Annotated in this window: 41 protein-coding genes, 2 pseudogenes and 1 riboswitch (1 of these 44 cut by a window edge); of the genes and pseudogenes, 14 read left to right on the top strand and 29 right to left on the bottom strand. The window is 73.1% G+C overall.

Going from position 1 to position 41,370, the window contains the following annotated elements:
- From E1293_RS01025 to pdxR, 3 genes are all read right to left on the bottom strand, one after another.
- Window positions 1-841, bottom strand: an 841-nt coding sequence (locus E1293_RS01025; RefSeq protein WP_132192752.1) for a DUF222 domain-containing protein, incomplete at its 3' end; no start/stop codon positions are given.
- A 475-nt stretch (window positions 842-1,316) separates the two neighbouring features.
- Window positions 1,317-1,874, bottom strand: a complete 558-nt coding sequence (locus tag E1293_RS01020) for a DUF4303 domain-containing protein (protein ID WP_132192750.1) — start codon at window positions 1,872-1,874, stop codon at window positions 1,317-1,319.
- A gap of 26 nt (window positions 1,875-1,900) precedes the next feature.
- Window positions 1,901-3,385: a MocR-like pyridoxine biosynthesis transcription factor PdxR gene (pdxR, locus tag E1293_RS01015; protein ID WP_132192748.1), complete on the bottom strand. Its 1,485-nt coding sequence runs from the start codon at window positions 3,383-3,385 to the stop codon at window positions 1,901-1,903.
- A gap of 47 nt (window positions 3,386-3,432) precedes the next feature.
- Here pdxR and E1293_RS01010 point away from each other — a divergent pair, with 47 nt between their 5' ends.
- Entirely contained in the window at window positions 3,433-4,161 is a 729-nt protein-coding gene (locus E1293_RS01010; RefSeq protein ID WP_132192746.1) for a phosphodiesterase, read from the top strand.
- A gap of 5 nt (window positions 4,162-4,166) precedes the next feature.
- On the opposite strand, the gene E1293_RS01005 is transcribed toward E1293_RS01010, so the two are convergent.
- From E1293_RS01005 to E1293_RS00960, 10 genes are read right to left on the bottom strand one after another with little or no spacing between them, the layout of a single operon-like run.
- Window positions 4,167-4,946: an IclR family transcriptional regulator gene (locus E1293_RS01005; protein ID WP_207938602.1), complete on the bottom strand. Its 780-nt coding sequence runs from the start codon at window positions 4,944-4,946 to the stop codon at window positions 4,167-4,169.
- A 16-nt stretch (window positions 4,947-4,962) separates the two neighbouring features.
- Window positions 4,963-6,432, bottom strand: a complete 1,470-nt coding sequence (locus E1293_RS01000) for a dihydroorotase (RefSeq protein WP_132192744.1) — start codon at window positions 6,430-6,432, stop codon at window positions 4,963-4,965.
- A 13-nt stretch (window positions 6,433-6,445) separates the two neighbouring features.
- Window positions 6,446-7,840 (bottom strand): FAD-dependent oxidoreductase, encoded by a 1,395-nt coding sequence (locus tag E1293_RS00995; RefSeq protein ID WP_132192742.1) that lies wholly within the window; start codon window positions 7,838-7,840, stop codon window positions 6,446-6,448.
- Complete coding sequence (locus E1293_RS00990; RefSeq protein ID WP_132192740.1) at window positions 7,837-8,493, bottom strand: hydantoin racemase; 657 nt, start codon at window positions 8,491-8,493, stop codon at window positions 7,837-7,839. The genes E1293_RS00995 and E1293_RS00990 overlap by 4 nt, the downstream gene beginning before the upstream one ends.
- A complete protein-coding gene (locus tag E1293_RS00985) occupies window positions 8,493-9,863 on the bottom strand; it encodes an MmgE/PrpD family protein (RefSeq protein WP_207938601.1) in 1,371 nt (456 codons plus the stop codon). Before E1293_RS00985 ends, E1293_RS00990 begins: the two co-directional genes overlap by 1 nt.
- On the bottom strand, window positions 9,860-10,576 hold the full coding sequence (locus tag E1293_RS00980) for an ABC transporter ATP-binding protein (RefSeq protein WP_243715943.1): 717 nt from the start codon (window positions 10,574-10,576) through the stop codon (window positions 9,860-9,862). Before E1293_RS00980 ends, E1293_RS00985 begins: the two co-directional genes overlap by 4 nt.
- On the bottom strand, window positions 10,563-11,324 hold the full coding sequence (locus E1293_RS00975; protein WP_132192738.1) for an ABC transporter ATP-binding protein: 762 nt from the start codon (window positions 11,322-11,324) through the stop codon (window positions 10,563-10,565). The genes E1293_RS00980 and E1293_RS00975 overlap by 14 nt, the downstream gene beginning before the upstream one ends.
- On the bottom strand, window positions 11,321-12,385 hold the full coding sequence (locus E1293_RS00970) for a branched-chain amino acid ABC transporter permease (protein WP_132192736.1): 1,065 nt from the start codon (window positions 12,383-12,385) through the stop codon (window positions 11,321-11,323). The genes E1293_RS00975 and E1293_RS00970 overlap by 4 nt, the downstream gene beginning before the upstream one ends.
- The gene (locus E1293_RS00965) at window positions 12,382-13,413 is read right to left on the bottom strand and encodes a branched-chain amino acid ABC transporter permease (protein ID WP_132192734.1); all 1,032 of its coding nucleotides are present in this window, start codon (window positions 13,411-13,413) and stop codon (window positions 12,382-12,384) included. The genes E1293_RS00970 and E1293_RS00965 overlap by 4 nt, the downstream gene beginning before the upstream one ends.
- The gene (locus E1293_RS00960) at window positions 13,410-14,660 is read right to left on the bottom strand and encodes an ABC transporter substrate-binding protein (RefSeq protein WP_132192732.1); all 1,251 of its coding nucleotides are present in this window, start codon (window positions 14,658-14,660) and stop codon (window positions 13,410-13,412) included. The genes E1293_RS00965 and E1293_RS00960 overlap by 4 nt, the downstream gene beginning before the upstream one ends.
- Window positions 14,661-14,901: 241 nt before the next feature.
- On the opposite strand from E1293_RS00960, the gene E1293_RS00955 reads away from it, so the two are divergent.
- The 4 genes from E1293_RS00955 to E1293_RS00940 are packed head-to-tail and all read left to right on the top strand — an operon-like array spanning window position 14,902 to window position 19,155.
- On the top strand, window positions 14,902-16,089 hold the full coding sequence (locus E1293_RS00955) for a CaiB/BaiF CoA transferase family protein (protein WP_132192730.1): 1,188 nt from the start codon (window positions 14,902-14,904) through the stop codon (window positions 16,087-16,089).
- The gene (locus E1293_RS00950) at window positions 16,086-16,955 is read left to right on the top strand and encodes an HpcH/HpaI aldolase/citrate lyase family protein (protein ID WP_132192728.1); all 870 of its coding nucleotides are present in this window, start codon (window positions 16,086-16,088) and stop codon (window positions 16,953-16,955) included. Before E1293_RS00955 ends, E1293_RS00950 begins: the two co-directional genes overlap by 4 nt.
- A complete protein-coding gene (locus E1293_RS00945; RefSeq protein ID WP_132192727.1) occupies window positions 16,952-17,764 on the top strand; it encodes a cyclase family protein in 813 nt (270 codons plus the stop codon). The genes E1293_RS00950 and E1293_RS00945 overlap by 4 nt, the downstream gene beginning before the upstream one ends.
- Window positions 17,761-19,155 (top strand): MmgE/PrpD family protein, encoded by a 1,395-nt coding sequence (locus E1293_RS00940; protein ID WP_132192725.1) that lies wholly within the window; start codon window positions 17,761-17,763, stop codon window positions 19,153-19,155. The genes E1293_RS00945 and E1293_RS00940 overlap by 4 nt, the downstream gene beginning before the upstream one ends.
- Window positions 19,156-19,174: 19 nt before the next feature.
- Here E1293_RS00940 and E1293_RS00935 read toward each other — a convergent pair whose 3' ends face one another.
- Window positions 19,175-19,720, bottom strand: coding sequence for a helix-turn-helix domain-containing protein (locus E1293_RS00935; protein WP_132192723.1), 546 nt, complete (start codon window positions 19,718-19,720; stop codon window positions 19,175-19,177).
- A 111-nt stretch (window positions 19,721-19,831) separates the two neighbouring features.
- On the opposite strand from E1293_RS00935, the gene E1293_RS00930 reads away from it, so the two are divergent.
- Window positions 19,832-20,563: an aspartate/glutamate racemase family protein gene (locus E1293_RS00930; RefSeq protein WP_132192721.1), complete on the top strand. Its 732-nt coding sequence runs from the start codon at window positions 19,832-19,834 to the stop codon at window positions 20,561-20,563.
- Here E1293_RS00930 and E1293_RS00925 read toward each other — a convergent pair.
- A complete protein-coding gene (locus tag E1293_RS00925) occupies window positions 20,553-21,644 on the bottom strand; it encodes an amidohydrolase family protein (RefSeq protein ID WP_132192772.1) in 1,092 nt (363 codons plus the stop codon). The genes E1293_RS00930 and E1293_RS00925 overlap by 11 nt on opposite strands.
- Before the next feature lie 92 nt (window positions 21,645-21,736).
- On the opposite strand from E1293_RS00925, the gene E1293_RS49170 reads away from it, so the two are divergent.
- From E1293_RS49170 to E1293_RS00910, 3 genes are read left to right on the top strand one after another with little or no spacing between them, the layout of a single operon-like run.
- Complete coding sequence (locus tag E1293_RS49170) at window positions 21,737-22,231, top strand: MarR family winged helix-turn-helix transcriptional regulator (RefSeq protein WP_132192719.1); 495 nt, start codon at window positions 21,737-21,739, stop codon at window positions 22,229-22,231.
- A gap of 10 nt (window positions 22,232-22,241) precedes the next feature.
- Window positions 22,242-23,117, top strand: a complete 876-nt coding sequence (locus E1293_RS00915) for a cytochrome P450 (RefSeq protein WP_165978030.1) — start codon at window positions 22,242-22,244, stop codon at window positions 23,115-23,117.
- Window positions 23,114-23,881 carry an isocitrate lyase/PEP mutase family protein gene (locus tag E1293_RS00910; RefSeq protein WP_132192715.1) on the top strand — a complete coding sequence of 256 codons (768 nt, stop codon included), beginning with the start codon at window positions 23,114-23,116 and terminating at the stop codon, window positions 23,879-23,881. The genes E1293_RS00915 and E1293_RS00910 overlap by 4 nt, the downstream gene beginning before the upstream one ends.
- On the opposite strand, the gene E1293_RS00905 is transcribed toward E1293_RS00910, so the two are convergent.
- Genes E1293_RS00905 through E1293_RS00895 form a run of 3 tightly spaced genes read right to left on the bottom strand, consistent with a single transcriptional unit; the run spans window position 23,868 to window position 26,642 of the window.
- Window positions 23,868-25,301 (bottom strand): NAD(P)/FAD-dependent oxidoreductase, encoded by a 1,434-nt coding sequence (locus E1293_RS00905; RefSeq protein ID WP_132192713.1) that lies wholly within the window; start codon window positions 25,299-25,301, stop codon window positions 23,868-23,870. The two genes, E1293_RS00910 and E1293_RS00905, sit on opposite strands and share 14 nt — an antisense overlap.
- 50 nt (window positions 25,302-25,351) lie before the next feature.
- A complete protein-coding gene (locus E1293_RS00900) occupies window positions 25,352-25,969 on the bottom strand; it encodes a GNAT family N-acetyltransferase (protein WP_132192711.1) in 618 nt (205 codons plus the stop codon).
- The gene (locus E1293_RS00895) at window positions 25,962-26,642 is read right to left on the bottom strand and encodes a carboxymuconolactone decarboxylase family protein (protein ID WP_132192709.1); all 681 of its coding nucleotides are present in this window, start codon (window positions 26,640-26,642) and stop codon (window positions 25,962-25,964) included. The genes E1293_RS00900 and E1293_RS00895 overlap by 8 nt, the downstream gene beginning before the upstream one ends.
- Before the next feature lie 128 nt (window positions 26,643-26,770).
- Between E1293_RS00895 and E1293_RS00890 the strand changes: the two genes are divergently transcribed.
- Window positions 26,771-27,589, top strand: coding sequence for a class I SAM-dependent methyltransferase (locus E1293_RS00890; RefSeq protein ID WP_132192707.1), 819 nt, complete (start codon window positions 26,771-26,773; stop codon window positions 27,587-27,589).
- Between the two features lie 64 nt (window positions 27,590-27,653).
- Here the strand turns inward: E1293_RS00890 and E1293_RS00885 are convergent, their stop codons facing one another.
- The 6 genes and pseudogenes from E1293_RS00885 to E1293_RS00860 form a co-directional block, all read right to left on the bottom strand.
- Window positions 27,654-28,925 (bottom strand): serine hydroxymethyltransferase, encoded by a 1,272-nt coding sequence (locus tag E1293_RS00885; protein ID WP_132192705.1) that lies wholly within the window; start codon window positions 28,923-28,925, stop codon window positions 27,654-27,656.
- Between the two features lie 51 nt (window positions 28,926-28,976).
- Window positions 28,977-29,063, bottom strand: a riboswitch (ZMP/ZTP riboswitch).
- A 149-nt stretch (window positions 29,064-29,212) separates the two neighbouring features.
- A pseudogene (locus tag E1293_RS50615) lies at window positions 29,213-30,013 on the bottom strand (DMT family transporter); the annotation flags it as partial.
- A gap of 109 nt (window positions 30,014-30,122) precedes the next feature.
- On the bottom strand, window positions 30,123-30,614 hold the full coding sequence (locus E1293_RS00875; protein WP_132192701.1) for an Lrp/AsnC family transcriptional regulator: 492 nt from the start codon (window positions 30,612-30,614) through the stop codon (window positions 30,123-30,125).
- Window positions 30,615-30,692: 78 nt separating this feature from the next.
- Window positions 30,693-31,889 (bottom strand): MFS transporter, encoded by a 1,197-nt coding sequence (locus tag E1293_RS00870; protein WP_132192699.1) that lies wholly within the window; start codon window positions 31,887-31,889, stop codon window positions 30,693-30,695.
- Window positions 31,890-31,899: 10 nt separating this feature from the next.
- A pseudogene (locus E1293_RS00865) lies at window positions 31,900-32,385 on the bottom strand (serine hydrolase); the annotation flags it as partial.
- A 167-nt stretch (window positions 32,386-32,552) separates the two neighbouring features.
- Complete coding sequence (locus E1293_RS00860; RefSeq protein WP_132192695.1) at window positions 32,553-33,272, bottom strand: TetR/AcrR family transcriptional regulator; 720 nt, start codon at window positions 33,270-33,272, stop codon at window positions 32,553-32,555.
- Window positions 33,273-33,339: 67 nt separating this feature from the next.
- On the opposite strand from E1293_RS00860, the gene E1293_RS00855 reads away from it, so the two are divergent.
- The gene (locus E1293_RS00855; RefSeq protein WP_132192693.1) at window positions 33,340-34,143 is read left to right on the top strand and encodes an alpha/beta fold hydrolase; all 804 of its coding nucleotides are present in this window, start codon (window positions 33,340-33,342) and stop codon (window positions 34,141-34,143) included.
- An 83-nt stretch (window positions 34,144-34,226) separates the two neighbouring features.
- Here the strand turns inward: E1293_RS00855 and E1293_RS00850 are convergent, their stop codons facing one another.
- From E1293_RS00850 to gap, 5 genes are all read right to left on the bottom strand, one after another.
- Window positions 34,227-34,598 carry an RNA polymerase-binding protein RbpA gene (locus tag E1293_RS00850; protein ID WP_132192691.1) on the bottom strand — a complete coding sequence of 124 codons (372 nt, stop codon included), beginning with the start codon at window positions 34,596-34,598 and terminating at the stop codon, window positions 34,227-34,229.
- An 81-nt stretch (window positions 34,599-34,679) separates the two neighbouring features.
- The gene (secG, locus tag E1293_RS00845) at window positions 34,680-34,922 is read right to left on the bottom strand and encodes a preprotein translocase subunit SecG (RefSeq protein WP_132192689.1); all 243 of its coding nucleotides are present in this window, start codon (window positions 34,920-34,922) and stop codon (window positions 34,680-34,682) included.
- A gap of 149 nt (window positions 34,923-35,071) precedes the next feature.
- Entirely contained in the window at window positions 35,072-35,881 is an 810-nt protein-coding gene (tpiA, locus tag E1293_RS00840) for a triose-phosphate isomerase (protein ID WP_132192687.1), read from the bottom strand.
- Between the two features lie 3 nt (window positions 35,882-35,884).
- Complete coding sequence (locus tag E1293_RS00835) at window positions 35,885-37,117, bottom strand: phosphoglycerate kinase (protein WP_132192685.1); 1,233 nt, start codon at window positions 37,115-37,117, stop codon at window positions 35,885-35,887.
- A gap of 79 nt (window positions 37,118-37,196) precedes the next feature.
- On the bottom strand, window positions 37,197-38,204 hold the full coding sequence (gap, locus tag E1293_RS00830; protein WP_132192683.1) for a type I glyceraldehyde-3-phosphate dehydrogenase: 1,008 nt from the start codon (window positions 38,202-38,204) through the stop codon (window positions 37,197-37,199).
- 225 nt (window positions 38,205-38,429) lie between these two features.
- On the opposite strand from gap, the gene E1293_RS00825 reads away from it, so the two are divergent.
- The 3 genes in view from E1293_RS00825 to E1293_RS50100 are tightly spaced (at most 4 nt apart) and all read left to right on the top strand, a layout consistent with a single transcriptional unit that may run on beyond the window.
- Window positions 38,430-39,203: a hypothetical protein gene (locus E1293_RS00825; protein WP_132192681.1), complete on the top strand. Its 774-nt coding sequence runs from the start codon at window positions 38,430-38,432 to the stop codon at window positions 39,201-39,203.
- The gene (locus E1293_RS00820) at window positions 39,200-40,492 is read left to right on the top strand and encodes a hypothetical protein (RefSeq protein WP_132192679.1); all 1,293 of its coding nucleotides are present in this window, start codon (window positions 39,200-39,202) and stop codon (window positions 40,490-40,492) included. Before E1293_RS00825 ends, E1293_RS00820 begins: the two co-directional genes overlap by 4 nt.
- Window positions 40,493-40,496: 4 nt before the next feature.
- A protein-coding gene (locus E1293_RS50100; RefSeq protein ID WP_132192677.1) for a hypothetical protein crosses the window boundary here: on the top strand, window positions 40,497-41,370 show its 5' portion. The gene runs 341 nt beyond the window's last position; only the first 874 of its 1,215 coding nucleotides appear in the window; the start codon lies at window positions 40,497-40,499; its stop codon lies beyond the right edge, outside the window.

Below are 41,370 nucleotides of genomic sequence, written 5' to 3'. Positions count from 1 at the left end.
CGGGAATGGGGGTGCCGTCGGTCAGGCGGGCGGGTGCGGTGCCGCCGGTGAGGGTGTCCAGGTCGCAGATGACGGTGACCTTGGTGCCCTTGTGTCCGCCGGACAGCACGGACGTCAGGGCGGCGGCGGTGCGTTCGGACAGGTCGCGGCGGTCGTCGGTCCCGGCGGGTTTGGCCAGCGGGCCCAGGGTGCCGTCCCAGATGGCGGCGTCTTCGGCGTTGAGCCAGCCTTTGATGTAGCGGCCGCCGTCCAGGGAGCGGGTGGAGTCGATCCAGGAGCGCTCATATCCGCGTCGGGTCTCGGAGTCGGCCTTTTCGGTGCCGTCGCGTTCGGCGATCAGGTCGGTGATCTTGTTGCCGAAGGCGGCGACCTTCCCGGCCGAGAATCCTTGATCAGTGAGGTCGAGGAGGATCTCTTCAGCGGCGGCGCAGTCTTGGTCGGGGAGCCGGTTGACGGCTGTGGCGATCGTGGCGGCGTACCCGTAGGAGAGGTCGCCACAGGCCAGCAGTTTGGTGACCTGCGGCAGGCGGGTGTGCTGGCGGGCCAGGGCGAGGCGTTCTCTGGCTCGGGCTTCGCGCATGCCCATGTGGTTGCGTAGCCAGGCGAGGGCGGACGGCAGGCCCCAACGGCGCATCTCACCGGAGGCGTCTACCCGGGCGATGGTGTCGGCGAGGGCGCTTTCGTGCAGGTCGGTGGCGGCGGAGAGGGTTTCGGCCATCCGCATGCACACGGCGGGTGAGTCAGGCGCCTGTCGTTGGGCGAGTTCGGCCGCGATGGCATGCGCCACGTCCGCCAACTCCACGGCGGACATCGACGCGATGTCGATCTCGATCGAACACATGCTTGTATTTTATCGAACAACAAGTCCTTCTTATAGCCAACATCGAAGATATCTGGATTAGTTGCACGCATCGCTGGATAATTTCTGGTCATGCCCGTCCGGCAGGCTCAGGCATCCCCGCGAACCCCTTGACCTGGCGGCACGCACTCTCGCCGAAGGCGAGGCCAGGAGCCGTACCGTCAGCAGAGCCCAGCCAGAACAAGCATCCCTAACCGGCAACATCAGGCGAAGTGCCAGCAATTTGCGACACACCCGCACTTTCCCGGCAACGTGAAGAGGCCACCTCAGCGTGACACCTTCAGAAACCACCCTTAACGATAAAGAGACCGCCGTAAGGGACGTGACCGGCATCAGCCGTCGAGATCAGCATCCGCGCGGCATCCACCTCTGAATCGGTCCTCACAAGTGCGCCATCCTTCAGGCGACCCACCTCTGCATCCCACTGGCGACACAAAGCGGCGGCGGGCGTCCGCCCTCAGCTGGAAACGTGCAGGTCGCGTTCCAGTTGCGCGACGGCGGCGGGCGGGTTGAGACGACGGGCGTTCTCCAGGACGCTCTCATCACTCTGGTCGCCTTGGAGCACGTTGACGACGACCCGGTCACGCTCAGCGCCGTGGCCGAAGAATCCCTCCTGTTCCAAGGCCGCCAGCGCACGGAAGCAGGCGTCGAAACGGCCGTCGACCTCGACGTCCACGGCATCGTCAGCGTGCTGCCACGGGAGATCTCGGCTTTCCAGGAGGCCGAGCACACCGGCAAAGTGCTCCTCCCCCAGCAGGTGGTATGGCGAGTCCGCCGGGCCCCAACGCAGGCTGGCCGCGTGCTCGTCCACGGTGCGGCCGGACTTTTCCGCGTACCTCTTCGCGATCTGGCACAGCCCCTCCTCGGAGGCGCAGGTGGGCAGGATGTAGGCGGCGAACGCGTCCGTGTACAGCGCATAGCAGTAGAAGGACTCACCAGGATGCAGGCGTCGCGCTTGCGTGAACGCGACTCGTGCCGAGTCGGCAAGGCGAGTGGCCAGTTCGTCGAATGACATCCGGAAATCGTCCCAGCAAGGACCGATCACGGTGGACGCCCCGCTAGGACTGTGCACAGGGCGTCTAGGGCGGGTGCGTAGGCGGGGCCGACCGGTGTGCTGTAGCCGACTATCAATCCTTGCGGGCGTCCGGCTGGGTCTTGCCAATGGTCTCGCAAGGGCATCAGCGCCAGGCCATGGGACGCGGCGCGCCGCATGATCTCGTTCTCGTCCGGGCCGGCCGAGGGGAGCAGGACCAGGGCGTGCAGGCCGGCGGCCACACCCAGCACACGGACGTGGGGCGCGCGGGCGCGCAGCGTCTCGATCAGCAGGTCTCGGCGGCGGCGGTAGCGCAGGCGGGACGCGCGGATGTGGCGGTCGTAGGCATGGGTGTCGATCAGGTCGGCGAGGACGAGCTGCGCGAGCGACTGGGTGTGGGCGTCGGCCAGGCGTTTCGCTTCGGCGAAGGGCTCGACCAGATGTGCGGGCAGCACCGTCCAGGCGAGGCGCAGCGCCGGGGCGAGGGTCTTGGACGCGGTGCCTCCGTAGACGACGTGGTCCGGGGCGGTCCCCTGGAGTGCGCCCACGGGCTGGCGGTCATAGCGGAACTCGCCGTCGTAGTCGTCCTCGATGATCGTCCCGTTGGTGTCGCGGGCCCAGGTGGCGAAGGCGCGCCGACGGTCCGGGTGGAGGGTCGCGCCGGACGGGTACTGGTGCGCCGGGGTGAGCACGGCCGCGCCGACCCCGTCGAGCGTGTCGGGCCGGGCGCCTCGGTCGTCCACTGGCAGGGGGACGATGTCGAGGCCGGCGCGACGGACGATGGCACGGTGGAACGGGTGTCCCGGCTCCTCCATCGCGAACGAGGTCGTCCCCGCGTCCCGCAGGACGGAGGCCAGCAGGCCTAGAGATTGGGCGTAGCCGGAGGTGATGACGATCCGCGCGGGATCGGCGTGGACGCCCCGCGTCCGCCCGAGGTAGCCCGCCAGCGCCTCGCGCAGCTCGGGGCGGCCGCGTGGATCGCCCAGCGCATGCACCTCGGGCGACACTCTCCCCAGGACGCGGCGGGTCGAGCGCAGCCATGCGGAGGTCGGGAAGGTGCTCAGGTCGGGACGCCCGGGCAGCAGATCATGCAGCGGGGCCTCCGCCCGCCCCTCCGCTGTAGACGGCGAGCCCGCTGCCGGAGGCGGAAGGGCCGCTGCCGCCGCGCTCGCGGAACCCGCCCACGAAGCCGCGCTCGCCGAGTCGGCACGTGAAGCCTGCGGCGGGTCGGGGAGGTCGGCCACGCGGGTGCCGGAGCCGGGGACGGCGGTCAGGTAGCCCTCGGCGGTCAGCTGGTCGTAGGCGGCGCTCACCGTCCCGCGCGAGAGGCCGAGTTCCGCGGACAGGGCCCGCGTCGACGGCAGTGCGGCGCCGGAGGCGAGGCGGCCCGTCGCGATGGCGGTGCGGAGGGCGCGTTCCAGGCCCGCCCGGCGGCCGCCGGAGGTGTCGACGGCCAGGTGCAGGTCGACAGAACCGGCCCAAGATTTCGGCATAGGACTGGATCTTAATCCTGGGCCGGTCAGGACCTAGATTCGCGGACATGATTGTTTTCGCCCAGCTCAGCGACACCCACCTCGACCAGAGCGAGCATCGGGCCGAACGCGCGGCGCGGGTCATGGACCAGCTGAACGGCATGCCGCTCGATGCCGTCCTCGTCACCGGTGACATCGTCGACCACGGCCTTCCCGCCGAGTACGAGCAGGCTCGGAAGGTCCTCGCGTCCGGCCATCCGGTGCTGACCTGCCCCGGCAACCACGACGTGCGCGAGCCGTTCCGGGAGGTGCTTCTGGACGAGCCGCCGGACGACGGCCCCATCAACAGCGCCCACGAGATCGCGGGCGCCAGGTTCCTGATGTGCGACTCGACCGTCCCGGGCAAGGACCATGGGCTTCTGGACGACGAGACCATCGGCTGGCTCGACAGCCGGCTCGCCGAAGCTCCCGGCAAGCCGGCCTTCGTCTGCTTCCACCACCCGCCGGTGAGGCTCCAGATCCCGTACGTGGACGAGATCCGCCAATACCGGGAGGAGCGGCTCGCCGAGATCATCGAACGGCATCCGCAGGTCGTAGCCGTCCTCTGCGGGCATGCGCACACGGCGGCCGCCACGACCTTCGCGGGACGGCCGCTGCTCGTGGCGCCGGGCGTCGTGTCGACGCTCGTACTGCCCGGGCAGCAGGGCGGCATCGCCGACTACGACGCTCCCCCGGGCGTCGCCTTCCATTTCCTGGACGGCGAAGGGCGCCTGACCACGCACTTCCGCATCGCCTAGAACGGCTACCGGTGCGTCGTCCAGGTGCGGGTGATCTCCTCGGCGGCGTCGCGGACGAGTGTCCGGTACCGCTCGATCGCCTCGGGGGTGAAGCGGTGCCGGGGGCCGCACACGCTGATCGAGCCGTGGACCTCGCCGTCCGGGCCGAAGAGCGGCGCGGCGACCGAGCCCGCGTCGGCCTGGCGTTCGCCGAGGGAGACGCCGACGCCGTCGCGGGCCGTGTCGGTGAGCCGGGCGCGGAGCGCGGTCTCGTCGGTGACGGTCCGCTCGGTGAGCGCCGCCAGCGGGCGGGCCAGCACCGACTCGCGCCGCTCCTCGGGCAGGAACGCGAGGATGACCCGGCCCGAGGAGCCCGCGTGCAGCGGGAACCGGCGTCCGACCTCGACCGTCATCTTGACTTCGCGGGGGCTCTCGAACTGGTCGAGGTAGACCCGCTCGTCGCCGACGAGGCCGGACAGCGTGGTCGTCTCCCCGGTCTCGTCCCGCAGCCGCCGCAGGACGGGCGCGGCGGCGTTGCGGACGTTGAAGCGCCGCAGCGCGCTCACGCCGAGCGCGAGCGCGGCGGGGCCGAGCCGGTAGCCCGCCGCGCCCGCCTCCAGCATCTCGCGCGACACCAGCGACTGCAGGATGCGGTACACGACGGCCTTGGAGATGCCGAGCTCCCGGCTGATGGCGGTGACGCCGAGGTATTCGGGGCCGCCGGCGAACAGCAGCATCACGTCGGCGACGCGCCCGGCGACCTCGGTTCCCCCCGAGGGTGGGGCGGTGGCGGTCTGGTTGGTCACTCGTCGATCCTAGGATTCACCGGCCGCGGCGGAGGTAGCGGCCGGCCGGCTCACCGGTGATCTCGCCGTCGGCGTACACGCGCTGCCCGCGGACGAAGGTGTCGGTGACCCGCGCGGTCATGGGGAACCCCTCGAAAGGCGTGTACTCCTGCGTGGACTCGGAGTCTGCGGCGCGGACCGTCCAGGACACGTCGGGGTCGACCAGGGCGATGTCGGCGTCGTAGCCCTCCGCGATGGCGCCCTTGTTCAGCAGGCCGTAGCGGCGGGCCGGGTTCCAGGACGTCAGCTGCGCGACGCGCTGGAGCGGCAGGCCCCGCTTGAGTCCCTCGCCGACGAGTCCGGGCAGCAGGTACTCGGCGCCGCCGAACCCGGACTTGGCGAGGAAGATGTCGTCGCGGTCCGCGCCGAACTTCATCTCGTCGCGGCAGCAGGCGTGGTCGCTGACGACCCAGTCGACCTCGCCGGCGAGGACGTGCCGCCACAGCGCCTCGACGTCGGCGCGGTCGCGCAGCGGCGGGTTGACCTTGCCGCCGAGGCCGTGCGCGGTGTCGACGTCGGCGAGGAGGTGCCCGATGGTGACCTCGCGGCGGAAGTCGATGTGCGGGAACGCGCCCGCCATGGTGAGGGCGGCCGACAGCGCCTTCTCGGACGACAGGTGCAGGAGGTTGATGTTGGGCAGGCCCGTCTCGTGCGCCAGATAGGACGCGATGGTGACGGCGAGGCCCTCGGAGTGCGGCGGACGGGACGCGCTGTAGGCGCGCAGCCCGGTGAGCGACCCGTCCTGCTCGACCATCCTGGTGTAGGCGGTCATGATCTCGGCGGTCTCGCAGTGCAGCGAGAGGGAGATGTGCGGCGCGTAGTCGGCGAGCTGCTCGCGGGCCTGCTGGATGCCGCGCATGACGAACTCGAAGTGCGCGACGTCGTAGCGCTCGTCGGGCGGCGTCATGAGGAAGTCGCTCTGGCTGGACGAGCGTCCGTGCAGGCCGTGGCTCCCGTAGAACATGAAGATCTTGAAGGACGTGACGCCGTGCTCCTCGACGAGGTACGGGATCTCGTCGATGTGCTCGGCCATCATCGGCGCCAGGTGGAAGGCGTAGTCGACGTAGGCGTTGCCCTGCGCCGCGCTCAGCACCTCGGGGAAGAACTCCCGGTACGGCCCGCCCTTGTTCAGGTAGTACTGGCCGGTCCGCATGTAGGTGAGCGACGTGGTGACGCCGCCCTGCGCGCTGGCGCGGCTCTCGGTGCGGGTGTCGGCGGCCAGCTCGTTGTAGATGCCCCAGTGCTGGTGGGCGTCCACGACACCGGGGAAGGCGAGGCGTCCGCGCCCGTCGATGACGGTGGCGGCGTCGCCGTCCGGCAGGCCGGGCGCGACGCGGACGATGGTGCCGTCGTTGACGGCGATGTCCGCGAGCTCCGGCTCGGTGCCCTCGGCGGCTTCGGGACGGACCACCCGCACGTTCTTCAGCAGCAGCTCGGTCGTGGCCATGCGAAACATCTCCTCAGTTGTCGCGGGTGGTCGTGCGGCGGGTGGTCTTGCGGCGGGCGGCGGCGCCCGCCGCCAGGTAGGCGAGGCCGAAGGCGGGCAGCAGGCCGTTGCCGGGCAGGTAGCCGTCGGCGCCGTGGCCGGAGATCCCGGCGGCGGCGCCGCCCGCCGCGTACAGGCCGGGGATCGGACGGCCGCCGGCGTCGACGACGGCGGCGTCCTCGTCGACGATCAGCCCGCCCTGGGTGTGGAAGAGGGCGGGGACGACGCGCACGGCGGCGTACCGGCCGGCCAGCGGACGCTCCCAATGGGTGCGGCCGTGCTCGTCGGGACGTTCGCCGCGCGCCGCGGCCGCCGAGGCGTCCAGTTCCTCGGCGAGGGCACCGGCGGGCAGGCCGGTGGCCTTGGCGAGGCCCTCGGTGTCGTCGGCCCAGACGAGGACGCCCGACTCGACGGTGTCGCGAAAGTCCTTGAACCGCCGGCACTGCTCGTGGATCGTCTCGTCCAGGACGATCCAGCCGGTGCCGCCCGGGCGGCCGGCCAGCTCGGCGGCGTACTCGGAGTAGCCGCGGGTCTCGTCGCCGAAGCGGCGCCCGCCGAGGTCCACCATGACCGCGCCGTGGATGATCGTGGCCCAGCCGACGAGGGTGCCCGCCCCGGCGGCGACGGCGCCGTGGCCCTGGTAGGCGTCCAGGTAGCCGATGGCGGCGCCGAGCCCGCCGCCGATGCGGAGCGCGTCGCCGCGGGACTGGTCACTGCCCTGGTAGAGCGCGCCGGCGATCTCCGGCAGGTGGCGCCGCACGAGGTCGCCGTCGGCGCCGAAGCCGTTCGTGGCGAGGAGGACGGCGGCCGTCGGGATCTCCTCCCGCGTCCCGTCCGGGTACTGGACGACGGCCGCGCACACGGCGCCGTCCGAACCGGTGGTGACGTCCACGAGCTTGGCGGGGACGAGCAGGTCGATGGCCGGGTGCTCGCGGACGCGCCGGGCCAGGTGGTCGATCACGCTGGAGCCGTGCCGTCCGGGGACGGAGTGGCACCGCGGGACGGAGTGCCCCGGGTAGTTGAAGTCGGTCACCAGCGACAGCGGCAGCCCGGCCGAGTCGGCGAGCCATTCCACGAGGCGGGCGCTGACCTCGGCGAGCGTCCTGGCGAGGCGGGCGTGGGCCTTTCCGCCGGTCTTGGCCATGACGTCGGCGACGAACTGGTCGGGAGAGTCGTAGAGCCCCTCCGACGCCTGCCAGCGGGAGCCTGCGCCGGGGAACATCGCCGTGGACATCGACGTGTTGTTGCCGCGCCGGAAGTGCTCGCTGGACTCGACGACGACCACGCTGAGGCCGAGTTCGGCGGCGCGCAGCGCCCCGGCGAGCCCGCCGCCGGCGCCCGCGATGACGAGGTCGGGTCCGTCGGTCATGCGCTCCTCCCGATCGCCATGAGCCGCAGGGGCATCAGCCGCAGGGCCAGTTCCGTGGGGTCGACGACGCGCGCCGCGAACCGGCCGTCCTCGACGTCGACGGCCGAGCAGCCATTGAGCACGGCGGTGGCGCCGGCGGCGGCGAGCGCGTCCGCGGCCTCGCCGAGGGCGGCGTTCCAGGCGCCGGTGTCGGCGATGGCGTCGAAGGGCAGTTCCAGGATCGCGATCCCGGCGACGTAGGCCTCCAGGCCGTAGCCCTTCAGGCGGCGGCCCAGCTCCGCGCCGATCGCCTCGTTCCGCACCACCGCGCCGAACCGTACATTCATCGCAGCAAGGTGCATACTACTCAACTTGAGCAGGCCATTGACATGAACGCCCTGGTCAAGGGCGGGGCCGTCGGGCACGGCCGGGTCGAGCACGCAGTCGGGGAAGGCGAGATCCCAGCCCTCCCCGCCGCCGCGGGCCAGCGCCGCCGCGACCTCGCGTTCGGACGCGCGGATCGACGCCTCGTCGTCCAGCGATCCGGGCGCGGACGGGCCGACGTCCCGCAGCTCGATGGACAGGCCTGGCGGGGCGAGCCGGTCGTAGCGGGCCTGCCGCCGCCGGATCTCGTCCGGCGGCAGGTGGATCGGCGTCACGGCCAGGGCGCGCATCACTTCGGCTCCTTCGTCTCGTCGTCGGTCTCGTCTCCGGCGAGGCCGCGGAGGCGCTCGCCGACGTGGTCCAGGGCGGGCAGGTCGCGGGAGAACGCCGCCGCCCGGTCGATCAGGTCCTCGCGTCCGGGAAGCCATCCCTTCAGCAGCGCCAGGACGTCCTGCTCCGCCAGGGGGCGGTGGTCCGCGTCGCCGACCGGGTTGGGCACCTCCCGGGTGCGGGCGCTGCCGTCGTCCAGCTCGACGGTGACGCGGGCGGCGCGCTCGTCGGGGAGACGCGCGGTCAGGTCGCCCGCCTCCACCAGCCGGACACGCCGCGCCAGGGCCCGCAACGCCGGGTCGTCGAGCCGGGCGCGCGGCCCGACCTCGCCGTCGAGCAGGGCGGCGGCGACGGCGAACGGCGTGGAGAACATCGCCGACAGCCGGTTGTCCCACTCGGGGGCCGCCAGGCCTGCGCCGAGCGCGTGCGTCTCGACCAGGATCCCGGTGATCCGCGAGGGGTCCAGGTCGTGGCGCAGTTCGAGCACCGCGTCGGCGGCCGGGTGCGTGAACGAGCACGAGGCGTGCCGCTTGAAGTAGCCGCGGGCGATGTCCCAGCGTTCGCCGAGCCCGCCGGTCAGCTCGGACGCGTCGAACTCGCCCAGCAGGGTCCCCAGCGAGAGCGCGGCCGTCCCGGTGTTGCGGGCGATCCCGGCGGACGCCATCCGGGCCGCCACCAGCCCGGAGAGGTTGGACGCGCCCATCCACGCGTCCCGCACCGGGTTCCCGCCGGTCGCGGACGCGAAGTGCCCGGCGACCGGCAGCCCGGCGCCGGTGTCGATCGCGGCGGCCACCGCGTCCGGGCCGAGGCCGAGCAGCCGCGCGCATCCGGCGGCGGCGCCCGCGACGCCCCAGCTCCCGTGCGGGTGCGCGCCCGGCCGCAGCCGGGACGCCCGCCCGAACCGGGACGCGACCTCGTAGGCGGCGAGCAGCGCGGCGGCCGTGTCCCGCCCAGAGGCGTCCCGTTCGGACGCCAGCGCCAGGACGGCCGGGAACCCGTGCGCCGCCGGATGCCCCTTGGCGTACTTGTTGCCCTCGTCCAGCTCAAGGCAGACGAGCGACATCGCGTTCAGCCAGGCGGCGGCGTCCACCGACACGCACCGCCCGCCGCCGATGAGCGGCGCGGGCCCGCCGGGGGCGTTCCACGACGACCGCATCGCGCGCATCCCGTCCAGCCCGGCACCGAGGGCCGTCACGCCGGCCGCGTCGAGCAGGACGAGTGACAGCCGGTCGAGCACCGGCGCCGGCACGTCCGCGACGTCCAGGCCGGCGGCCCATTCCCCCAGCCGGGCCGTAGCCGTCCGTGCGTATGAAACCGGCTCCTCGATCACAGCCCCAGGTACGCCTTCCTGACCTCGGCGGATCCGGCCAGCTCGCTGCCCGTCCCGTGCAGCACGGTCGATCCGCTCTCCAGCACGTAGGCGCGGTCGGCGATGCCGAGCGCCTGCTTGGCGTTCTGCTCGACGAGCAGGACGGCGACGCCCGTGTCGCGGATCCGCCTCACGGCGTCGAGCACCGCCCAGGTCAGCTTGGGCGACAGGCCCGTCGACGGCTCGTCCAGCATGAGCAGCTTCGGCCGCGCCATCAGCGCCCGGCCGATCGCGAGCATCTGCTGCTGCCCGCCGCTGAACGTCTGCGCGACCTGCGCGCGGCGCTCGGCGAGGACGGGGAACAGCTCGAACACCTCGCGCATCCCCGCCTCGGCCCCCGCCGCCGGGCGGGTCCAGGCGCCCATCCGCAGGTTCTCCTCGACGGTGAGCGTGCCGAACAGCGCCCGGTCCTCGGGGACGTGCACGAGCCCGTCGCGGACGAGCTGGTCGGGGCGGCGCCCGGCCGTCGGCGACCCCGCGAACGTGATCGTCCCCGATTCCGGCCGCAGCTGCCCGCACACCGCCCGGAGCGTGGTCGTCTTGCCGGCGCCGTTCGCGCCGACGAGCGCGACGATCTCGCCCTCGCCGAGCCGCAGGTCGACGTCGTGCAGGATCCGCATCCGCCCGTAGCCCGCGCAGAGCTTGTCGATCTTCAGCATCTCAGTCGTCGTCACCACCGGGCTCCTCTCCGAGGTACGCCTCGATCACGCGCGGGTCGGAGGTGACCTCCTCGGCGGAGCCGGCGGCCAGCACCCGGCCCTGGTCCAGGACGAGGACCCGGTCCGACAGCCGCATCACGGCGGCCATGATGTGCTCGATGAACAGCAGTGTCGTGCCGTCCTCCTCGCGGAGCGCGGCGAGCAGGTCCAGGACGGGCTCGCGCTCGGCCGGGACGAGCCCCGCCAGCACCTCGTCCAGCAGCAGGACCTTCGGCCGCATCGCGAGCGCCCGCGCGAGTTCGAGCCGCTTCAGCCCGGCCGTCGGCAGCTCGGTGGCGCCGCAGTGGGCCCATTCCCCGAGGCCGACGCGCTCCACCACGTCGAGTGACCGCTTGCGGAGCCCGTGCCGGGACTGGCGGCGGTGCTGGGCGGCGAGGCTCACGTTCTCCAGGACGCTCATGCTCCCGAACGGCCGCATGAGCTGGAACGTCCGCACCATCCCGGCCCGCGCGATGCGGTCGGGCGAGGCCCCGGTGATGTCCCGGCCGCCGAACACGACGCGTCCCGCGTCCGGCCGGAGCGCGCCGCAGATGACGTTGAACAGGGTCGTCTTCCCGGCGCCGTTCGGGCCGATGATGCCGAGGATCTCGCCCTCCCCGACCCGGAAGTCGACGTCCGACAGCGCCCGCAGGCCCCGGAAGTCCTTGCCGACCCCGGCGACGTCCAGTGCCGTGCCGGCGGCCGTTCCAGCGGTAGGGCTCATCTGCGCCACCTCGCGGCGATCGTGCCGACGATGCCCTTGGGCAGCAGCCGGACGATCAGGATCAGCAGGACCGCGTAGACCGCGACGTCGAGGCCGCTGCGTCCCTGCAGGAAGTCCAGGAAGCCGGGCGGGGTCCGCAGCAGCGTGGCGGTGACGTCCGACAGCGACCCCAGGATGATCGCGCCGACGATCGGGCCCCAGATCGTGCCGATGCCGCCGATCACGACGGTCGCGATCGCCTGGATCGACACCGACGAGCCGAACGCCAGGTCCGGGTTCACGAACAGGTAGTACTGCGTATAGAAGGCGCCGGCGACCGCGGTGATCGCGGCCGACAGCGCGACGGTCATCAGCTTGTAGCGCATGACGGGCGTGCCGAGGGACGCCGCCGCCGGCTCGTCGTCGCGGATCGCGGTGACGTAGCGTCCCGTCCGCGAGTGCAGGAACAGGATGCTGACCAGCGCGGCGAGGCCGGCGAGGCCGAGCGCGATCCAGAAGTAGGCGGGCGAGTCCGCCGCGAACTGGATCTTCCAGAGCGACGAGCCCCGGATCAGCGGGACCGTGAACCCGACCGCCTTGTTGGTGAACTCCGTCGTCGTGACGATCAGGCGCAGCATCTCGGCGAACGCGAACGTCGCCAGCGCGAAGTAGGCGCCCTGGAGCCGGTACCGGAACGCGAAGTAGCCGATGACGACGGCGACCGCCGCCGCGACCGCCATCCCGGCGAGCATCCCGATCCACGGCGACACGTTGTGCTCGACCAGCAGGTAGGCGCTGGTGTAGGCGCCGAGGCCGAAGAACGCGGCGTGCCCGAAGCTGAACATCCCGCCGAACCCGCTCATCACGTTCCAGCCGACGGCCATCAGCGCGAAGATCAGGATGCGGACGGCGACGGCGCCCTGCGCGGGCGGCAGCACCAGCGGCAGCGGGACCGCCACGAGCAGCAGCACCGCGAGGACGGCGAGCTGCCGGTTCTGCGGCCGCAGCGGCGGCGCCTTCACGGGGCGGGCCGCGCCCGCGCCGGGGCGGCCGGTCAAGGTGATGCCGGTCGTGCCCGTCATGAGCGCCTCCCGAAGAGTCCCTGCGGACGGAGGAACAGCACGATCAGGAAGACGGCGAACACGCCGAGCAGCGAGCTCTGGCCGTCCATGTAGATCGTGGTGAGCTGCTCGACCAGCCCGATGAGCAGCCCGCCGACGAGCGCGCCGGCGACGTTGCCCATCCCGCCGAGCACCACGACGACGAACGCGGTGATGTTGAACTGCTCGCCGAGCGTGGGCGTGACCGTGACCAGCGGCGCGGCCAGCACCGCGGCGGCCCCGGCGCAGGCCGTCCCGATCGCGAACGTGAGCGTGTGGACGCGCCGGACGTTCACCCCGACCAGTTCGGCGCCCGGCCCGTTCGCGGCGACCGCGCGGATCGCCGTCCCGAACCGGGTGCGGCGCAGCAGCCAGAACAGCAGCGCGCCGATCGCGATCGCGCCGAGGAACGCGTACAGCCGGGCGCCGGACACGACCGCGCCGAACAGCGAGAACTGGAAGTCGCCGGGCAGCGCGACGTTCTTGGGCTCGGCGCCGAAGAACATCAGCAGCCCGTTCTCCAGCAGCAGCGACAGGCCGAGCGTGATGAGCAGCTGGTTCTCCAGCGACGCGCCGCCCGTCCCGCTGAGCAGGCCGCGGTGCACGACCGCGCCGATGAGGAACAGCGCGGGCACCGCGACCAGCAGGGTGAGGTAGGGGTGCAGCCCGGTGCCCTGCACGACGCCGAACGCGATGAACATCGCGATGGCGAGCAGCGCGCCGTGCGCGAAGTTGACGATGTCCAGCACACCGAAGATCAGCGTGAGGCCCATCGCGATGAGCCCGTACAGGCCGCCCATCAGCAGGCCGGTGACCACCGACTGCCAGACGACCAGGCCGCTGCCGGACTTGATCAGGGCGATGGCGATCGCGACCGCCACCAGGCCGCCGGTCGCGGCGGCGCGTTTGAGGAGGGCACCCGTCCCGTCGCCGGGGCTCAGCCGGGCGAGCGGGCCCCGCCGGACGGCGGGGGCGGGAGGGGGTTCGGTCTTGGTTCCGCTGTTGCTCATGACCGCCACGTCACCGAGTAGTTGGGCTTGGATTCGGCCTTCTCCGCCGGATAGACCTGCTTGACCTGCCCGTTCTGCACCTGCATCAGGACAGGGAGCGCGTTCTTGTTGTCTCCGTTGGGGGCGAAGGCGATCGGGCCGGTGCCGACCGTGCGGGGCTCGACCTTCGAGGACGCGATCGCGTCGCGCACCTTCTCCGCGTCGGTGCCGCCCGCGCGCTCCACGCCCTGCGCGATCACCTGGACCGCGTCGTAGGCGAGGACCGCGCCCGTGCGCATGGGGGCGCCGTAGCGCCGCTGGTAGCCGGCCCGCAGGCCGGCGGTCTGCTGGTTCTTCGCGTCGAAGTGGTAGTTGGTGCTGAAGTACCGCTCGCCGAGCGCGCCGCCGTCGGTGACGAACTTCGGCTGGTCGTAGGCGCCGTTCGACACGCCCCAGACGGCGTTCAGCCGCGGTTTGACCGCCGCGATGGCCTTGGCGGCGAGCAGGCTGTCGCGGTAGTAGCCGGCGACCGCGAGGACGTCCGCGCCGGACGCCTTGACCTGCGTGATCTGCGCGGTGAGGTCGGACACGGTCAGCGCGTCATAGCTGATGTTCGGGCCGACCTCGACGCCGAGCTTCTCCGCCGCCGCGGTGAACGCCTCGGCGGCGCCGCTGCCGAAGTCGGTCTGCTCGTGCAGGAACGCGACCTTCTTGACGGGCTTGCCCGCCTGCTGCGACACCTCCTTGAGGTAGCGGGCGGCGGCGCCCGCGATGGCGGCGCTGCCCGGCTGGACCCGGAACGAGTACTCGTAACCGTTGGAGAAGATCGCGTCCGAGGCGGTGACGTCCATGACGAACGGCACCCGGTTGCGTTCGGCGACGACCGCGACGTTGGTGCTGACCGCGCTCTGATAGGTGCCGACGAGCCCGACGGCGCCGGCGGAGATGAGCCGCTGCGCCTCGCTCTGGCCGACCTCCGCCTTGCCCTGGGTGTCGCCCGTCTCCAGTTCGACCTTGCGTCCGCCGAGGGACCTGATGCCGCCCTTCGCGTTGATCGCGTCCACGGCCAGCTGCGCGCCGCGCCGCATCTGCTGGCCGTCGACCGCGTTGGCGCCGCTGACCGGATGCAGCGCGCCGATCTTGACCGGGCCCTCGTCGCGGCCGGCCGCCACCCCGGCCGCGCCGGACGGCGCCGAGCCGCCGCAGCCGGCCGCGGCCAGCAGGACCGCGCAGGCGCCGAGCCCGGCGGCGAGCTTTCGAGCCGACATTCACCTCTCCTGCCGCATCCGACCCGCAGTCCCCTCGTGGATGTTCCGCTTGGAGGAACAGCAGGTCACCGTTGCGCCATGGTGGCACCGGTCACGTCATCGGGTCAATATCTAGGTGAAACTTGACGAAACTCGACATGCAGTGCCAATTTGAGAAGTCCGGGCCGCTCGCGCGAACCGGACGAGATGCCGACCGATGTTTCTCCAAGCGGAACGATCACCCGAAGGCGGTACCCCTCCCATGACCGACGCCCTGTCCGGAGTCCGGGTCCTCGACGCGGCCACGCTGTTCGCCGGCCCGCTCGCCGCGACGCTGCTCGCCGACTACGGGGCCGAGGTCATCAAGATCGAGCACCCGAAGGGCGACCCGGTGCGCAGCCACGGCGCGCAGCGCGACGGCGTCGGGCTCTGGTGGAAGATGCTCGGCCGCAACAAGAAGGCGATGACCCTCTACCTCGGCTCCCCCGAGGGTCAGGACCTGTTCCGCCGGCTGGCCGCCGACGCCGACGTGGTGATCGAGAACTTCCGGCCGGGGACGCTGGAGCGCTGGGGCCTCGGCCCGGACGAGCTGAGGAGGATCAACCCCCGGCTCGTCCTCGCGCGGGTCACCGGGTTCGGGCAGACCGGCCCGTACGCCAAGCGGCCGGGGTTCGGGACCCTCGCCGAGGCGATGAGCGGGTTCGCGGCGATCACCGGGGAGCCGGACGGCCCGCCGACCCTGCCGCCGTTCGGCCTCGCGGACGGCATCGCCGCGCTGACCACCGCCTTCGCGGTCATGGCGGCGCTGCGGGCCCGGGAGGCGACCGGCGAGGGCCAGGTGGTCGACCTCGCCATCATCGAGCCGATCCTCACCCTGCTCGGCCCGCAGATCATCACCTACGACCAGCTCGGCGAGCTGCAGGCCCGCACCGGGAACCGGTCGCACAACAACGCGCCCCGCAACACCTACCGGACCCGCGACGGCGGCTGGGTCGCGATCTCCACCAGCGCCCAGTCGATCGCCGAGCGGGTGATGCGGCTGGTCGGCCGGCCCGAGCTGATCGACGAGCCGTGGTTCGCGACCGGGGCGGAACGTGCCGAGCACGCCGACGTGCTGGACGGGGCCGTCGGGTCGTGGATCGCCGGGCGCGACCGCGAAGAGGTCGTCAAGGCGTTCGAGGAGGCGCAGGCCGCGGTCGCGCCCGTCTACACCGCGGCCGACGTCATGACCGACCCGCAGTTCGAGGCGCTCGGCACCATCGCGACCGTCCCGGACGACGAGCTCGGCCCGGTGAAGATGCAGAACGTGCTGTTCCGGCTGTCGCGGACGCCCGGCCGGATCGACTCGGCCGGGCCGCCCCTCGGCGCGCACACCGCCGAGATCCTCGCCCGCTACGGCGTCGGCGAGGCCGGGCTGGCCGACCTGCGCGCCAAGGGAGTGATCAAGTGACGCCGCGCTCCTGGCTCTACGTGCCCGGCGACCGCCCGGACCGGATCGGCAAGGCGCTGGCCTCGGACGCCGACGCGGTGATCATCGACCTGGAGGACGCGGTCGCGCCGGCCGCCAAGCACGATGCCCGGCGGGGCGTCCTGGCCGCGCTGGCGGACGGTCGCACCGCGCACGTGCGGATCAACGCGCCCGCCACCCCGGACGGCGCCGACGACATCGCGCTGCTCGCGACCGCGCCGGAGGGCCTCGCCGGGGTACGGGTCCCCAAGTGCGAGGACCCGGAGGAGCTGCGCCGCGTCGCCGGCACGCTCGGCGTCCCGGTGTACCCCGTCCTGGAGTCGGCGCTCGGCGTCGAGAACGCCCTCGCCCTCGCGACCGCCCACCCGCTCGTCGCCGGGATCTCGCTCGGCGAGGCGGACCTGGCCGCCGACCTGCGGGTGTCCGGCGGCGACGCGCTGGCGTGGCCGCGGTCCCGGATCGTGGTCGCCGCGCGGGCGGCCGGGCTGCCGTCCCCGCCGCAGAGCGTGTGGACGGCCGTCCGCGACCTGGACGGGCTGCGCGCCGACACCCTCGCCGGGCGGCGGGCCGGGTTCTTCGGCCGCTCGGTCATCCACCCCGCGCAGATCCCCGTCGTGCACGACGCGTGCGTCCCCGACCCGGACGACGTCGCCTGGGCACGTGACCTGATGGGCCAGCTCACCGAACGCGGCGGCGCGCCAGGGGGCACGGCGGCAGGGGGCACGGCGGCGGGCAGCGCGGCTTGGATCGACTCCGCCGGCGGGTTCGTGGACAAGGCCGTCGTCGAGCGCGCCGTCTGGGTGCTCGACGCCGCCGCCGTCAATGACAAGGAAGGCAACCCCTCATGACCGACCCGCTGCTCGCCGCGGTCGCCGGCGGCGTCCGGCTGATCGAGCTGGGCCAGCCGTTCTTCACCGGCATGCCCTGCTCCCCCAACCATCCCGGGTTCCGGATGACGCTGGTCCGGCGGCACGGCGACATGGAGCGCCCGGACGGCGGCTCCGCGGCCAACGAGATCATCGTGACCGGCGGCCACGTCGGCACCCACATCGACGCGCTCTCCCACGTCAGCCACGACGGCGAACTGCACGGCGGAGTCTCCGCCGCCGACGCCCAGCGCGGCGGCGTCTTCACTCGTCACGGGGCCGAGAACCTGCCCGGCCTGCTGCGGCGCGGCGTCCTGCTGGACGTGGCGGCCGTGCACGAGGTGGCGACGCTGCCGCCCGGCTACGGCGTGACCGCCGAGGACCTCGGCCTCGCCGCCAAGCGGGCGGGCACCGAACCCGGCGAGGGCGAGGTGGCGCTGATCCGCACCGGCTGGGCCCGCAACTTCGGGGACGCGACCACCTACCTGGGCAAGGAGACGGGCGTCCCCGGCGCTACACCGTCCGCCGCGCGCTGGCTGGCCGAGCGGGGCGTCGCCGCGACCGGCGCCGACACGACCGCCTTCGAGCAGATTCCGGAGGGGGCGGGCCACGCGGTCCTGCCGGTGCACCGGATCCTGCTGGTCGAGTCGGGGATCTTCATCCTGGAGCACCTCGACCTGGAGGCGCTCGCCGAGGCGGGGCTGCACGAGTTCGTGTTCGTGCTGGCGCCGCTGCGGATCAAGGGCGGCACCGGGTCCCCGATCCGGCCGCTCGCGGCGGTGACGGCATGACGCCCGTCCAGCGGCTCGCCGGCCTCGCCGCCTCCGTCGCCGCTCAGGGTCTTCCCGCCGAGCTGCGCGCCGATGCGGCGCGCCGTGTGCTGGACGCCCTGGGCAACAGCCTGGCGGCGACCGGGGAACGTCCGGCGCGAGCCGTCGGGGACCTGGTCGCCGAGTGGGGCGGAGCGGGCCGCGCGACCGCGATCGGCACCGGCGCCCGCCTTCCCGAGCCGAGCGCCGCGCTGCTGAACGGCACGCTCGCCCACTCGCTGGACTTCGACGACACGCACCTGCCGTCCGTCCTGCACCCGTCGGCGTCGGTGGTGCCGACCGCGCTCGCCGTCGCCGAGGCGCGGGGCGCGAGCGGGGCCCGGCTGCTGGACGCCGTCGGGGTCGGGGTCGAGATCACCGTCCGGCTCGGCATGGCCGGGTACGACCGGGACCTCGGCAACTCGGTGTTCTTCGAGCGCGGGCAGCACGCGACCGCGATCTGCGGCACGGTCGGCGCCGCCGCGGCCGCCGCCATGCTGTCCGGGCTGGACGCCGCCGGCATCGCCGACGCCATGGGCATCGCCGCGAGCATGGGATCGGGCATCCTGGAGGCCAACCGCACGGGCGGCACCGTCAAGCGCATCCACTGCGGATGGGCCGCGCACGCCGCCGTGACCGCCGCCGGGCTCGCCCGCACCGGCATCACCGGCCCGCCGACCGTCCTCGAAGGACGGTTCGGGCTGCTCCAGGCGTTCTGCGGCGACCAGGTCGACCTGGACGCCCTCACCGCGGGCCTCGGCGAGCACTGGGAGCTGCCCGGCATCTTCTTCAAGCCGTATCCCTGCAACCACTTCACCCACGCCGGCATCGACGCCGCCCTCGCGCTGCGCGCTCGCGGCCTGGACCCGGACGGCGTCGAGTCGATCGAGCTGGGCGCGCCGACCCCCGTCCTGCGGACGATCGGCGAGCCGCACGAGGACAAGATCCGTCCCACGTCCGGGTACCACGCCGCGTTCTCCGGCCCCTACACGGTCGCGGCGGCCCTGCTCGGCGGCGGCGGGCTCGGCCTCTTCCACGAGGACTTCACCGACGAGGCCGCCGCGGACCCCGGCCGGCTGGCCCTTGCCGCGAAGGTCCGCTGCGTCCCGGACGCGCGCTGCGACGAGATCTTCCCGCACCAGTTCCCGGCCGTGCTGCGCGTCCGCACCCGCGACGGCGCCGTCCTGGAGGAGCGCGTGGACGCCAACAGGGGCGGCCCGGGCAACCCCCTCTCGGCCGGCGAGCTGGCGACGAAGTTCCGGCTGAACGCCACCCGCCGCGTGACCGAGTCGCAGGCCGAGCAGATCACCGAACTCGCTTACGGCCTCGCCGACCTGGAGGACCTGGGGCGGCTCACGTCCCTGCTCACCTGACCCCCGGTGCGTCCGCCGGCTAGCCGTGCTCCATCAGGAAGACCGCCGAGGTGCCGGGGCTCAGGGCCTCGAAGACGTGCGGAGCGTCGCCGGGATAGGTGATGAAGTCGCCGGGCGCCAGTTCGACCGGCTCCTCCGGCGGGCCGACCAGGGCGCGGCCGGTGCTGAGAACGGCGTACTCCGTCGTGCCCGGCGGGTGCGGGTCGGACAGGCGCGGCTCCCCCGGCTCCGCGGTGACGCGGTAGAGGTCGCGCCGCACGTTCGGCGGGCACGACGCCAGCAGCGTCGTCGTGTAGTCCGACCGGTCGGAGCGCGCGACCGGCCCCTCCCCCGCGCGGACCACCCGCACGGGCGGGCGCGGCGGGTCGACCAGGCGGCTGAACGGGATGTTCAGCGCCGTGCCGAGGGCCCACAGGGTCTCCACGCTCGGATTGCCCGCGCCCGACTCCAGCTGGGAGAGCGTCGACTTGGCGAGACCGGCGCGCTTGGCCAGCTCGGTCTGGGAGAGACCGGCGCGTTCGCGTTCCCGGCGGATCGACGCCGCGATCACCGCGATCAGGTCCATCGGTTCGCTCCAGACGTCCAGGTGTTCAATATGGCGAACAGGATCGGGTAGTGTTCATGATACTGGACGAATGTTCGCCACACCGAACATCCCGACTCGAATGGAACGACCATGAGGCATCTCGGCATCCTCGCCCACAGCGCGGAAGGCGCCGCGCTGTGCTTGCGGGCCTTCTGCCAGGAGGGCTTCCGCGAACTGGGCCCCGACGACCATCCGGACGTGACGCTCGACCTCATCGCGATGGCGCGCAGCATGCCCGCGTGGGACGCCGGAGACCACGACACGATCAGGGCGATCCTGGCCGGGAGCGTCCGGCGGCTCGCGGCGGCGGGCGCCGACTTCTTCGTCTGCCCGGACAACACCGCGCACATGGCCCTCGAACGTCCCGGCGACGATCTCGCGCTGCCCGGCCTGCACATCGCGCAGGTCGTCGCCGACCAGGCCGCCCGCGACGGCCGGACGCGCGTCGGCGTGCTCGGCACCCGCTACACGATGGACGGCCCGGTCTACCCGCGGGAGCTTGCCGCGCGCGGTATCGCCGCCGAGGTCCCGGACCCCGCCGACCGGGAGACCGTCAACCGGATCATCTTCGGCGAGCTGGTCAACGGGGTGTTCACCGAGGAGTCGCGCCGCGAGTACGTCCGGATCATCGGCCGGCTCGCCGGCCGCGGCTGCGACACCGTCGCGCTGGTGTGCACCGAGATCCCGCTGCTGGTCACGCCCGGCGTCTCGCCGCTGCCCACCCTCGACTCCACGCGCCTGCTGGCCCGCGCCGCCTTCGAGGCGGCGGTGGGCCGCCACGCCGTCCCTACTTGGCGGGGCGGCCCGGCTCTCACCCCCTGAGCCGTTTCGCCAGTGCCGGGAAGAGGTGCAGCGCGTTCTCCCGGTCGACGGCGGCGTGCGCCCGCCGGTCCAGGGCCGGATCGCTGTCGAGCAGCGCGACCGTCCTGTCCACCTCGGGGCGGACGACCTGCGGCCAGTCGGTGCCGAAGAGCAGCCGCCCGGCGCCGGCCGCCGCCAGCAGGGTCGGCGTCGCGTACGGCGAGGACGGCATGGCGGTGTCGTAGTAGAAGCGGCGCACCGCCCGCCGGAACGCCGCGGGGTCCGGCCCCTCGCCCTGGCGGCCCGCGTGCTCGACCCGCCCGCCCAGGTAGGGCAGGAACCCGCCCGCGTGGGAAAGGATCACCGACAGGCGCTCGTGGCGGTCGAGCGTCCCCGCGCCGATGAGGCTGAGCGCGGTGCGGGTGGTGTCGAGCATGAAGTCGGCGATCCAGTCCTCGACGCCCGGGACGGGACGCGCGTCGGCGAGCCCGGCGGGGTGGACGAACACGACCGCGCGGCGCCGGTCCAGCTCGGCGAACAGCGGCTCGAACACGGGGTCGCCCAGGTAGCGGCCGCCCGCGTTGGCCATCAGCAGGACGCCGTCGGCGCCGAGCTCGTCCAGCGCGTGGGCCGCCTCCTCGACCGCCACGTCGACGTGGAGCAGCGGCAGGTAGGCGAAGAAGCCGAACCGGGTCGGATGGTCGCGCACCAGGCCGGCGAGGGACTCGTTGAACACGCGCGTCCCGGAGACGGCGAGTTCGCGGTCGCGGAAGATCTCGGGCGGCGCGGGCGCCGACGCGACCCCCGCGGCGATTCCCAGGTCGTCCATGGTGTCGAGGGTCCGGTTCAGGTCCCACCGGCCCCAGTTCGGGCCGCCTTCGGGCGGCAGCAAGCCGTGCTCGACGGCCCACTGCTTCATGTCGGGCGGGAGCGCGTGGTGGTGGGTGTCGATCCGTCCCGTCCGCGGGCCGCCTCCCTGCCGGGCGGCGGCGCTGCCCGGCCCGAGACCGGTGACCGCGGCGGCGGCGCCGGCCACGGCCGCCGACTTCAGCACGCGCCGCCGGCTCGGGTCGCTCTCCGTCCGGCCGTCTTCGACTTGCATGCGTCTCTCCAACCTCTCGTCGAAGCCGCCCGAATCGGATTATACGAGACTGTCTCAGATGAGACTATATCGCCAGCCACTAAGGTCGGAGAGTGGACACCGAACCTCCGGAGCCGACCGTCCTCGGCGACCCGCGGACCGACGACGCCGCGCTCGGGATGCTGCTCGCCGCCGCCCACCAGGCCGCGCGGGCCGCACTGAGCGGCGAGCTGCGGCCGCTCGGGATCGAGACCAGGCACTTCGCCGTGCTGGCGGCGCTCGACCGGCTCGGGCCGACCAGCCAGCGGCGCCTCGGCGCGCTCCTCGATCTGGACAAGTCCGCCGTCGTCCGGATCATGGACGAGCTGGAGCGGCTCGGCCTCGCGGTCCGCAACCGCGCCACCCGCGACCGCCGCGCCTACGCGATCGAGCTGACCGATGAGGGGCGGCGCCACGCGCGCGCCTCCGCGGAGAAGGCGGCGGCGGTGGGCACCCACCTGTTCGGCTGGCTCGCGCCCGGCGACCGCGACCGGCTCGTCGCCCTCCTCGCCGGGATCGTGGACCACGCGGCGGACACTTCGACCGGCGCTGAAACGAACCGTCCCTAGATTCGGGGACGTGGAGAACTCAGACCCGGTCATCGACCGGTACGCCGGCGTCGTCGCCGTCCTGGACGACGCGCGGTTCGCCGTCCCGCCGGCCGCCGGCGGGCCGCCGGCCTCGCTGGCATGGCTCCGGCGGACGGTATGCCGGTTCAGCGAGGGCGCGGAGCACGGGCGCCGCCGCACGATCGTGATGGACGCCTTGGACACCATCGACCCCGCGCGGCTGCGCCGCCGTGCTCGCGACCTCGTGCGAGCAGGCGGCGACCCGTACGACGTTCCGTTCCTCGCGCTGGGCGAGGCTCTCGGCGTCACCGACCTGGACGCGCTGGCGAGGGCCGTGCCCGCCGCCGCGTCGGGCTACCTGACCGGCCAAGGGCGGGACGACGCCGACGCGGCCGTCGCGGTGCTCGTCCGGCTCCTCGGGCCGGGCCCGGACGAGGTGGTCGCCGGACGCATCGCCGTCCTCCTGCAGGCGTCCGAGGCGACCGCCGCGCTGGTGCGCACGGCGCTGCCGTACACGCGGCGGCCGGAGTCGCGGGGCCGGCCGGTCGAGGACGTGATCGCCGAGGTCCTGCGGTACGACCCGCCGGTGCCGGCGATGCGCCGCATCGCCACCGAGGACGTCCAACTGGACGGCCGCACGATCGCCAAGGGCGCCGTCGTGACGCTGGATCTGCGGGCCGCCAACCGGGATCCCGCCGTGTTCGAGGAGCCGGGCCGTTTCGATCCCGGGCGGCGGGAACGCCCCCACCTGACGTTCGGCGCGGGCCGGCGGCCGTGCCCCGGCACCGGCCACGCGCTGCAACTGGCCGCGGGCGTGCTCGAGGCGGGCTTGAGCGACACGGGCTTGACCGGCACGGGCGGGCATGGAAAGGAGGGCGTCCGGTGAGCTTCAAGGACCTGCATTACGGTGACCGGCCGCTGGTGCTGCCGAACGCGTGGGACTTCGCGAGCGGCGCGGCATTGGCCGAGGCGGGGTTCCCCGCCATCGGGACGACGAGCCTGGGCGTCGCGGCGGCGGCCGGGAAGACCGACGCGGCGGGCGACACAAGGGAGGAGACGCTAGCGCTGGCCCGGGCCCTGTCGCGGCTGCCGGTGCCGGTCACCGTCGACATCGAGGGCGGGTTCTCCGACCGGGTCGCCGACGTGGCCGAGCTCGCCACCGAGCTGGCGTCGTTCGGGATCGCCGGGATCAACCTGGAGGACGGGCGCGCCGACGGCACGCTCGCCCCGCTCGACCATCAGGCGACCGTCATCGCCGCCGTGAAACGGGCCGTGCCGCAGGTGTTCCTCAACGCCCGCACCGACACGTTCTGGCTGGGCGACCCCGACCGGGACGAGACGCTGCGGCGGGCGCGGGCCTTCGCGGACGCGGGCGCGGACGGGATCTTCGTGCCCGGGATCGTGGACGACGCCGACATCCGGGCCGTGCTGGAGGCGGCCGAGCTGCCGCTGAACGTCCTGTACCTGCCGGGCAAAACCGAGTATCCGCGGCTCGCGCGGCTGGGCGTGCACCGGCTGAGCACCGGGTCTCTGCTGTTCCGCAAGGCGCTGCAGGCCACGGTCACCGCGGCTTTCGGCGTGACCGGGGAGGACGGAGAGCGTCCCGCGCCCTCGTACGGGGACGTGCAGCGGCTCGTCAGTGGCCGGTGATCCGGTCGGCGAGACGGGCCAGCACCGAGGTGCGCCCGTTGGGCGCGGACGATTCGCGGGCGTCGGCCGCCCGGTAGAGCGCGTACATCGCGTGGACGCCGAGCCAGCGCAGGGGCTCGGGCTCCCAGCGGCGGACACGGCGGTCCACCCACGGCAGCGCGGTCAGGTCGGTGTCGTCCCGCAGGACGAGGTCGCGGAGCGTGCGGCCGGCGAGGTTCGCGGTGGCGACGCCGTGGCCGGTGTAGCCACCGGCGTGCCCGAGCCCCGTCGCATGGTCGAGGACGACGGTCGCGCACCAGTCGCGGGGTACGCCGAGGACGCCTGACCAGGCGTGATCGACTTGTCCGTCGTCGGCGACGGCGGGGAACATCGCGGTGAGCATCGTCCACAGCGCGTCGATCGTGCCCGGCCCGGTGCGGCCTCCGTCGTCGACGCGGGAGGCGTAGCGATAGGGGCGGCCCCGCCCGCCGAAGGCGATCCGGTCGTCGGCCGTGCGCTGCGCGTACATGTAGTAGTGCGCCATGTCGCCGACCAGTTCGCGGCGCTCCCAGCCGATCGCCTTCCAGGTCTCGGCGGGCAGCGGCGTGGTGACGATCATGGAGCTGTTCATCGGCAGCCAGTCGCGGTGGTGGCCCGGGATCCCGGCCGTGAAGCCCTCGGTGGCGCGCAGCACGTAGTCGGCGGTGACGGTGCCGTAGGGCGTGACGGCGGACGCGATGCCGCCCCGGCGCGGGTTGATCCGGACGACGGGCGTCCCCTCGTAGACGTCCACGCCCAGGTCCCGGACGGCCGAGGCCAGGCCCCGGACGAGGGCGGCGGGCTGCGCGCGGGCGCAGTGCGGGCTCCAGGCGGCGCCGGTCGCGCCCTCGACGCGCAGCCGGGCGTCGCGTTCCGCGGCGGGCAGCGGGACGAGGTCGTCGTCCGTCCAGCCCCACTCGCGGGCCTCGCCGACCATGGCGGCGAGCCGGGCGCGCTGGGCGGCGTTGCGGGCGACGTGCAGGACGCCGCCCTTGACCAGGCCGGCGTCGATGCCCTCGGCGGCGGCGGCGCGGACGACCTCGTCCACCGCCCCGAACATGGCGCGCTGCAGCGCGATCGCGGCGGAACGGCCGTGCCGGGCGGCGTAGCGTTCCCGGGACCCGGCGATCTCCCCCAGCACCCAGCCGCCGTTGCGGCCGGACGCGCCGAACCCCGCGAACTCGCGCTCCAGCACGACGACCCGCAGGTCGGGGCGGGCCCGCTTGAGGTAGTAGGCGGTCCAGAGGCCGGTGTATCCGGCGCCGACGACGCACACGTCGGCGGTGCGCGGACCGGGAAGGCGGGGGCCGGGGTCCGGGCGTCCGGCCGCCCGGTACCAGAAGGACACGCCGCCGTTGCGGAAACCGGCGGCGAGGGGTGCCCTGGCCGGGGAGGAACTCATGGGCTCATACTGCTGAATTTCGCAGCAAAAGCAACAGTTGGCAACGGATTCTATGGGACCGCATCGACGATTCGACGGGATCCGATCCAGCGCGAGCGGTCGGCCGCATAGTAGGCGGCGCCGTCGGGACCGGCCGGGCCCTCCCTCCACCGGCGCATTCCGAGCTGCAGCGCGATCTCGGCCGACGCGGCGTTGGCCACGTCGATCTCGGCGGTGATCCGGTGCACGCCGACCACCCCGAACGCGTAGTCGAGCACCGCGCGGGACGCCTCGGCCGCGAGGCCCTGCCCCCAGTGGTCGGGCTCCAGGCTGTAGAGGATCTCCACGTCCACCCCGCGCCAGTCCACACCCTGCCGGTCCACACCGTGCCCGAGGGGGCCCTCGTGGTGGCTGAGGCCGGCCACGCCGACCAGCGGATCGCCCGGCGCCGGGTCGTCGGCGCCGGCGGCCCAGCGGCCGCGGCGCAGCGCCCACAGGCCGTAGCCCTCGCTCGCGAAGTCCCGCTCGCTGGCCTCGATGATCTCGCTGACCTGCACCGGGTTGATCATCTGGTCGTCGAAGAGGTGCCGCCGGACGAGCGGTCCCGTCCAGTGCGTCAGCAGGGCGCGGTGGTCGCGCATCGACACCGGGTGCAGCACGAGCCGCACCGTGCGCAGCACCTCATTCATCGCCGTCCTCCGCGGCGGCCTCGGCGGGCCACTCGGGCGCGGCCTCGCCGTCCGGGACGCCGACCCGGAACACGCGGAGCTGCAGCGCCAGCGCCTTGTAGTAGCCGACGAGGGTGACGAGCTCGACGACGGCGGTGCGGCCGAGCGTCGCGACGGCCTCGGTGAACACGGCGTCGGCGAGGTCGCCCTCGGCGGCGAGCTGCCGCGTCGCCTCGTACACGACGCGTTCGCGGACGTCGGCGAGCATCGGCGCGCGCCCCTCGCGGAGCGCGGCCGTCTCGTCGCCGGTGAGGCCGTGCCGGCGGCCGATCCGCTCGTGCGCGTACCACTCGTAGTCGGACCGGACGCGGGCGGCGACGACCAGCGTCGCGATCTCCCGCTCCCGCTTGGTGAACCCGGTGCGGAACCGCAGCGCGGCACCGAGGTCCTGCAGCGGCAGGCCGACGGACGGGCTGTAGAGCATCGCGTTGAAGGGCCCTTGCAGGCGCCCGATGTCGTCGGCGAGACCGGCGGGCGGCTTGCGGCCGGCGGCGCGGGGGCCGCCGGTCACCGCCTCGTACACGGCTCGCTGCTCGTCGCTGAGGGAACCGGGGAGCAGCAGCGGGAGCCGCGTCGCGGCCGGACCGCGCCGCGGTCGATCGTTGACGTGCTCACCGCTCACGGGGTCGATCACTTACCGCACGCTAGGCGGTCCGCGCGGGCTGCTCAACCCCCCGTCCGGAATGTGAAACCCCTGGCACAGGATGACGTAGCCGCCGCGCAACCGTCCCGCCGGGCCGGGGGCGCTGGGAGGATGGGCCGGTGAGCGGCATCTACGACGACCCCTGGACGTACGAGCTGGCGTGCTCGTTCCGCGACGTGCCGGGCGAGGTGGACGCGCTCCTCGCCTGGTGCGCCGAGCGGGGCGCGGCACCGGCGGCGGTGCTGGAGCTGGCCGCCGGGCCCGCCGAGCACGCCCGCGAGTTCGCCCGCCGGGGCGTGGCCGCGACGGCGCTCGACCTGAACCCGCGAATGTGCGCCTACGCCGCCCGCGCGGCCCGGCGCGACGGCGTCGAGGTGGAGGTCGTCGAAGGCGACATGACCCGGTTCGACCTGGGCCGCCGGTTCGACCTCGTCGTCACCATGCTCGACTCGACGTCCCATCTCATGACGCTCGACGCGTTCGTCGCGCATCTGCGCCGCGCGGCCGCGCACTTGCCTCCCGGCGGCCTCTACATCGTGGAGATGTCCCACCCGCGGGACCGGCTGGGTGACGACCCCAGCGTCAGCACCGGCTGGACGGTCGAGCGGGACGGCGTCCGCGCCACCGTGCGCTGGGGCGAGCCGGCCGACCGGCTGGACCCGGTCACCCAGATCGCCGATGACCACGTCACGATGACCATCACCGGCGACGGCCCCGCCGAAACGGGGGGACGACCTCCCGGCGAAGGCGGTGTGCGGGTCATCCGCGACGTCGTCCCCTACCGGTTCTGGAGCGCCACCGAGCTGGACGCCGCGATCCGGCTGGCGGGCGGTCTCGACGTCGTCGCGCAGTACGGCGACTTCGGGGCCGGCGAGAACGCGGTGGCCCTCACCGACCCCGAAGCCTGGCGCATGATCACGCTGCTGCGCCCGTGCTGAGAAATCCCGTGCTGAGATATGCCGCCCCGGGATATCCCGCGCCGGGATACCCCGTGCCGGGATATCAGGGCGCGGACGTCCAGCCGGGCATCGGGTAGGACGCGAGCAGCTCGCGGACCTGCCCGGCGACCCGGTCGACGACCGCCCCGTCCTGCTTGGCGGTCGCCTGGACGACCTCGTCGATCCAGGCGGCGATCTGCGGCATCTGGTCCTCGCCGACGCCCCGGGTGGTGATCGCGGGGGTGCCGAGCCGCAGCCCCGACGGGTCGAACGGCTTGCGCGGGTCGAACGGGACGGCGTTGTAGTTCAGCTCGATCCCCGCGCGGTCGAGGGCCTGCGCGGCGGGCTTGCCCGCGACGCCCTTGTTCGTCAGGTCGATCAGGATCAGGTGGTTGTCGGTGCCGCCGGAGACCAGGTCGTAGCCGCGGTCCAGCAGCGCGGCGGCCAGCACCTGGGCGTTCGCGACGACCTGCCGCGCGTACCCGCTGAAGCCGGGCTGCGCGGCCTCCTTCAGCGCGACGGCGATCGCGGCGGTCGTGTGGTTGTGCGGGCCGCCCTGCAGGCCGGGGAAGACGGCCTTGTCGATCGCCTTCGCGTGCTCGGCCGTCGACATGACCATCGCGCCGCGCGGGCCGCGCAGCGTCTTGTGCGTGGTCGTGGAGATGACGTCCGCGTGGCCCGCCGGGGACGGGTGGGCGCCGCCCGCGACCAGGCCCGCGATGTGCGCGATGTCGGCGGCGAGGACCGCGCCGGCCTCGCGGGCGATCTCGGCGAACGCCGGGAAGTCGATCGTCCGCGGGATGGCGGTGCCGCCGCACCAGATGAGCTTCGGCCGCTCCCTGAGCGCGAGGTCGCGCACCTGGTCCATGTCGACGCGCCCGGTGTCGGCGCGCACGTCGTACCGGACGGGCCGGAACCACTTGCCGGTGGCCGACACCGACCAGCCGTGCGTGAGGTGGCCGCCCATCGGCAGCGACAGGCCCATCACCGGGTCGCCCGGCTCCAGGAACGCCATGTAGACGGCGAGGTTGGCGGGCGACCCCGAGTACGGCTGGACATTGGCGTGCTCGACGCCGAACAGCCGCTTCGCCCGGTCGATGGCGAGGTGCTCGATCGGGTCGACGTTCTGCTGCCCCTCGTAGTACCGCTTGCCCTCGTAGCCCTCGGAGTACTTGTTGGTGAGGACCGTGCCGGCGGCCTCAAGGACCGCGGCCGACACGTAGTTCTCCGAGGCGATCAGCCGGATCTTCTCGTACTGGCGGCGGGCCTCGGCCTCCACCAGCCCCGCGATCTCGGGGTCCTGGCTCTGCAGGTGGGGTACGGCCGGTTCGTGCATCGCAAGCCTCCGCGCTGTTCGCCGGAGCTTCGGGCGCCCCGGCGTAGGGGACCCGTACACCCAGGCGCGCGGTGTGCGGACTACTCTCGCTCCCCGGTGGTCGTCTCCACCTTGACTGCGCCAGTCGCGTGCGCGCCATCATACCGAGCCGCCGCCTTCCCGCGCTGTATCCGCGCGGGCGGTATCCGTGCGGGCAGTGCTCGCCCGGGCAGTGCCCGCGCGGGAAGCGAGACGACGAACAGGCCGCCCAGCAGGAGCAGCGACCCGGCCGCGACCGGCGCCGACATGCGCTCCCCGAGGACGAGGATCGCGAGTGCCGTGGCCACGAGCGGCTCGGCGAGGCTGAGGGTCCCGGCGGTCGCGGCGGGGACGCGGCCGAGGCCGGTGACGAAGAACATGTACGCGGCGGCGGTCGCGGCGATCCCGAGCCAGGCCACCAGCGCCGCCGGGCGCGGAGCCGCGAGGGAGGGCAGCTCCGCGATCGTCCAGGGCAGCAGGGCCGCTCCCCCGGCCAGCAGCGTCACCGACACCGCGGCGGCCATGCCCACGTCCCGGCCGGTCAGGACCTTGGCCGAGACCGTGTAGACGCCGAAGCACGCCCCGCCGGCGAGGCTGAGCGCGACCCCGGCTGGGTCCACGTGGACGGACGACGCCGGGACCATCAGCAGCGCGACGCCGCCGATCGCGCACGCCGTCCCCGCCCACCAGCGGCGGCTCAGCCGGCCGCCCAGGACGAGGCGTTCGCACAGGCCCGTCGAGACGGGGGCGAGCCCGAACACGACGGCGGTCGCGACGGCGGCGCCGGTCCGGTCGACCGCGCTGAAGAACGAGGCCTGGAAGATCCCGGTGGCGGCGGAGGCGGCCACCAGGGGCGGCCAGGTGCGCCGGGTCAGCGCGCGGAACGCGCGCCGGTTCGTCACGAGGACGAGGGCGGCGAGGATCAGCCCGCCGGAGAAGATCCGGGCGCCGCCGATCGCGACCGGGCTCGCGGACGGCCCGGCCAGCACCTGCGCCGGCCCGACCGTCCCCCAGAGCACACCGGCCGCCAGCACCAGCAGCACACCGGACGGAATGTTTCGTCGGTCCATGGCGCCGACGCTAGAAGGACATGCGGACCAATGCTTGATCAGCCGTTGTTGGTTCGGTAGCAGCGGCCACAGCCGTCATTACTTCGCTGCCGTACCACTGAGGCAGCGGTCAACGGTAGGGAGTTCGGCCTTCCGAACGTCCTTCCGATGGAAGTTCGGACTGCTCCACCGGCTGGACGTAGTCGTACACCACGATGGTGCGGACGTCCACGTACTCCTTGCGGCGGGCCAGCCGGTCGAGCACGAAGTCGCGCAGGTAGGCGGTGCTCGACACCGCCACGTGGACGAGCAGGTCCTCGTTCCCCGTCACGACGAAGACCCCGATCGTCTCGGGCATCGAGGCCATGCTGTCGCGGGCGGACTCGATGGCCTCGCGCGACTGCGGCCGGATCCGGATCGAGATCAGCGCCTGCACGCCGCGCCCGAGCCCCTCCAGGTCGACGGCCGCGTGGAATCCGGTGATGACGCCCCGGGAGCGCAGCGCCCGCGTCCGCTCCAGGGCCGTGGACGGGGCGATCCCCACCGCCTCGGCCAGTTCCCGGTTGGTCTGCCGCCCGTCCCGCTGCAGGCGCCGCAGGATCGCCTGGTCGACCGCGTCCATGTGCTCTCCTCCCGAACCGTCCGCCGGACGCCGAACTCCCGCGCGTGAAACGCGCTCCGGCGTCCGTTCCTCCGAAGATTATTCGACGCGGAACGTGCCCAGCGCCGCCAGGAGCGCGAAGAGGCCGACACCGAGCATGGCCCCGGCCGCACCGGCCTGGCCCAGGTCGAAGAGCCGCCCGACCACCAGGTCGCCCGCGAAGGCGAACATGCCGGAGCAGCCCTCCAGGACGCCGTAGTAGGAGCCGAAGCGCTCCCGCGGGGCATGCCGGGCGGTGCGCTGGAAGACCGCCGGCTGGATGAGGCCGTTCGCCACGCCGTTGAGGACGGCGGCGAGCAGCAGCGGGCCGGGCTGGCCGCCGTCCAGCGCCGCGAGGACGAAGAAGGCCGCCGCCGCGCACGTCAGCCCGAGGCGCAGCACCCACGGCCGCTCGCCCCGGCGCCCGGCCGCGACGAAGGGCTGGACGGCCGCCGCGACCATGGCCAGGACCGAGAAGGACAGTGTCGCCGCCGCGGGCGCGAACCCGAGCAGGGGCACGGCCGTCATGATGTGGCCGGCCAGCAGCGTCGTGGGCGCGGTCAGCAGCGTGAAGTACAGGAACACGCGGTCGCCGAGCACCGTCCGCACGCCCGCGAGGACCGCACGGCCGCCCGCGGGCACACGTTTCCGCGCGGACCGGGGCAGGAGCAGGAACAGGACGCCGGCGACCGTCCAGAGGGCGGCGGCCGTTCCCGTCAGGAGCGCGAACCCCGGTCCTGTGGCGAGGAGGAGAAGACCCATGGGCGGGCCCGCGATCGTCGCGACGTGCTGGGCCACGACATAACCGGCGAAGCCGCCGGATCTGCCGTCCGGTCCGACGGCGGCCAGCAGGCTGTGGACCGAGGGGTTGTAGAGCGCACCGCCCATCGCGAGGGCGACGGACGCGCACAGCAGCCCGCCCACACTCCCGGCGGACCCGAGGATCACGAATCCCAGCGCGCGCAGGACGCAGGAGAGCACCCCGGTCGTGCGCGCGCCGAGCAGGTCGGTGACCGCGCCGACCGGCAGCAGCAGCCCGAACTGCAGGCCCACCCGCACGCCGAGGACCAGCCCGACCGTCCCGGCCGCAAGGCCCAGGTCGTGCCGGAGATGCGCGACCAGGTGCGCCGTCACCGCGAAGAACCCGAGGCACGCGGCGAGCTGGATCGCGACCACCGTCACGACCACGCGGCGGCCGGACGGGCCCGGGGCGGGATCGGCCGGCACGGGAGCGGACGCGGGTGCGGCGACGGTCACGGGCGAGCGCCTAGCCGAGCGTGGAGGCGATCCGCCTCGCGGCCTCGGCGATCACAGCTTCCTCGGGCGGCGTCTCGTCCCCCGGGCGGTCCGACATGACGGTGTCGCGCGGGTCCCCCGGGCGGTCGTCCATGCGCGTGACGGTGTCCCCGAGTTCGCGGCGGTAGGCGGTGAGCCGCGTGGGGCCGCCGATGTCGCGCATCAGCAGGTTGCCGGCCGCGCCGTCGCTGAAGCGGATGGCGGCGTCGCACAGCTGCTCGATGGTCATTCCGGTCGCGATGTGGTCCTTGGTGATCGGCGAGATGGAGTTGACGTCCGCCCGCGTGTAGGTGACGCGCTCGTCCAGATGGCTGAGCGGGTTCCGGTGCGGGACGGCCGCCGCGGCGAGGGTCTTGAAGGTGGAGCAGAGCGCGAAACGCTCGTCCGCACGATATGCGACCGTGGCCCCTGTTCCCGTCAACGGCAGGAGAGCCGCGGCCTTGGGCAAAGCCCGGCGAGACGAGCCGGGCGTCTCGAACGGCACGCGGCGGTACCTGCTTCCCCCTCGGCGGACGACCCGACGGCGCCCAGCAGACCAGAACCGCGCGCGTGACGTCCAATATGGATATCGCTTGCAGATTGATACGCCGTTGCCTATCGAACCTGGTCACACCAGGCGTCGACTCACCCTCCGGTCGCGCGTCGGGCCTCCAGGCCGTCCAGGAGGCAGTCCAGCGCGAACGCGAACCGCCGCTCGCACTCGCGCTCCGCGTCGACGGTCACGGTGGCGGCCATCCGACCGCCGAGCAGGGGATGCTCGGCCGCGACCCGGCGCAGGAACTCGCCCGCCTGCTCCGCCCACTCCGCCGCGTTCGTCCGGTCCATCGCGGCGCGCCAGGAGAGCTCCGACGTCACCGCTCCGATGACGTGGTCGTTGACGGCGGTCAGGGCCGCGTCCAGGTCGGCTCCGGCGAACCCGGCCCGGGACAGGACGGTGAGCCCGGCCTCGCCGAGGGCGAGCGCGTTCGGCCCGAGGTTGGGGGTGCCCGCCAGGTCCGACAGCACCCACGGGTGGCGCAGCAGCATCGCCCGGTTCCGGTGGGCCAGCTGGGCCAGGGCGCCCCGCCAGTCGTCGCGGGACCGCTCCCCCGCGTCGCCGTCGAGGATCTCGCCGAGCACTTCGTCCAAGGCGAGTTCCAGCAGTTCGTCCTTCGAGGTCATGTACCAGTAGAGCGAGCCCGCGGTCACGCCCAGGCCGGACGCCACCCGCCGCATCGACAGGCCGCGGCTCCCCTCCGCGTCGAGGATCTCGACGGCGTACCGGACGATCTGGCGGCGGGTCAGCCGGCGGTCCCGCGGCGGGCGCTCGGGACGCATCCAGACGGAAGGAGAGGGCTCGGGCACGAGCCAACCCTAGCGCTTCCTATACAGTGTTCAATGAAGCTGAACACTGTTCAAGGAGGTGTCGGCGATGGCCGGCGGCGTCAACGTGACCATCTGGGACGAGACCGGCGGGACGGGGCCGCGCGCGATCCTCGTCCACGGGTCGACGAGCTGGGGCGACGACCCGGCCCTCGGGTTCGCGGCGCAGCGCCCGCTCGCCGCCGGGTTCCGCGTCCTGGCGATGGACCGCAGGGGCAACGGCGGCAGCGGGGAGACCGGCTCGGCGGAGTACGCCGGCGACTACCTGGCCGACGCCGACGACATCGCGGACCTGATGGGCGACGGCGCCCATCTCGCCGGGCACTCCTACGGCGCCGTCGGCGTGATGCTGGCGGCCGTGCGGCGGCCCGGCGCCGTGCTGTCGCTCGCACTGATCGAACCGGGCTGCTACCAGGCGGCGGCGGAGGAGCCCGCGGTGGCCGCCGCACTGCGCGCGAACCGGGAGAACACCGCGAAGCTCCCGGCGGACCTGCCCGCGGAAGCCGCCCTGCGGGCGGCGACGGACTCGGTCGGGCTGCCGCCGCTGGAGCCGACCCCGCGGCGGCTGCGCGGTGCGCACACGGCGATGCGCGAGCGGCTCTGCTGGGAGGCGCCGATCCCCGTGGCCGCGCTCGCCGAGGCGGCGTGGCCCAAGCTCGTGATCTCGGGGACCTGGGAGACGGCGCCCGCCCTCTACCGGGAGCGCGGCGGCGAGCCGCTGATGGCGTGCGGCCGGGTCACGGCGCAGCGGATCGGGGCGCGGCATCTCCGGGTTCGCGGAGCGGCGCACTACCCGCATGTGGAGCGTCCCGAAGCCGTGAACGCGGCGCTCGCCGGCCTGTGGGGGGCCTGAAGCCCGGGAGAAGCCAGCCCGGGAAAGGGGCGTGGCCCGGTCCGCTGATCGGGAACCGGGCCACGTGGTGTGCCGATGGGCCGTTAGCGGGCCGCGGCCTCCATGGCCCGCTTGACGGCGGCGCGCTTCTTGCGAAGCTTGGCGAGCGCCTCCTCCAGGATGGCCTCACCGTCCTCGTCGCTGCGCCGCTCCTTCACGTACGCGAGGTGCGTCTTGTAAGGCTCCGTCTTCGGCGGGGCCGGCGGGTTCTCCGAATCCTGCCCGGCGGGGAACCCGCAGCGCGGGCAGTCCCACGTGTCGGGTACCGCGACGTCCGTCGCGAAGCTGGGGCGGGTCTCATGCCGGTTGGCGCAGTAGAAGGTCACCCAGACACGGGGAGCGGCGTCGCCGCGCTCCGCCTCCCCCATCGGACCGGCCCCGACGCGGCTGCCCCGAATCGCGTTGCCACTACCCACGGAATACTCCTCGCTTGGTGTTCCGCCGCCGCCCGTGACCTCCGAGGACGGCGCGGCGCTCGCATGTGTTGAACGGGCGGCTCAGCCGACGCCCTTGTGCTTGAACAGCAGCCCGAGCACGACGATCGAGGCGAACCAGACCACCCCGACCCCGACGGTCAGCCGGTCCAGGTTGCGCTCGACCACCGACGACCCGCCCAGGGACGACGACACGCCGCCGCCGAACATGTCGGACAGTCCGCCGCCCTTGCCCTTGTGCATCAGGACGAGGACCACCATCAGCAGGCTCGTGATGATGAGCACGATGGAAGATGCGATGATCACGTTTCTTCAGCGCCTTGTCTGTAGTTCCAGGTCTGTGGTTCAGGACGGAGGGTCGGGCCGTGCGTTTACCCGTCAGCTACGAAGGGTACGACGAAGTCCCCGCTGGTTCGGCAAGAACCCCCAGTTCAAGCAGAATTGATCAGTTTTGATCAGACGAGCAGATCCCGGTACCGGCAGATTTTGACGAACTCTCCCGGGTCCAGGCTGGCACCACCGACCAAGGCGCCGTCCACATCGTCCTGCGCCATGATCCCGGCGATGTTGCCGCCCTTGACCGAACCGCCATACAGGATACGCACCTCGTCGGCCACTCCGCCGTCGTACAGCTCGGCGAGCCGCGTCCGGATGGCGGCGCAGACCTCCTGCGCGTCCTGCGGGGTGGCGACCTCGCCGGTGCCGATCGCCCAGACGGGCTCGTAGGCGATCACGGTCCGCCGGACCTGCTCGGCCGTGATCTTCTCCAGCCCGCCGTCCAGCTGCGTGATGCAGTGCTGCACGTGCCCGGCGGCCTTGCGGACCTCCAGGCCCTCGCCGATGCAGAGGATCGGGGTGATGTCGGCGGCGAGCGCGGCCTTGGCCTTGGCGTTGACGAGCGCGTCGTCCTCCGCGTGGTACTGGCGGCGCTCGGAGTGCCCGACCACGGCGTAGGTGCAGCCGAGCTTGGCCAGCATCGCCGCGGAGATCTCGCCGGTGTAGGCGCCGGAGGCGTGCTGGGAGACGTCCTGCGCACCGAACTGGATCCCGTACTTGTCGGCCTTGATCAGGCTTTCCACCGACCGGATCGCGGTGAACGGCGGGAGCACGGCTACGTCGACGGCGGCGTAGTCGGCGTCCTTCAGCGCGAACGCCATCTTCTGGACGAGTGAGATCGCCTCGAAGTGGGTGTTGTTCATCTTCCAGTTGCCGGCCATCAGCGGCTTGCGGCCGCTCTGCTTGCCGGACGGGGTCGCGGGGGCCATCGGTCAGTCCTCCAGAGCCTGCAGGCCGGGCAGCGTCTTGCCTTCGAGGTATTCGAGGCTGGCGCCGCCGCCGGTCGAGATGTGGGAGAAGGCGGCCTCGTCGAAGCCGAGCTGCCGGACGGCCGCGGCCGAGTCGCCGCCGCCGACCACGGTGAACGCGCCGGAGTCGAGGAGGCCCTGCGCGACGGCGCGGGTGCCGTGCGAGTACGGCTCCATCTCGAACACGCCCATGGGGCCGTTCCAGAACACCGTCCGGGCGTCGGCGAGCCGCGCGGCGAAGAGCTTGCCGGACTCGGGGCCGATGTCCAGGCCGAGCCGGTCGGCCGGGATCGCGTCCGCGGCGACCACGGTGTGGTCGGCGTCGGCCGCGAAGGCGGTGGCCGCGACGATGTCGACGGGCAGCACGAACTCCACGCCCGACTCCTGCGCCCGCCGCAGGTAGTCGCGGACGGTGCCGAGCTGGTCCTCTTCGAGGAGGCTCTTGCCGACCTCGTGGCCCTGGGCCTTGAGGAAGGTGAACACCATGCCGCCGCCGATCAGGATGCGGTCGGCCCTGCCGAGCAGGTTGTCGATCACCCCGAGCTTGTCGGACACCTTGGAGCCGCCGAGGGCGACCGCGTAGGGGCGCTCGACGTCCTCGGTGAGCCGCTTGAGCACCTCGACCTCGGCGGCGATCAGCCCGCCGGCGGCGTGCGGCAGCCGCTTCGGGACGTCGTAGACGGAGGCGTGCTTGCGGTGCACGGCGCCGAAACCGTCCCCGACGTAGAGGTCGGCGAGGGCGGCCAACTCGTCGGCCAGCGCACCGCGCTCGGCGTCGTCCTTGCTGGTCTCGCCCGGCTCGAAGCGCAGGTTCTCCAGCAGCGCCACGCCGCCGTCGGCCAGTCCCTCCGCCGCGGCGCGGGCGGAGTCGCCGACGACGTCGCCCGCGAACGCCACCTCCGTGCCCAGCAGCTCGCCCAGCCGCGCGGCGACCGGCGCCAGCGAGAACTCGGGCTTGACCTCCCCCTTGGGGCGGCCGAGGTGGGCGCAGACGATGACCTTGGCGCCGCGGGCGCGGAGCGCCTCGATCGTCGGCAGGCTGGCCCGGATCCGCCCGTCGTCGGTGATCCCCATCATTGTGGGGGGGCGACCCCCCACACCCCCCGGCAGGGCGCCTGAGTCCTGCAGCGGGACGTTCAGGTCGGCCCGGACGAGGACGCGCCGTCCGGCCACGTCGAGATCGTCAATGGTGCGCATCGGGATGCGATGTCCTTCCCCGTACACGGCCGCGCCGTGGCCGCGCGTCACGCACGGCCACGGCGGTGGCGGGCTTCGGTCAGAGCTGCGAGCCGACGAGCTTGACGAGGTCGACGAGCCGGTTGGAGTAGCCCCACTCGTTGTCGTACCAGCCGATGACCTTGACCTGCTTGCCCAGGGCGAGGGTCAGCCCGGAGTCGAAGATGCAGGACGCCGGGTCGGTGACGATGTCGCTGGAGACGATCGGGTCCTCGGTGTAGCTGAGGTAGCCCTTCAGCGGGCCGCTCTCGGCGGCGGCCCTGAACGCCTCGTTGACCTCCTCGGCAGTGACCTCGCGGGACAGCGTGGCGGTGAGGTCGGTGGCCGAGCCGGTCGGCACCGGCACGCGCAGCGCGTAACCGGTCAGCTTGCCGTTCAGCTCCGGCAGCACCAGGCCGATGGCCTTGGCCGCGCCGGAGGACGCCGGCACGACGTTCAGCGCGGCGGCGCGGGCGCGGCGCAGGTCCTTGTGCGGGGCGTCCTGCAGGTTCTGGTCCTGCGTGTAGGCGTGGATCGTCGTCATCAGGCCGTTCTCGATGCCGAAGGCGTCGTTGAGGACCTTCGCCAGCGGGGCCAGGCAGTTGGTGGTGCAGGATGCGTTGGAGATGACCGTGTGCGCGGCCGGGTCGTACTCGCCGTCGTTGACGCCGAGGACGACGGTGACGTCCTCGTTCTTGGCCGGCGCGGAAATGATCACCTTCTTGGCGCCGTTGTCGGCGTGCACCTTGGCCTTGGTCGCGTCGGTGAAGAAGCCGGTCGACTCCACGACGATGTCGGCGCCGACGTCGCTCCACTTGAGGTTGGCGGGGTCGCGCTCCTCGAACGCCTTGATCGCCTTGCCACCCACGACAATCTCGTCCGCGGTGGCGCGCACGTCCTCGGGGAAACGGCCGAGGATGCTGTCGTACTTCAGCAACTGGGCGAGGGTGGCGTTGTCCGTCAGATCGTTGACCGCAACGACGTCGATGTCGGCCCCGGACGCCTTCACCGCACGGTAGAAGTTGCGGCCGATCCGGCCGAACCCGTTGATGCCTACTCGGATGGTCACGGAACGGCTCTCCTCGTACGTCGTATCGCCCGGCCTCGGCCGGACTGTTAACTACGGTCGGATCCGGGGTTCTCCCCCACCTCCCGACCCTATCCAATGACCCACGAGTAGCCGGACACCGGTTTCGTGGGAAATCCCGGGTGAGCCCGCGTTCCCCCGGCCGGGGGATTGCCCGCGCCCGGCCCCTTCCACGGCACCGGACGATCATCACTACACTCGCGGTCCATGTGGCGCGGGCGGTTCGTCCTGTTGGTGGGGCTTGCGGGGTTCATGGTGCTGGGCTGCCCTGCCGCCTCGGCGACGCCCATGGAGCGCGTCGAACCGGTGAGCCGGGCCGACCACATCGCCGCCGCGCTCGCCCGCGATCCCGTGTACGTCACGGATCACGCCCCGCGGTCGCTGCCCCCGGACGCCGCCGCGCGGATCAAGGCGTCCATCGCGCGGCTCGGCGTCCCCGCGTACGTTGCGGTGACGCCCACCGTGGGCATCGGGCAGGAGAACCCCGCCGACTCGCTCGTGCCGCTGCTCCGCGACCGGCTGCGCAAGGACGGCGTCTACCTCGTGGTCGACCCGTCCGGCGGCCACGGGGAGGCGCGGCAGTTCGGCGGGTCCCGGCGGCTCCCGGTGGACGACGCCTGGTCGGCCGCGGACTTCGAGCTGCCCTACGACGCGACCGCGCCCGAGATGATCGAGCGGTTCGTGGAGATCGCCCTGTCCGGGCACGCCCGCGAGCGCCGCGACCATCCCCATCCGGAGCCCAAGTCGAAGCTCCGCGAGGCGCTGGACGCCGACGACGCGGCGGACCGGCGCGCCGCCCACATCGAGTGGGGCCTGTTCGGCGGCGGCGCCGTGCTCAGCGGCGGCACGATCCTCGGCCTGCTGATCTGGCGCCGCGTCCGCAGTCCAAAGCCCCGGCGGAAACCGACCGTGAAGGCACGCACCAAGAAGGTGCAGGCGAAGCGGAAACAGCGGCTATCGAAGCAAAAGGGGCGCCGATGAGACGGCTCCGCGCCCCGGCGCTGCTCGCGGCCCTGGTCCTCGCCGCGCTCACCGCATGGCCGGGGTCCGCCGCGGCCGATCCGCCACCGTACGCCTACCACCGGATCGACCGGATCACCGCCGCGCTCGCCAAGGACCCGCTGTTCGTCGACCCGGACGTGGGGCAGGCTCTCGGCGAGCCGGACCGGGGCCGCCTCCGCGCCGCCCTCGCCGGGACCGCGAAGCGGATCGGCACACCGGCGTACGTCGTGGTGATCCCGAACCCGAACGACTCGGAGTCGCAGGGCCAGGACGACGCGTTCCTGTTCATGCTGCACGACCGCTCCGGCCGGGACGGGCTCTACCTCATGGTCAACTCGCGCGGCCAGATGGAGTCCGAGGCGTTCGACGTGCCCCGCCGCCTCCCCTACTCCACCCTGGAAGACGACCTTCCGGGCAGCAGCCGGCCCGCCGACCCGGAGCATCCCTTCACTGGGCTCGCCGACCGGGTCGTCCAGCGGCTGGAAGGCTACGCCGCCGCGCCATCGGCGTCGCCGGAGACCCCGACCCTGTACTCCTCCCCCGACCCGTTCGGCGAGGAGACCAAGCAGACCCCGGCCGATCCGGAGATCCAGGCGCCGCTCCTGACCGGTCTCCTCCTCGCCGGGCCGGTCGGGGCCCTCGTCCTGTACTGGCTGGGCATCGGCGTCCTCGCCCTCCTCGGGCGCGGGCGGCGCGGCGAGAAGGCGAGGGGGAAGCCGAAGGCCGAGGTGCACCGCTGGGCGCCCACCAAGCCGAGCATGCGCTGGCTGCGCCGCCACGCCGCGAAGGAGCTGGAGCGGCTCCGGCCCCTCCTCGCCACGGCGGAGGCGGAGCAGGGACGCGACTACGCCGTCTCCGCCTACGACGCCGCCCAGATCCTCTACGACGACGCCAAGCAGGACGAGGACAAGGCGACCGACCTGGTCGGCGCGATCGTCCTGGCCCGCCAGGGCCGCATCGCGATCACCCGGAACCTCGCGGCGCCGCCCGCGCCCTGCCTGGTCAACCCGCTGCACGGCGAGTCGGTCGTGAGCCGACGCGTCCCGAAGCTGGCCGAGCACGACCTGCCGAAGCAGTGTCCCCTCTGCGAGGCCTGCCGCCTCTCCCAGAAGCGCAACGGGCTCACCGAGGGGCACCTCCTCAAGGTCCGCACCCCGGACGGCGACCGCCCGCACACCCTCGTCCCCGGCGTGTGGCGCGACACGGCGTGGGGCGGCCGCGGCAAGGACTTCCTCCCCCGTGTGATGAGGTATCTCGGTGTTGAATGACGCGGTGTTGAATGAACCGTCGCCCGGCGAACGGCTGGCCGCCGCCCTCCGCCGCTCCCCCCTCTACGTCGACTCGTCGCTGGCGTCCGCGCTTCCGGCGGCGGAGCGGCGGCGGCTCCTCGGCAAGCTGAAAAAGGCGCCCGCGCCCGTCTTCATCGTCCTGGTCCCGCTGGTCAAGGGCGGCACCTGGACGGACGCCGAGCAGCTCGCCACCGTCGTCCACGACCGGCTGGGCCGCGACGGCATCTTCATCACCTTCGACGACGACACCGACGGCCTGTCCGGACGCGAATGGGGCGGTGACCACCACGCCCTCGACGCCGCCGGGGCGGTCAACATCGACCGCACCCTGCGCGAGGCGCCGCTGGCGGCCAAGCTCTCCCGCGTCGCCGACCTGCTCATCTCGGGCACCGCCGAGCAGGAGTACGACCGCCTCTCCGACGAACTCAGCGAGCGGGTCAACGCGCGCAAGACCACCTCACCCGACGGCACCCCGAAAGCCAACGGCTCAGAGCAGGACGACGGCGGCCTGGCCTGGGCCCTCGGCGCGGGCGCGGCGGGCGTGGCCGTCGTGGGCGCAGCCGGGTTCCTCCTCTGGCGGCGGCGCCGGATGGCGTCCGTCCGCCGCGAGGGCCACGGCCTGCTGATGCCCCGCACGGTGTTCGCCACGGCGAGCCGCGCCACCGAGGACCAGCTCCGCGAGCAGGCGTCCCGCGAGGTCATCGCGTTCGGCGAGCTGCTGGACGAGACCTCCGTCCCCACCACCGGCGAGCGCACCCGCACGCTGATGGCCCGCGCCCTGGACGCCTACCAGGCCGCCGGCAAGACCCTCGACGCGGCCCGGGGCGCCCCCGACCTGGCCGGCGTCCTCGTCGTCC

The organism is Actinomadura darangshiensis (genome assembly GCF_004349235.1).
GTDB lineage: Bacteria > Actinomycetota > Actinomycetes > Streptosporangiales > Streptosporangiaceae > Spirillospora > Spirillospora darangshiensis.
The sequence above is the reverse complement of the archived record's forward strand: the minus strand, read 5'-3'. Positions and strand labels throughout refer to the sequence as shown.

Coding starts and splice junctions, on each gene's coding strand:
- E1293_RS00965 (WP_132192734.1), bottom strand. CDS start 13,413: ATGAGCAACAGCGGAACCAAGACCGAACCCCCTCCCGCCCCCGCCGTC.
- E1293_RS00960 (WP_132192732.1), bottom strand. CDS start 14,660: ATGTCGGCTCGAAAGCTCGCCGCCGGGCTCGGCGCCTGCGCGGTCCTG.
- E1293_RS00970 (WP_132192736.1), bottom strand. CDS start 12,385: ATGACGGGCACGACCGGCATCACCTTGACCGGCCGCCCCGGCGCGGGC.
- E1293_RS00900 (WP_132192711.1), bottom strand. CDS start 25,969: ATGAATGAGGTGCTGCGCACGGTGCGGCTCGTGCTGCACCCGGTGTCG.
- E1293_RS00975 (WP_132192738.1), bottom strand. CDS start 11,324: ATGAGCCCTACCGCTGGAACGGCCGCCGGCACGGCACTGGACGTCGCC.
- E1293_RS00955 (WP_132192730.1), top strand. CDS start 14,902: ATGACCGACGCCCTGTCCGGAGTCCGGGTCCTCGACGCGGCCACGCTG.
- pdxR (WP_132192748.1), bottom strand. CDS start 3,385: ATGCCGAAATCTTGGGCCGGTTCTGTCGACCTGCACCTGGCCGTCGAC.
- tpiA (WP_132192687.1), bottom strand. CDS start 35,881: ATGGCCCCCGCGACCCCGTCCGGCAAGCAGAGCGGCCGCAAGCCGCTG.
- E1293_RS00885 (WP_132192705.1), bottom strand. CDS start 28,925: ATGCACGAACCGGCCGTACCCCACCTGCAGAGCCAGGACCCCGAGATC.
- E1293_RS00940 (WP_132192725.1), top strand. CDS start 17,761: ATGACGCCCGTCCAGCGGCTCGCCGGCCTCGCCGCCTCCGTCGCCGCT.
- E1293_RS00835 (WP_132192685.1), bottom strand. CDS start 37,117: ATGCGCACCATTGACGATCTCGACGTGGCCGGACGGCGCGTCCTCGTC.
- E1293_RS01000 (WP_132192744.1), bottom strand. CDS start 6,432: ATGGCCACGACCGAGCTGCTGCTGAAGAACGTGCGGGTGGTCCGTCCC.
- E1293_RS01020 (WP_132192750.1), bottom strand. CDS start 1,874: ATGTCATTCGACGAACTGGCCACTCGCCTTGCCGACTCGGCACGAGTC.
- E1293_RS00855 (WP_132192693.1), top strand. CDS start 33,340: ATGGCCGGCGGCGTCAACGTGACCATCTGGGACGAGACCGGCGGGACG.
- E1293_RS01010 (WP_132192746.1), top strand. CDS start 3,433: ATGATTGTTTTCGCCCAGCTCAGCGACACCCACCTCGACCAGAGCGAG.
- E1293_RS00990 (WP_132192740.1), bottom strand. CDS start 8,493: ATGCGCGCCCTGGCCGTGACGCCGATCCACCTGCCGCCGGACGAGATC.
- E1293_RS00930 (WP_132192721.1), top strand. CDS start 19,832: ATGAGGCATCTCGGCATCCTCGCCCACAGCGCGGAAGGCGCCGCGCTG.
- E1293_RS00995 (WP_132192742.1), bottom strand. CDS start 7,840: ATGACCGACGGACCCGACCTCGTCATCGCGGGCGCCGGCGGCGGGCTC.
- E1293_RS00820 (WP_132192679.1), top strand. CDS start 39,200: ATGAGACGGCTCCGCGCCCCGGCGCTGCTCGCGGCCCTGGTCCTCGCC.
- E1293_RS00935 (WP_132192723.1), bottom strand. CDS start 19,720: ATGGACCTGATCGCGGTGATCGCGGCGTCGATCCGCCGGGAACGCGAA.
- E1293_RS00905 (WP_132192713.1), bottom strand. CDS start 25,301: ATGAGTTCCTCCCCGGCCAGGGCACCCCTCGCCGCCGGTTTCCGCAAC.
- E1293_RS00945 (WP_132192727.1), top strand. CDS start 16,952: ATGACCGACCCGCTGCTCGCCGCGGTCGCCGGCGGCGTCCGGCTGATC.
- E1293_RS00825 (WP_132192681.1), top strand. CDS start 38,430: ATGTGGCGCGGGCGGTTCGTCCTGTTGGTGGGGCTTGCGGGGTTCATG.
- E1293_RS00875 (WP_132192701.1), bottom strand. CDS start 30,614: ATGGACGCGGTCGACCAGGCGATCCTGCGGCGCCTGCAGCGGGACGGG.
- E1293_RS00925 (WP_132192772.1), bottom strand. CDS start 21,644: ATGCAAGTCGAAGACGGCCGGACGGAGAGCGACCCGAGCCGGCGGCGC.